Source organism: Pelagibius sp. Alg239-R121 (genome assembly GCF_947331435.1).
Classification (GTDB): Bacteria; Pseudomonadota; Alphaproteobacteria; order Kiloniellales; family Kiloniellaceae; genus Denitrobaculum.
Genome location: NZ_CAMZOF010000002.1, coordinates 1 through 57,671, shown reverse-complemented (window position 1 = coordinate 57,671; position 57,671 = coordinate 1). Strand labels below are relative to the sequence as shown.

47 protein-coding genes and 2 pseudogenes (1 of these 49 running past the window's edge) are annotated in these 57,671 nt (G+C 57.7%); 25 read left to right on the top strand and 24 right to left on the bottom strand.

The genetic code is table 11. The annotated features are described in order from the left end of the window. The 7 genes from QMZ18_RS07550 to QMZ18_RS07520 form a co-directional block, all read left to right on the top strand. Positions 1 to 463, top strand: the 3' end of a protein-coding gene (locus tag QMZ18_RS07550; RefSeq protein WP_282605666.1) for a von Willebrand factor type A domain-containing protein. 1,154 nt of this gene lie to the left of the window's left edge; 463 of the gene's 1,617 nt are visible here — the last part of the coding sequence; the start codon falls outside the window, past its left edge; it ends in the stop codon at positions 461 to 463. Between the two features lie 231 nt (positions 464 to 694). Further along, positions 695 to 1,177: a cytochrome c gene (locus QMZ18_RS07545; RefSeq protein WP_282605665.1), complete on the top strand. Its 483-nt coding sequence runs from the start codon at positions 695 to 697 to the stop codon at positions 1,175 to 1,177. 91 nt (positions 1,178 to 1,268) lie between these two features. After that, on the top strand, positions 1,269 to 1,730 hold the full coding sequence (locus tag QMZ18_RS07540; RefSeq protein WP_282605664.1) for a cytochrome c: 462 nt from the start codon (positions 1,269 to 1,271) through the stop codon (positions 1,728 to 1,730). 7 nt (positions 1,731 to 1,737) lie between these two features. After that, complete coding sequence (locus tag QMZ18_RS07535) at positions 1,738 to 2,649, top strand: cytochrome c (RefSeq protein WP_282605663.1); 912 nt, start codon at positions 1,738 to 1,740, stop codon at positions 2,647 to 2,649. A 26-nt stretch (positions 2,650 to 2,675) separates the two neighbouring features. Next, positions 2,676 to 4,091: a multicopper oxidase family protein gene (locus QMZ18_RS07530; RefSeq protein WP_282605662.1), complete on the top strand. Its 1,416-nt coding sequence runs from the start codon at positions 2,676 to 2,678 to the stop codon at positions 4,089 to 4,091. A gap of 287 nt (positions 4,092 to 4,378) precedes the next feature. After that, positions 4,379 to 4,762, top strand: coding sequence for a helix-turn-helix domain-containing protein (locus tag QMZ18_RS07525; RefSeq protein ID WP_282605661.1), 384 nt, complete (start codon positions 4,379 to 4,381; stop codon positions 4,760 to 4,762). Positions 4,763 to 5,023: 261 nt separating this feature from the next. Further along, positions 5,024 to 5,620 (top strand): DUF899 family protein, encoded by a 597-nt coding sequence (locus QMZ18_RS07520; RefSeq protein ID WP_282605660.1) that lies wholly within the window; start codon positions 5,024 to 5,026, stop codon positions 5,618 to 5,620. Between the two features lie 41 nt (positions 5,621 to 5,661). Here the strand turns inward: QMZ18_RS07520 and QMZ18_RS07515 are convergent, their stop codons facing one another. Both QMZ18_RS07515 and QMZ18_RS07510 read right to left on the bottom strand, forming a co-directional pair. Continuing rightward, the gene (locus tag QMZ18_RS07515; RefSeq protein ID WP_282605659.1) at positions 5,662 to 6,123 is read right to left on the bottom strand and encodes an ester cyclase; all 462 of its coding nucleotides are present in this window, start codon (positions 6,121 to 6,123) and stop codon (positions 5,662 to 5,664) included. An 81-nt stretch (positions 6,124 to 6,204) separates the two neighbouring features. Further along, positions 6,205 to 6,618 (bottom strand): cupin domain-containing protein, encoded by a 414-nt coding sequence (locus QMZ18_RS07510; protein WP_282605658.1) that lies wholly within the window; start codon positions 6,616 to 6,618, stop codon positions 6,205 to 6,207. A gap of 309 nt (positions 6,619 to 6,927) precedes the next feature. Between QMZ18_RS07510 and QMZ18_RS07505 the strand changes: the two genes are divergently transcribed. After that, positions 6,928 to 8,118, top strand: coding sequence for a M12 family metallopeptidase (locus QMZ18_RS07505; protein WP_282605657.1), 1,191 nt, complete (start codon positions 6,928 to 6,930; stop codon positions 8,116 to 8,118). A gap of 22 nt (positions 8,119 to 8,140) precedes the next feature. Here QMZ18_RS07505 and QMZ18_RS07500 read toward each other — a convergent pair whose 3' ends face one another. The 9 genes from QMZ18_RS07500 to QMZ18_RS07460 all read right to left on the bottom strand — a co-directional run bounded on the left by QMZ18_RS07500 (position 8,141) and on the right by QMZ18_RS07460 (position 17,236). Beyond that, positions 8,141 to 8,602: a pyridoxamine 5'-phosphate oxidase family protein gene (locus QMZ18_RS07500; RefSeq protein WP_282605656.1), complete on the bottom strand. Its 462-nt coding sequence runs from the start codon at positions 8,600 to 8,602 to the stop codon at positions 8,141 to 8,143. A 123-nt stretch (positions 8,603 to 8,725) separates the two neighbouring features. After that, positions 8,726 to 9,412: an RraA family protein gene (locus tag QMZ18_RS07495; protein ID WP_282605655.1), complete on the bottom strand. Its 687-nt coding sequence runs from the start codon at positions 9,410 to 9,412 to the stop codon at positions 8,726 to 8,728. Between the two features lie 54 nt (positions 9,413 to 9,466). Next, positions 9,467 to 10,336, bottom strand: a complete 870-nt coding sequence (locus QMZ18_RS07490; protein WP_282605654.1) for an MBL fold metallo-hydrolase — start codon at positions 10,334 to 10,336, stop codon at positions 9,467 to 9,469. A 48-nt stretch (positions 10,337 to 10,384) separates the two neighbouring features. Continuing rightward, complete coding sequence (locus tag QMZ18_RS07485; RefSeq protein WP_282605653.1) at positions 10,385 to 11,383, bottom strand: YCF48-related protein; 999 nt, start codon at positions 11,381 to 11,383, stop codon at positions 10,385 to 10,387. 235 nt (positions 11,384 to 11,618) lie between these two features. Continuing rightward, positions 11,619 to 12,674: a D-TA family PLP-dependent enzyme gene (locus tag QMZ18_RS07480; protein ID WP_282605652.1), complete on the bottom strand. Its 1,056-nt coding sequence runs from the start codon at positions 12,672 to 12,674 to the stop codon at positions 11,619 to 11,621. Beyond that, positions 12,674 to 14,143: a M81 family metallopeptidase gene (locus QMZ18_RS07475; RefSeq protein ID WP_282605651.1), complete on the bottom strand. Its 1,470-nt coding sequence runs from the start codon at positions 14,141 to 14,143 to the stop codon at positions 12,674 to 12,676. Before QMZ18_RS07475 ends, QMZ18_RS07480 begins: the two co-directional genes overlap by 1 nt. 140 nt (positions 14,144 to 14,283) lie before the next feature. Then, positions 14,284 to 15,339: a DctP family TRAP transporter solute-binding subunit gene (locus tag QMZ18_RS07470; RefSeq protein WP_282605650.1), complete on the bottom strand. Its 1,056-nt coding sequence runs from the start codon at positions 15,337 to 15,339 to the stop codon at positions 14,284 to 14,286. Between the two features lie 113 nt (positions 15,340 to 15,452). Then, positions 15,453 to 16,733, bottom strand: coding sequence for a TRAP transporter large permease (locus tag QMZ18_RS07465; protein WP_282605649.1), 1,281 nt, complete (start codon positions 16,731 to 16,733; stop codon positions 15,453 to 15,455). Positions 16,734 to 16,735: 2 nt separating this feature from the next. Then, positions 16,736 to 17,236 (bottom strand): TRAP transporter small permease, encoded by a 501-nt coding sequence (locus QMZ18_RS07460; RefSeq protein ID WP_282605648.1) that lies wholly within the window; start codon positions 17,234 to 17,236, stop codon positions 16,736 to 16,738. Between the two features lie 178 nt (positions 17,237 to 17,414). Here QMZ18_RS07460 and QMZ18_RS07455 point away from each other — a divergent pair, with 178 nt between their 5' ends. The 7 genes from QMZ18_RS07455 (at position 17,415) to QMZ18_RS07425 (ending at position 24,400) form a co-directional block, all read left to right on the top strand. After that, positions 17,415 to 17,804, top strand: a complete 390-nt coding sequence (locus QMZ18_RS07455) for a RidA family protein (protein WP_282605647.1) — start codon at positions 17,415 to 17,417, stop codon at positions 17,802 to 17,804. A 38-nt stretch (positions 17,805 to 17,842) separates the two neighbouring features. Then, on the top strand, positions 17,843 to 18,748 hold the full coding sequence (locus QMZ18_RS07450) for a MurR/RpiR family transcriptional regulator (protein ID WP_282605646.1): 906 nt from the start codon (positions 17,843 to 17,845) through the stop codon (positions 18,746 to 18,748). 133 nt (positions 18,749 to 18,881) lie between these two features. Continuing rightward, positions 18,882 to 20,465, top strand: a complete 1,584-nt coding sequence (locus QMZ18_RS07445; RefSeq protein ID WP_322097170.1) for a peptide ABC transporter substrate-binding protein — start codon at positions 18,882 to 18,884, stop codon at positions 20,463 to 20,465. 121 nt (positions 20,466 to 20,586) lie between these two features. Further along, positions 20,587 to 21,510, top strand: a complete 924-nt coding sequence (locus tag QMZ18_RS07440) for an ABC transporter permease subunit (protein WP_282605645.1) — start codon at positions 20,587 to 20,589, stop codon at positions 21,508 to 21,510. Further along, positions 21,510 to 22,430 (top strand): ABC transporter permease, encoded by a 921-nt coding sequence (locus QMZ18_RS07435; protein WP_282605644.1) that lies wholly within the window; start codon positions 21,510 to 21,512, stop codon positions 22,428 to 22,430. The genes QMZ18_RS07440 and QMZ18_RS07435 overlap by 1 nt, the downstream gene beginning before the upstream one ends. Before the next feature lie 3 nt (positions 22,431 to 22,433). Continuing rightward, positions 22,434 to 23,417: an ABC transporter ATP-binding protein gene (locus QMZ18_RS07430; RefSeq protein WP_282605643.1), complete on the top strand. Its 984-nt coding sequence runs from the start codon at positions 22,434 to 22,436 to the stop codon at positions 23,415 to 23,417. Then, positions 23,414 to 24,400: an ABC transporter ATP-binding protein gene (locus QMZ18_RS07425; protein WP_282605642.1), complete on the top strand. Its 987-nt coding sequence runs from the start codon at positions 23,414 to 23,416 to the stop codon at positions 24,398 to 24,400. Before QMZ18_RS07430 ends, QMZ18_RS07425 begins: the two co-directional genes overlap by 4 nt. A 22-nt stretch (positions 24,401 to 24,422) precedes the next feature. Here QMZ18_RS07425 and QMZ18_RS07420 read toward each other — a convergent pair whose 3' ends face one another. After that, positions 24,423 to 26,216, bottom strand: coding sequence for a radical SAM protein (locus QMZ18_RS07420; protein ID WP_282605641.1), 1,794 nt, complete (start codon positions 26,214 to 26,216; stop codon positions 24,423 to 24,425). A 510-nt stretch (positions 26,217 to 26,726) separates the two neighbouring features. Here QMZ18_RS07420 and QMZ18_RS07415 point away from each other — a divergent pair. From QMZ18_RS07415 to QMZ18_RS07400, 4 genes are all read left to right on the top strand, one after another. Beyond that, positions 26,727 to 28,826, top strand: coding sequence for an AAA family ATPase (locus tag QMZ18_RS07415; protein WP_282605640.1), 2,100 nt, complete (start codon positions 26,727 to 26,729; stop codon positions 28,824 to 28,826). A gap of 214 nt (positions 28,827 to 29,040) precedes the next feature. Next, positions 29,041 to 29,466 (top strand): phasin family protein, encoded by a 426-nt coding sequence (locus tag QMZ18_RS07410; RefSeq protein ID WP_282605639.1) that lies wholly within the window; start codon positions 29,041 to 29,043, stop codon positions 29,464 to 29,466. Between the two features lie 256 nt (positions 29,467 to 29,722). Continuing rightward, positions 29,723 to 30,679, top strand: a complete 957-nt coding sequence (gene denD / locus QMZ18_RS07405) for a D-erythronate dehydrogenase (protein ID WP_282605638.1) — start codon at positions 29,723 to 29,725, stop codon at positions 30,677 to 30,679. An 84-nt stretch (positions 30,680 to 30,763) separates the two neighbouring features. Continuing rightward, positions 30,764 to 31,795, top strand: coding sequence for an NADP-dependent oxidoreductase (locus QMZ18_RS07400; protein ID WP_282605637.1), 1,032 nt, complete (start codon positions 30,764 to 30,766; stop codon positions 31,793 to 31,795). Between the two features lie 212 nt (positions 31,796 to 32,007). On the opposite strand, the gene QMZ18_RS07395 is transcribed toward QMZ18_RS07400, so the two are convergent. The 7 genes from QMZ18_RS07395 to QMZ18_RS07365 form a co-directional block, all read right to left on the bottom strand. Then, on the bottom strand, positions 32,008 to 32,373 hold the full coding sequence (locus tag QMZ18_RS07395) for a helix-turn-helix domain-containing protein (protein WP_282605636.1): 366 nt from the start codon (positions 32,371 to 32,373) through the stop codon (positions 32,008 to 32,010). Between the two features lie 660 nt (positions 32,374 to 33,033). Beyond that, positions 33,034 to 33,690: a leucyl/phenylalanyl-tRNA--protein transferase gene (gene aat, locus QMZ18_RS07390; RefSeq protein WP_282605635.1), complete on the bottom strand. Its 657-nt coding sequence runs from the start codon at positions 33,688 to 33,690 to the stop codon at positions 33,034 to 33,036. A gap of 56 nt (positions 33,691 to 33,746) precedes the next feature. After that, complete coding sequence (accC, locus tag QMZ18_RS07385; RefSeq protein ID WP_282605634.1) at positions 33,747 to 35,090, bottom strand: acetyl-CoA carboxylase biotin carboxylase subunit; 1,344 nt, start codon at positions 35,088 to 35,090, stop codon at positions 33,747 to 33,749. Between the two features lie 18 nt (positions 35,091 to 35,108). Continuing rightward, entirely contained in the window at positions 35,109 to 35,564 is a 456-nt protein-coding gene (gene accB, locus QMZ18_RS07380; RefSeq protein ID WP_282605633.1) for an acetyl-CoA carboxylase biotin carboxyl carrier protein, read from the bottom strand. Then, positions 35,564 to 36,022, bottom strand: a complete 459-nt coding sequence (gene aroQ / locus QMZ18_RS07375; RefSeq protein WP_282605632.1) for a type II 3-dehydroquinate dehydratase — start codon at positions 36,020 to 36,022, stop codon at positions 35,564 to 35,566. The genes accB and aroQ overlap by 1 nt, the downstream gene beginning before the upstream one ends. 175 nt (positions 36,023 to 36,197) lie before the next feature. Then, entirely contained in the window at positions 36,198 to 36,995 is a 798-nt protein-coding gene (locus QMZ18_RS07370; RefSeq protein WP_282605631.1) for a DsbA family protein, read from the bottom strand. A gap of 81 nt (positions 36,996 to 37,076) precedes the next feature. Next, positions 37,077 to 38,435: a M48 family metalloprotease gene (locus QMZ18_RS07365; protein ID WP_282605630.1), complete on the bottom strand. Its 1,359-nt coding sequence runs from the start codon at positions 38,433 to 38,435 to the stop codon at positions 37,077 to 37,079. 238 nt (positions 38,436 to 38,673) lie between these two features. On the opposite strand from QMZ18_RS07365, the gene QMZ18_RS07360 reads away from it, so the two are divergent. Together QMZ18_RS07360 and QMZ18_RS07355 are read left to right on the top strand one after the other, a co-directional pair. Continuing rightward, a complete protein-coding gene (locus tag QMZ18_RS07360; RefSeq protein ID WP_282605629.1) occupies positions 38,674 to 40,221 on the top strand; it encodes a gamma-glutamyltransferase in 1,548 nt (515 codons plus the stop codon). 50 nt (positions 40,222 to 40,271) lie between these two features. Beyond that, on the top strand, positions 40,272 to 41,420 hold the full coding sequence (locus tag QMZ18_RS07355) for an aminotransferase class I/II-fold pyridoxal phosphate-dependent enzyme (RefSeq protein WP_322097169.1): 1,149 nt from the start codon (positions 40,272 to 40,274) through the stop codon (positions 41,418 to 41,420). 189 nt (positions 41,421 to 41,609) lie between these two features. Here the strand turns inward: QMZ18_RS07355 and QMZ18_RS07350 are convergent, their stop codons facing one another. Beyond that, positions 41,610 to 44,564 carry a ribonuclease E/G gene (locus QMZ18_RS07350; protein WP_282605628.1) on the bottom strand — a complete coding sequence of 985 codons (2,955 nt, stop codon included), beginning with the start codon at positions 44,562 to 44,564 and terminating at the stop codon, positions 41,610 to 41,612. A 772-nt stretch (positions 44,565 to 45,336) separates the two neighbouring features. Here QMZ18_RS07350 and QMZ18_RS07345 point away from each other — a divergent pair. From QMZ18_RS07345 to prfB, 3 genes are all read left to right on the top strand, one after another. Beyond that, on the top strand, positions 45,337 to 46,539 hold the full coding sequence (locus QMZ18_RS07345) for an N-acetylmuramoyl-L-alanine amidase (protein WP_282605627.1): 1,203 nt from the start codon (positions 45,337 to 45,339) through the stop codon (positions 46,537 to 46,539). Positions 46,540 to 46,706: 167 nt separating this feature from the next. Continuing rightward, positions 46,707 to 49,181, top strand: coding sequence for a penicillin-binding protein 1A (locus QMZ18_RS07340; protein WP_322097183.1), 2,475 nt, complete (start codon positions 46,707 to 46,709; stop codon positions 49,179 to 49,181). 114 nt (positions 49,182 to 49,295) lie between these two features. Next, a protein-coding gene (gene prfB / locus QMZ18_RS07335; RefSeq protein ID WP_282605625.1) for a peptide chain release factor 2 occupies positions 49,296 to 50,421 on the top strand; the annotation gives its coding sequence in 2 pieces (ribosomal slippage) (positions 49,296 to 49,364 and positions 49,366 to 50,421; 1,125 coding nt in all). 207 nt (positions 50,422 to 50,628) lie between these two features. Here prfB and QMZ18_RS07330 read toward each other — a convergent pair. Next, a pseudogene (locus QMZ18_RS07330) lies at positions 50,629 to 51,516 on the bottom strand (LysR family transcriptional regulator). Positions 51,517 to 51,884: 368 nt separating this feature from the next. Between QMZ18_RS07330 and QMZ18_RS07325 the strand changes: the two are divergent. Further along, complete coding sequence (locus QMZ18_RS07325) at positions 51,885 to 52,685, top strand: phytanoyl-CoA dioxygenase family protein (protein WP_282605624.1); 801 nt, start codon at positions 51,885 to 51,887, stop codon at positions 52,683 to 52,685. Positions 52,686 to 52,987: 302 nt separating this feature from the next. Here the strand turns inward: QMZ18_RS07325 and QMZ18_RS07320 are convergent. The 3 genes and pseudogenes from QMZ18_RS07320 to QMZ18_RS07310 all read right to left on the bottom strand — a co-directional run. Continuing rightward, a pseudogene (locus tag QMZ18_RS07320) lies at positions 52,988 to 53,302 on the bottom strand (IS30 family transposase); the annotation flags it as partial. 62 nt (positions 53,303 to 53,364) lie between these two features. Beyond that, complete coding sequence (locus QMZ18_RS07315) at positions 53,365 to 56,469, bottom strand: CARDB domain-containing protein (RefSeq protein WP_282605623.1); 3,105 nt, start codon at positions 56,467 to 56,469, stop codon at positions 53,365 to 53,367. Between the two features lie 398 nt (positions 56,470 to 56,867). After that, positions 56,868 to 57,326: an SRPBCC family protein gene (locus QMZ18_RS07310; RefSeq protein WP_282605622.1), complete on the bottom strand. Its 459-nt coding sequence runs from the start codon at positions 57,324 to 57,326 to the stop codon at positions 56,868 to 56,870. Positions 57,327 to 57,671: the final 345 nt, after the last annotated feature.

Below are 57,671 nucleotides of genomic sequence, written 5' to 3'. Positions count from 1 at the left end.
CGACCGGGTCGATGCGGGTGACGTCGGTAGCGGACACAGTGTCACCGCACTCTACGAAATCACGCTGGTTCCGCACCTGGCACGGGCTCGGCTGGGCTTTCGCTATCAGTTGGCCTCCAGCGATCCCGACCTGAAGCGGGCAGTCGAGGCACAAGACGAATACGCCTTCGTCAAGCTGCGTTATAAGGCGCCGGGCACCCGGAATAGCCTTCAGATGGGCCAGCCGGTCTCGAAGTTCGAGGAAGTCGAACTGTTGGAAGATGCGCCTGACGATGTCCGCTTCGCCGTCGCCGTCGCGGCCTTCGGCCAAATCCTCCGCGGCGAGGTCGACACGCGTGAATTCAATTACGATGATGTCCTGGATCTGGCTCAAAGCGGCCGCAGCAGCGACCCCTTCGGCCGCCGGGGTGAGTTTCTGCAGCTCGTCCGGCAGGCGGAGGGACTGAGCGAGGGCGCCTGGTGATTACCCGACCGCAATAATCCAGCGCCTTTTTGACCGCGTCTCAGGTATGGACCGGTTGAAGTCAAGGGGTCCCGTGTCTCGCACGGGGCCTCTTGGTGATTTTTCCAACGGTTTCATGCTTCGACGTTATCCACATAATGGCTGTTGACCTTCCCCTGACTGGAAGCCCTAGCTTGCACAAATCTGATCTTCGCGTCTCTGTGAGGACAGGACTTTGGATGCAGGTTTGCGATGATCCGACTTATCCCAACCGCCATTTTTTCGCTTGTGCTTATAGCTACGGGCGGTGCCGTGTGGGTGCTCACTGGCGACAATGAGCCGACTTCACGGTTGCAGCCCGACGATCCGGTCGTTGTTGCCCAGGGTGAGGAGGTCTACGCTGCGAACTGTGCGGCCTGTCATGGCGCCGACCTGAGCGGTGAGCCGGGCTGGCCCGATTGGAGACAGCGTAAGCCGGATGGGCGTCTGGCGGCGCCGCCCCATGATGAGAGCGGGCATACCTGGCATCATCCCGACAACGTGTTGTTTCAGATCACCAAACTCGGCACTGCGGTTTACAGTGGAAATCCAGATCATCCAAGCGATATGCCGGCCTTCGGAGAGGTTCTTTCCGATAACGAAATCGCTGCAGTACTCTCTTATATCAAGAGCAGCTGGAAGGGGCAGGCGAGAGAGGCAAACGCGCGAATCAATCGACAGGCGGCGCAGAAATAATCCACGCGCTCATCCGAGCTCTCCCGGAGTGCCGATATAGGAAAAGAGAAAACACCAGCCGATGAAACGTTTTAGGCAAAAGAGAATCCTGATGGCCGGCGCTGCAATAGCGCTCGGATCCTATGCGGCGGTTACGGCCGTGACAGCTTACGCACATGGCGGTGCTACCGGCATCGTTAAGGAACGCATGGATGCCATGGAGGTCATGGGGAAAGCCATGAAAACAGTCGGTGAAATGTTCAAGGGTCAGACCGATTATGACGCCAACGCGATTCAGGCAGCAGCCGGACTCGTCTCGCAGCATGCGCAGGAGATTCCTGTACTCTTCCCCGACAGTGAAGCGAGCCGCGGCAGCAAACACAGTGAAGCGCTGCCGGTGATCTGGGAGCAGAAAGACAAGTTCGACGGCTTCGCCGCGGATATGCTGCGAGAATCGAAGGCTCTGTCTGTGATCGCGCGAGACGGCGAGCAACGGGCCGTGCGTCTGCAGTTCGCTAAAACCGCGAAGGTCTGTTCTTCCTGTCATACGGCATTTCGTAAGCCGAAGGACTGAGTCGGTTTTGCACAGTCTTCGCCGGACTCCTGCCATTGGGACGGCCCTGCTGCTCGGCGTTGGGCTGGCCTATTTTTTCGTTCTGCCGTACTTGGGTCCAGCCAGTGAGCCGCATGACTTTACCGGCGTAAGCGGTGATGCCCAGCGTGGTGCTTATGTTGTCCGCGCAGCGGGCTGTGTCGGCTGCCATACTGACCCGGCCAGGGGCGGAGAGACTTTTTCCGGCGGCCCAGCCCTGAAAACCGCTTTCGGTACCTTTTACGGACCGAACATCACGCCGGATGAAACCTACGGCATTGGAGGCTGGAGCCTGGAGCAGTTCTCGAGCGCTCTTGCGGATGGGCTTTCCCCCGACGGTGAACATTACTTCCCGGCATTTCCCTATAGCTCCTATAGCAAAATGTCGGCTCAGGATGTTGCCGATTTAAAAGCCTATCTCGATAACGTGACGCCGGTGGCCAATGTGCGCCGCACCCACGAACTGAGTTGGCCTTTTTCAGATAGGAAACTGCTCGGGCTCTGGAAACTGCTAAACTTCGAGGCCGGTCGCTTTCAACCAAACCCGAATCGCGACGAGGCCTGGAACAGGGGCGCTTATCTGGTTCAGGGGCCGGGTCATTGTGCCGAATGTCACACACAGCGTAATCTGCTCGGCGGTTTTTATGGCGCCCCGCTGGCTGGTAACAGCCAGGGTCCCAATGGGAAACGGGTGCCGGCAATCGATGCACTCTTTAACCACCCGGGGCAGCCCTGGACAAAAGAAGACCTTGTCCTGTCGCTGCAAACGGGTCTTCTGCCCAATGGCGATACCTTCGATGGCCTCATGGGGGAATTCGTCGATCAGAGTTCGAGCTATCTGAGCGATGAAGATACCGCTGCGATTTCGGTCTATTTGTTTTCGTCTCAACGGCAGGAATGACAAGACGATCGTTCCAGGAGGGTGTCATGATAAATCGCCGGACTTTTCTTTCTGCTTCCGCCGCAGGCATTGGGCTTGCCGTAGCCGCTCCACGCCGGTTGCTAGCAGAAGACGGCGCTGCATCTTTCGATCTTATCGCAGGACCCGCGACTGCGCCTCTGCTGGGGAGCGAAGGACCGGCGAGCGCGCTTTGGGCCTATGGCGGCATTTCGCCAGGCCCGGTGATCCGGGGGCGCCAGGGTGACTTGATCAAGGTCCGCCTGCACAACAATCTGCCACAACCGACCAGCACCCATTGGCACGGCATCCGGATCGACAACGCTATGGACGGGGTATCGGGTCTGACACAGGACGCTGTGCCACCCGGCGGGTTCTTCGATTACGCGTTCGTCGCACCCGACGCGGGAACCTATTGGTATCACTCCCACAACAAGAGCTGGGAACAGATGGCGCGCGGACTCTATGGCCCACTGATCATAGAGGAGCGTAATCCGCCGCCGGTCGACCGGGAGATGGTTCTGGTGATCGACGATTGGCGCCTCGGCGAAGACGGCCAGATTCACACTGCCTCCTTTGGCCAGATGCGCGATTGGAGTCATGGCGGTCGGCTGGGTAACTGGTTGACCATAAACGGGGTCTCGACGCCAGATTTGAAGGTCAAACGCGGGGAGCGCCTCCGTCTGCGGTTGATTAACTGTGCCAATTCAAGGATCTTAAACCTGAAGCTGGGTCAACTTGCGCCCTTATTGATCGCGCTCGATGGGCAGCCTCTGGCGCAACCCGAAGAGATTGGCACATCGGCTGTTTTAACCTTGGCTCCTGCGCAGCGTGCGGATCTGCTTCTGGATGTGACCCTGGAGCCCGGGGAAGAGGCGCCCCTCACAGAGGTTTCGCGCAAAGATGGGATTGTTGTTGGTAACTTCGTTTCCGAGGGTATCTCCGCAAGCGGGCAGGCGGGAAGGGAGCTTCCGGTCTTACCCTCCAACAGGCTACCTGAACCCCACTTGTCCGATCCGTTAAAGCTGGATCTGGTGATGGAAGGCGGTGCCATGGGAGGCATGCGCTCGGCGGTCTTCGAAGGTAAGAGCCTCTCTATGCGCGACCTCGTGGCCAGAGGACAGGTCTGGGCCTTCAACGGTGTTGCGGGGATGACCGAAAACCCGCTTGCGCGTATTCAAGCCGGGCGCAGTGTCGTCCTGAATATTGTCAATGAGACCGCCTGGCCGCATGCGATGCACATCCATGGCCATCACTTTCGCGCGGTTGCGCGTAATGGCCAGCCGGTCGATGACGGCGCGTGGAGGGATACTGAACTCATTGGGCCGGACGAGGCGGTCACTGTCGCCTTTGTCGCGGATAATCCTGGCAAGTGGTTGATCCATTGCCACATGCTCGAGCATCAGGCGGCAGGCATGAAGACCTGGTTTCAAGTGGCTGGCTAATCGTCCTTCCGATCGGGCATTGTTTGTTCACCAAACCGGCATGGCGTTGGTAAATTCAGCGCAAAGTCGTTTTTTAACTATTTGTTCGCATTAGTGTGAATACAGTGGTAACCAGTCACACTTACTAAAATCCAGCTTCGTATTTCCCCGGAGCTATTAAAAAAAACGTTATCCATAGACCTGTGCCACCTGATCGTTATTGAAATCGATGCCGTTATCTAAGCCGTGAAACAAGAAGTGAAATTCGTCACTCGGCTGGTTTGGCATTCAAAAAAGGTGGAACCAACATGTCTTCCGATGTCCAAACATCGATAAATGCCTACGTTGCGGAGAATGTGCGTCGTCGGCGATTAGAAGTAAATCTGACGCAGCAGGAAGTTGCACGCCTGCTCGGTATTTCGTTTCAACAGCTTCAGAAGTACGAGCACGGTAAGAATCGCATCAGCGCAGGCCGGCTCTATCAGCTTGCTGTCATACTGGAAACAAGCATCGATACCTTCTTTGCAGGTTACGAGGGAGACGCTGCGCAACAGGCAGGTATGCCGGCTGATTCTGGCCGTTCGATCGAGGCGGCTCGCTTGACCCGCCAGTTTAATGCAATCTCCTCGGCCAGCGTCCGGCGGAGTATTCACGGCCTGATACGTGTTCTTGAGAAAACCAAACCGGCTTAACTTGGCCGGCACTTGCGAGAATCTGCTTGCGAAGATCTGATCGAATGGAAGCGGGTGGTATCATCCTGCCCCTCCATTTGTTCAGGACGCAGGCAGTTTGTGTTCGCGGCGCCTTGTCTTCCCTGAAAAGGCCACTGCGCTCATTCCTACAATGAGCCGTGTCGACCCCGGTTTTCATCGCTGGATACTTTAAAAGCGATTATTTTCCCGAAGCCTTCCCACTCGTTCTATCCTATTCGTCGAATGGGAAGGAGGCGCGAGATGACCGAGGCCGAAAAACTCGAATTCGAAATCCTGGAAAAAGTGCAGCAGCTTGCTGCCCTTCGCCGTGCGGAGAGCGATAGGGAAGTTCCAAACTACGCCTTTGAAACAACGAGTGGTGAAACGAGTCTTTTAGCTCTCTTTGCCGGGCGTGAAAGGCTGCTGGTAATCCACAATATGGGCCAGGGCTGCCGGTACTGTACGCTTTGGGCGGATGGGATCAACGGTGTTCTGGATCATCTGGAAGATGCGATGGCGGTTGTCTTGGTCTCGAAGGATCCGCCGGAAACGCAGCGCCGCATGGCGCTCGACCGGGGTTGGAAGTTTCGGATGGCATCCCATGGTGGCGGCACCTACATGGCCGAACAGTGCGCCTTGGGGGAATACAGCAATTATCCCGGTGCGTCCGTGTACGAGCGCAAGGGGAGCAAAATCGTGGGGCGTGGACGCACTGCTTTTGGCCCTGGTGACCTCTACTCTCCGGTCTGGCATTTTCTCGGCCTTGCCGGTTTAAGTGAGGCAGATTGGACGCCGCAGTTCCACTACTGGCAGCGGCCCAAGAAACTCGATGACGGTGGAGAGAACATTATCGAGTGATCTACGTTTTCCGCTGACTCAATCAAGAACGGTCGCTTGCTTTAAACGATGCTCTCGCCGGCCAGACAGCGTTCGAATGACTCTTCCGGTATCAGGCCGAGTTGTTCGAACAGGCTGAAAAAGTCCCAATGGTTATAGGCTTCCACAATCTTGTCATCGACAATCTTGAGAAAGACCGTGCCGGTCATCTTTACCTGCTCGTTGGTATCATTTTTCTTTGCGTGGAAGACACAGAGTGCCGAGATCCAGTCACCCGCTTCCATGCTGTGTGTCACCTGAATATCAATATCGTTCATCAACGCCAAAAAGCATTTGTGAAAGACCTTGAAGCCGGCCGGTCCGATCCGTTCGTGCTCTTGAAATCTGTCAGTGGCAAGCCTCAGGTGAGGGCCTAATCCACGTGCCATACCCTCAGTAATGAACATCTCGTCAATCGCGGATTCATCTTGTTCTTTCCATACGCGGCGACACCAGGTTTCCCAGATTTTAAGATGTGAAGACATTTATTTTCCTCCCCTTCGAAATGGTTCTCTAATTCTCGCAACTTCAACAGCGCACATCACACAAGACGCTGCGAATGTGCCTCAGTCCGCCGGCGCCGTACTGAAATCTGCCGGCAGCGTGATCTCGATCAGTTCCAAGTCATCGCTGTGGGCCAATTCGCGGTGACGGATGCCGGGGGGCTGGTGCACGCAGGAACCAACCTCCAGGCGGACCTCACCGACGCCTTCGTATTCAAACTCGACCCATCCGCGCGTGACGTAGACCATCTGGAATTCCAGTGTATGCCGGTGCCATTGCGGGGCGGCTTCGGTGCCGGGCCGGGCCCGGATCACATGGGCGCCGAAGCGGCCGTTAGTGGCTGTCTTGATGCCTAGATCCCGGTATTCGAAAAAGGCACGCAGACCCTGGGAAACGAAGGGCGTGTCTTTACTGTGGTTGATTGAAAAGCCCTCTGGCAGCTGTTCGGTTTTCGCCGCCGCTGTGTCGCCGTCCATTGCTGTTGTCCCTTCCTCTTTCTCCCGCTTAGCGGGGTGCACGATCTGATTTGAGTTTTATGATATCGCCAGCAGCCAGCTTTAGATAGCCAGGCGTTTGGAGTCCGGTCGTTTCCACTGAACCAGAGAAAAGCGTGAATCAGTCTCCAGTGATGACAGTTAGAGTCTGAATCATGTCCTTGATTGTTTCGATCGAGAACGAGGTACACTCGCTGCCTTTAAATGCGGCTCACAATTTTTGGGTGGAAAACAAACGTGGTTAATTATATCGTAAGCATACGAATAATATTCTGAACCCGGGGGAGAACCATGGCACGCAAAGCAAAATCCACAGCGAAACGTAAGCCGGCGGCCAAAAGCCGCGCGTCCACGAAGTCGAAAAGCTATAAGGCGAAATCCGGGGCAGGAGCCAAATCGAAGGTCACGCCAAAATACAAGAAGGCCGAGCCCAACTACGAGACGGAGGTTGCGGCCTGCGCCGTTCCCGAGGCACCGCTGCGGCCCATCGATGCGAATGTTGATCCTTTCCGTCTCTCGCTCATCCGTTCTATCGAGAAGAAGTGGGTGAACGGTACGGTGTTGAACTACTATTTCTTCGACAGCCCCAGCCGTTGGCGTGGGGCGGACTCTCAAAAGGATGCCGTGCGCGCTGCCTTCGCCGAATGGAAGGGCCTGGGTATCGGCCTTGAATTCCGCGAAGTTGATGATCCGCTGGAAGCGGAGATTCGGGTCGGCTTCGAACGCGGGGCGGGTGCCTGGTCCTATGTTGGCCGCGACGCCGTCGATCATGCTTCCGATCCGACCGAGCGTACGATGAATTTCGGCTGGGATGTCACCACGCCTTACGGGCGCGACACTGCGCTGCATGAAATCGGACATGCCTGTGGCTATCCGCATGAGCATCAAAATCCCAACGCAGGAATCGTCTGGAACGAACAGGCCGTCATAGACTACTTTTCAGGCCCGCCCAATAATTGGAGTGAAGGGCAAATCCGCCACAACATCATGCGCAAGATCGATCCCGCGCTGGTCGAAGGCTCGAGCTGGGACAAAGACTCGATCATGCACTACCAGTTCAGGGCCGGGCTGATCGCGCAACCCACCGAGTTTCAGACGAGGAACCTGATTCCGGCGCCGGGCCTCTCCAATGTCGATAAGGATAGGGTGCGAAAGTTTTATCCGCCGATCAATCGCGTCCCCGAGCTCAAACCCTATCAGTCACAGCGCATAAAAATCGGCGCCGGCGATCAGGTTAACTACCTCATAGAACCCTCGCGGAGCCGCAAGTATACGATCCAGACCTTCGGGCGCATGGACAGCGTGATGGTGTTGTTCGAGGAAGTCGATGGCACCCCGCGCTATCTGGAAGGCGACGACGATAGTGGCTCGTCACTCAACGCGAAGATCCGTCTCCGGCTTTTCAAGGGGCGTCGCTATATTGTGCGGGTTCGCCTGTATTATGCCGCACAGCAGGGCGAAGGTGTGCTGATGATGTGGTAGCTGCTGATGGGCGGTAAGTTGGTCAGGACTCCTGAAGCTTCGTAAAATAGGCCAACCATTGTTGACGAAGGGCTCCTTCCTCCGCGCCGATGTCATAGGCTGGGCTGGAGAGGGGGCCTGCAGCTTCCACCGAGATCACAACGATGCCGTTGATGAGGGTCGCGAATTCTTCACCCCAGCCGTCTATGAAGCTTGGCAGGAGCGCTGTAAACTCGTCTGTGCCCTCTTCGACGAAGCGCGCCGGACCCTTGCAACGGAATCCCTTACGCGAGAAGAGGTCGACGAAGTTGATTTCAACGAGAGGATTGTTCTGAATGTTTGCCCGCGTATTGGGCGAACGAATTTCAGCGAACATAAGATGATCGTTATCTCGCACCAGGAAGGTGCCCTTGGGCGAGAGGTTCGGTGACCCGTCCGCACAGACGCTGGCCACATAGCCGAGCTTCTGTTCGGCCACGATGCGTTTCATGTCGTCTGTCAGCATGAATCCTCGCTCCCCATTCATTGATTCCATCCACACTACCGGCATGCTCAAAGGCTTCAAAACAGCTTTAGGAAAGCCGTTGGCCACCATTAACTGTGCCGATGGCTTGGTCTGAACGCGGCGTCACATCACACCGAAGGTTTCGAAAGCTTCCGCAGCGCCCATACCGGAACGGATGGCATCGCCGACCTTGTTTTCAGCAGCGGCCTTTTCGAGCGAAAGCCGGATAACCTCTTCTTCGACGGCCTTGGGGATCGTGAGCACACCTTCGCGGTCGCCGAACAGCAATGCACCCGGTTCGATGGTGACGCCGCCGATTTCGACCGCGCAACGAAAATCGATGACTTTGCCGCGAGGGCCCTGGTCCTGGGCATAGACGCCGCGGCAGAACGCCGGGAAGCCAAGAGCCTCGATGGCATCGGCGTCACGCAGGTAGCCGTCCAATACGGCGCCGTTGGCCTGCAGATGCTGAGCCCGGGTCGACATCAATTCGCCCCAGAGTGCATAGCGCAGAGATGCGCCCGTGGCGACATAGATTTCGCCGGCTTTCATATCGTCCAGAGCTTCGAGCATCAGGCCGAAGGGCTCGCCGCTGAGGGGGCCCTTGCCGTGACCGTCGTCGTAGATATCGGCTTCCAGCACCGGCATTGCCCGGCCCGCCAGCCGCATGCCGTTTTTCAGCGGCGCGATTTCGGGAGGCAGAAACTGCCGCCGGAATCCCAGCTTGTCGAGGATGTCGCCGACCACGGCGGTAAAGAGATCGCGTTTCAGGAGCGCGAAGAGTTCGTCGTCGTTGCTGTAAGGGGCCATCGAAACTCTCCGCGCTCTGGTCAGGTTCTTCTGCGCGCCATCATGCTTGAGGAGTTAATTTCCCCGGCGATGCAGACTCACCTGACGATACACGCCTTCGATGTTGAGCGGAAGCCAGGCTTCGTGCTGGCTCCAGTCCTTGTAAGCCTCCATCTTGATCGAAGTCTTCATCTCATCCAGCGATTTGCCTTCACGCGCGGCGGCGAGGACAGCGTCGTAAAGATCCTGAATGTATTGCGCGTGATCGGCGGCGTCCTGCTTTTTGCCCATCGGACCGTGCCCTGGCGCGAGGATATCGAAGTCGATCGCATCAACCTTGCGGATCGCGCTGATCCACTCGGGGATGTAAGCATCCGACAGGCCCTTAAATGGCAGTCGCTTGACCGATATGAAGTCGACGGTAAAGAGTGTGCGTTCCTCGGGGAAGTTCATGACGATGAGATTGTCGGAATGGCTCTTGCCCAGATAGATCAGCTCGACGGTCTTACCGCCCAGCTCCAATGTCATGCGATCGGTAAAGGTGAGGTCGGGCACGGCGGTTGGACGGCCCTCGCCGATGATCGCTCGCTTGGCGTTTTCATGTGCCACGACTGTGGCGCCGGTCTCGGCGAAGACTTCGCCGCCCGCTATGTGGTCGCGGTGGTCGTGACTGTAAACGACATACCTGATCGGCTTGTTGAAGCGTTTCTTGATCTCATCCTTCAACCAGGTTGCGGCTTCGGCATTGATCGGGTCCGTGACGATCGCGCCCTCTGGCGTAATCAAAAACACCGAGTAATGAAAATTATTCTGGAAGCGGTAAAGATCCCCCGAGATCTGGGTTATCGCGCGTTTGGTGTCACCGCTCTGAGCCTGAGCTACCGAGACACCGAGGGCCAATGAGAGTATCAGGACGAGGGTAGAGAGCCTTTGAAAGAACTGCATGAGTCTTCTCCTGTGGTTTGACCGTTTATCGTCACGCCGATGTATTCGCTAACTGTCGCAAGCCTTGCCGAGATGAAGCTGTCCGAGGCTGCCGTCGCCTCCGGCGACCCAGAACGCATCACTATCGTTCGGGTCAATCGAGAGATCCTCGAGAAACGAGCCTTCCGTTACTTGAATAGCGTGATCCCAGCTCTTGCCGCCGTCGTTCGTGATATAGGCGGTGCCGCCGGCGCCGACGATAAGGCCGCAACTTTCGGAGACGAAAGCCAGCGCATTCACGATTGCCTTGAGCGGGGTCTGACCCGCTTCGGACCAGCTGCGTCCGCCGTCGGTGGTCTTTAGCAGCTGACCGCCCACCCCGGCGGCATAGCCGGTTTTACTTGAAAGAAAGGAAAAATCGCTGATGCGTTTCGACCCTTCGTAGACGCTTTGCCAGCTCTTCCCGCCATCCTCGGTGCGCAGAATACTGCCCGATGAGCGTTGATCGTTCTGCCAGGGCGTCTCCCCACCGCCGATAAGGCCTTCGTTGCCGGAAAAGAAGTGCAGGGCCCACAGCTTGGTCTTGCCACCGGTCTCAATGCGCTGCCAGGATTGACCGGCGTCGGTGCTTTTCACAAGCAGACCGTCGACGCCGACCGCAAATCCGGTTTCAGCGGACAGGAACTTCACTTCATAGAGCGGGGCCGCCTGGTTTGCTGTCGGCTGGAACGTCTTTCCGCCATCGACAGAGCGGAGGATGACGCCCTTACCGGAGGTAAAGCCTGTGCCGCCCACCGCGACGAAGGTGCGCGCGTTGAGCCTGGCGATGGCGAGCAGCAGGGGTTTGCCCGGCAGTTTTGTCGGCGTCCAGGCGTCCTGTCCGCTCTTTCGGGCATGGGCGCCGCCAGGTCCGACCGCGAGCGCGGAATTACCGTCGCTGGCGATTCCCCAGTAAGCTCCCTCAGTCCGAGCGCCATCGAAGGCGGGTGAAGGCCCTTCGTTGGACCATGCGGCCGAAATTCCGAGCGTAAGAAAGCCGGCGATGGCGAGGCTGTGTCTGAAAATCATTCCTTAGTTTATCGCAAAAGCACGGAAGCCCGCATCAGTTTGAAGCCGATTTCGTTCAAGTTCTTGCGAGCGGCGAATTCTGTTTTAGGGCCTGTTGACCATTCGGACGCCGTCGCGGCGGGTTCGAATTTTCCCAGCGATCAGGAGCGGATGGCACCGTCAGGCAAGCCTCCAACAAGGCATCCGTTACGCTGCTGATGGGAAAAGCGCCCCGTCCTAAGCGTCAACAGACCCCCTAGATCACGCAGCCCCGGGCAGCGACCTTGCGAGGGCCTTCAAGGTTATCCCCTCGGTGCAGATTCACGCGGTCCATCATATTACTGACCACGCAGCAATGGTTCGGGACGATCCGTACCCGATCTCCCACAGTCAATCGCGTCGCACCCTCGCTCGAAGTGACGCAGCCGTGTTCTTCAGACAGCGAGAGGATCGAGAGATCGTCTCTCCCCAGGACGTGACCATGTCCTTTAAGTCCCAGCAGATCAGAGGTCAGGATCTTTGATCCTGCGTCGATGACAGCTCGGTCTGGTGCCGGTGTGCTGACGACGGTTGCGAGGACCGTCAGTGCGCAGTCCTGCCAACGGCAGACGCCGCCCGCGACCAGGGAGCGATCGTTGTAGATGTAGGTCCCGACCCGATATTCCGTAACCACCGGTGCGAGATGGGCTGACCACATATCTGGTGAGCCGCCACTGGACACTGTCCCGCAGTCGATACCCGCGTCCGCGCAAAGGGCAAGAGCTTCACGCATCCAGGTCTCTACCTTTTCGGTTCCACCCACTGCTGGGTAGGTCATGAGGCCGCCAAAAGAGAGCCCCGCTGCTTCGACGATGATCTGGGCAAGTTCCATTGCTTCAGCGGGCGTTGTCACGCCGCAGCGGCGTGCGCCGCTATCGCATTCGACCAACACCGTAAGGGGTTTGGGGGCCGCCGCGAAGGTTCGGCTGAGACCCTCGACCACAAACCGATTGTCCGCGGTGACCGATAGCTTGGTTCGGTCTGCAAGGGCACGCAGCCGTTTAAGCTTGTCCGAACCGAGGATGTTGTAGGTGATCAGGATGTCGTCGAGACCTGCATCGGCCATGACCTGCGCTTCGCTGATCTTTTGGCAGGTGATGCCCATCGCTCCCGCCATGACTTGCTGCCGGGCGAACTCTCGCGTTTTGTGGGTTTTGATGTGGGGACGCAACGCAATACCGTGTTTATCGCAATAGGCCTGATAGCGTTGGATGTTGCGCTCGGCAATCTCCTGGTCGATCAGAACGGCGGGCGTATCAACCGTTTCAAACATCAGGCGGTCTCCCGTTCGGCGTGGGGGTTTTTGACGATCGGCCAGACTGGGCGGGTCAACTTCGTGTAACCGTTGGTGAGCGGATCGTTCGGATAGAGACCATCGATCGAGGCATAAAGAATGTCGGTGGCGATGGTTTCAAAGGCGCCGCGAAAATGGTTTGTCGACTTCACGATCAAGATCTTTCTCGCCGTCGGGTCGATCCCCAGGTTGGAAAAGAGGTCGGGCGAAAAGGCCTGACTACGCACCGTATTCAGGACGGCCTCGATACCGCCGATCCGGATTGCAGCGGCGTCGCCCAACGGCACGCGGCTGTCGCCGAATCTTTGTTCCGCGTCCCGGACGAGCTTCACCACCTCGACTTCAGCATCGATCGGTGCGCCTGCAGTGGCGGAGGTCTTGCCGCCAAAACGCAAGGGCATGCGGATGCCTTCACCGGCTGACATGCAGAGTCGCACAGCCATAGGATCCCAGATCGTGCCGACTGCAAGCGACTTCATTTTCCGCTCCAACGCAAGTCGGGTCAGGATCGTAGAATCGCCGGGGACACCGCCACCGGGATTGTCCCAGATGTCAGCGATAACCACTGGGCCTTTAGGATTGGCTTCGGCTTGATCGAGAGCCTCCCCGGCACTGAGCAGCTGTGGTTTGGTCCGGCCTCGAAAGCCGAAGAGCTGCATGCCGAGATCTTCCGCCAAACGGGATCCGACCGAGGCCTGGTTATCTGTGATTACAAGCAAATGGGCACCAACGTCCGGAACGTCTGCGGCCATAAAACCATGGATGACGGAGACAGAGAGAACTGAATCTTGTCCTTCCCTGGCCTTGATTCTATCCACGAAACCGCGCATGGGGTCGTGGTTGGTCGGCATGACTTCAATCATGCGGCAGTCAAAGGCGGAGAGATGTGGTCTGATCTCGCCACGCACGGCGCGCAGAGTCAAATTGACACAGGCTTCGGCGCAATCGACAAAATCCGTATGTGGAAATTCCTTGAAGGCGATGAGAATGTTGGCGGCATCGAGACGCCTTTTTGTTAGATGACTGTGGGGGTCGAGAGTTGCGCCGATCACGACGTCCGGGCCAACGATCTCACGGATTTGCGAAAGCAAATCGCCTTCGCAGTCATCGTAGTCCTGGGCGACCATTGCCCCGTGCAGACCAAGGATGACCGCATCGAGGGGCAGGGCGGCGCTCAACTGTTGCAGTATTTCGTCACGCAAATGTTCCCAGGTTGCCCGATTCACAAGGCCTCCGGGCTCTGCCCAGGTCGCGGTGCCTTCGATCAGAGTCCAGCCTTCCTCGCCTGAACGGCGGCGGCAGACAGGGAAGACGGCGCTGCAGAGAGTTGGCGTGTCAGGATGGTCGCCCGGCGCGGCATAGAAACTCTCCGTGAAATCGGTCATGTCCGTTTTCAACGGCGAAAAGGTATTGGTTTCGGTGGCGACGGAAGCGCAAAAAATGCGCATTACAGATCCTCATTGTGGTCGGGACATGGGCTGGAGTGCGACCACCCCTGACGGTAACGGTCGACCGGCCTCTAATTCACTGAAGAAGAGGTTGAGCACGGCGGAGGCTGCGATTTTGAAGCGCAGCCTCCATTGGATGCCTACTGCATGTAACGCTTGGCGTTGGCTTTTGTGACTTCGGCCTGGAACATCTCCAGGAGTGTCACGCCATCTTTGCCGAGCGTCTCCTCGACGTGCTTCAGAACTACGGGTTGAGCCGCTGCCTTGAACTTGTCGCGGTCAGTGGCGGAGAGAGCCGAGACCTCGATCTTATCCATCAGGCCCGCAAGTCCGCGGTCCGATCCCTCGATGATGCGGCTGAGGCCCCGGCTGGCGGTCACACAGGACTCCGCAGCATAGCGGATGGTGCGCTGCTCGTTGTCGCTCAAACCGTCCCAGAAGCTCTTCGACAGCATCAAGGTGTAGGGTGAGAAGAGATGATTGGTCAGGGTCATATACTTCTGCACCTCGGCGAACTTGGCGAAGGAGATGATCGGCACTGGGTTCATTTGCCCGTCGATCACACCCGTCTGCAGGCCGGAGTAAACTTCACCCCAGGCCAGCGGATAGGCTTCGCCGCCAAGCGACTGGATGATTTTCTGATGTGACGGCAAGGTCATGGTGCGGATGCGCACGCCCTCAAAGTCTTCCAGAGTTTTGATCGGCCGTTTGGAGTTGGTAACCGCGAAGAAGCCGCCGGTGTCAGGGAATCCTGCAACCACGACGTCGCCCAGTGAGGCTTCTATGTCGCGAGCCAGAGCATTGCCGAACGGGCCGTCAAAGACGTCGTAAGTGGCCGCGTTGTGATCGAAAGCGAAGGCCAGATTCAATACATCGATGCGCGGATAGTAGGACGCGATTGCCCCGGTTGAGGTGAGCGTGGCCTGGATCACGTCATCCCTCACCATCTGCACATGCTCCTTGGCAGAGCCAAGCTGGTTCGAAGGAAACACTTCAACCGTAATCGAGCCGTTAGTGTCGGCTTCGACGATATTCGCAAAAACAGCCGTACATGCGTGAGCGGGGTTCTCGAAGGGATCGGCTTTGTTGTCGTGACCGAATTTTAGAACTTTGCTTTGCGCGACAGCACTACCGCTCGCCGAGACGAGCAGGGTCGAAACTGCAATGGCAGTGCCGAGAAACTTTAAGGCTTTCATTTATACCTCCCGATTTGATTTCTTTCGTCTGCGACTGTTCGAAGGCTCGGTTCTCGCGGAACCGATGGGGACCTTCCCGGCAGGTCGTCACCGGATGTTGGTTGCGGACTTCATCATGCGAAACCCAGGAATCTTGGGATGAGCAGCGCCATGTCTTCCCAAAGGGCGAAGACGAAAAGGATGGCCACCTCTGCGATCAGGAAGGGCCAGAGCTTGGCGGCAATCCGTTCAAGCCGTTCGCCGGTCACCGAGGATAATACGAAGAGGCAGGCGCCCACCGGCGGTGTCATCAGTGAGATGTTGAGCGCCAACACGAAGACGATACCTGCATGTATCGGGCTCATGCCGATCTGCTCGGTCAGGGGTACCAGGACCGGCGCCAGGATGATCAGGATTGCGGTGATGTCCATCACCATGCCGATAATCAGCAACAGGCCGATGACCAGGGAAATAATGATGTAGGGATTGTCGGAGATCAGTAGAAATGCCTGCGCGATTTGTTGCGGAATCTGATTGAAGCTGAGCCACCATCCGAGGATTGAGGCGAAGGCGATGATCACGAAGATCACACCCGTAACCCGCGCCGTACGGATCAGCATATGGATAAAGTCCGCTACCGTGATCTTACGATAGACGAATACGCCGATGAAAAGAGCATAGGCGACGGCGATGGAAGCGGCTTCGGTCGGTGTCACGATGCCGCCCAGAATGCCGCCTAGGATGATGACCGGCATCATGAGCGCCAGGAGCGATTGACGGAAAATCTTCGCCAGCTCCCGCAGCTTCGCGCGCTTCTCGCTTTTGGGCAGATTGTTGGCGGTAGCCCCGATTGCGATCACGATCATGCAGGCAAGACAGATGAGAAGACCGGGTAGGACACCGGCGGCAAAGAGGCCGCCGATCGAAACGCCCATCAGCGACCCATAGACCACCATCAGACCCGAAGGCGGGATGGTTGGGCCGATGATCGAGCCGGCGGCGGTCACTGCGCAGGCATAGTCGCGCTTGTAACCGCGCTCGACCATGGCCGGAACGAGGGTGCGGCCGAAGGCGGCTGCATCAGCGGTGGCCGCGCCGGTCAGGCCGGCGAAGAAAACCGAGGCCAGCATATTTGTGTGTGCCAGACCGCCCCGGAAGTGGCCGACCAGGGCTTGGGCGAGGTGGACAAGCCGACTGGTGATTCCGGTATGGTTCATGATCTCACCCGCCAGGATGAAGAACGGCATGGCGAGGAAGGGAAAGATGTTGAGGCCGTTGAAGATCTTGCTGGGGCCGAGGGCGAGAAACTTGTCGCCGCCCATCTCGAACAGGCCCACGACACCAGCCGCGCCGATGGCAAAACCGATTGGCAGGCCGAGGAGAATAAGTCCGACGAATACCAGAGCGATTAACATCTTTAGGCCTCCGCCTGCCCGCTGAGACTTTGGGTGCCAAGATCGCGAATGGCGGTGAGAAAAATTTGGATCATTGCCAACGCTGCAGAGGTGGGAATTGCGGCAAAGGGCAGCGCGAGAGTCATGCCAAAAATCATCGCCTGGCGCGAACCGCCGCCGCTGGCGAAGCTGAGGCCGAACCAGGCAATATATAAAAACAGCAGGAAAGCTACGGCATCCATGGCAACCAGGACGCTTCGACGAAGCGGAACAGGTATGCGTTCGATCAAAATAGAAAGGCCGATGTGCTCGCGCCGGGCGATCCCGCAGGAGACCGCCAACAGTGCGGCCCAGATCATCAGATAGCGCGCCACGACCTCGGGCCAGGGGAGCTGCCAGTGCACGAGATAACGGTCGATGACACCCAGCCACACATCCAGAACCAGAAGGACCATGAGAAGAGCGACGATCCGCTCGATCAGCCAGTTCAGCTGTTCGCTTAAACGGCCAGCGGTTTCGCGCATGCTCCCCTCCCTCTGTCAATATCATGTAGTTTTTCTACATTAATCCGATATTGAGTTGGCTGTCTAGTGCCAAAATTTAGAAAATTACTCCCCATATGTCGTCATCGGTGGATTGATCGGCAATCAAAAATGTAGTTTAATTACATTATCAGCAGCACAGAAATTAAAGGAAACAAACATGAGTATCGACTTTATCGGCGCTGAGCGCAGTGGCGCTGGTGGCCAGTCTCTTCCTTTTTCACCAGCCGTACGCGCAGGGGATTTCGTTTTTATTTCCGGGCAGGTCGCCATGGGCGAAAACGGTGAGATCGTTCCGGGCGGGATTGAAGTGCAAACGCGCCAGACCATGGAGAATGTGCAGAAAGTTCTGGCCTCAGCCGACTGTGATCTCAACGACGTGGTCAAGGTGAATGTCTGGCTGGACGACACGCGTGACTTCTGGACTTTCAATCGAGTCTATGCATCGTATTTTCCGAAGAATAAACCGGCGCGCTCGACAGTGCGCTCTCAGTTGATGGTTGACGGAAAAATCGAAATCGATGTCGTGGCTTACAAACCCCAGAAGTGAGTCGGGCGCAAAAGTGAACGAAATGAATGACAGCGCCCATGACTGAGGAACAGGCAGCGGCTAAAGCTGGCCGGCCAATAGATATCATCCTCAAGCTTCGAAACGTCGTGGACAGTCTGTCTGCGAGCGAAAAACAGGTTGCCGCCTTCATTCTCGACGATCTCGAGCGGGCGACCCTTACCACGGTTTCGGGTATATCCGAGGCGGTCGGGGTCAGCGAACCAACGGTCATTCGCTTCTGCCGTAGCCTTGGCTGCGAAGGTTTCAAGGATTTCAAGATCAGGCTGGCGCGCAATCTGGCTGTCAGTCTGCAGTACATCAACCCGAAGGCGCGTGCGGCTAACGACCGCCCGGCCTTTTCTGATCTTGTGTTCAGCTCTCTGGTCGATACGCTCAAAGTTGCTCGGGACCAACTGGATGCGGAGATTGTCGATAAGGCCGCGAAGGCGATCGATAGCGCTCGGCAGGTCGCTTTTTATGGTGTTGGCGGTGGTTCCTCGATCGTTGCCCAGGACGCAGCGAATCGTTTTTTCCGGTTTGGCGTCATGGCGACTGCCCATTCCGACGGATACCTGCAGCGTATGCAGGCCTCCACTTTCGGCGAGGAAGATGTGGTGGTTGCGATTTCTGCGACCGGGCGGCCGCAGGAGCTGATCGACAGCCTCACTATCGCCAAACAATATGGTGCCACGACCTTGGCTCTGACCAAACCAGGATCGCCTCTGACTAAGGTCTCCGACGTTGTTATTGAGCTGAACCTGCCGGAGCACCCGGAAATCTTTAAACCCACAGCGACTCGTTTGGTCTTTCTTTGCGTGATCGACGTGCTGGCCACACAGGTCGGTTATATGCGGGGCGAAGAAGTTCGGGAAACTCTTCGGCGAATCCGCTCATCGCTCTCTTCCTTGCACGAAACGATTGATCCCCAGCCCATCGGGGACTGATCGAGTCTTTCTCCTTTCCGGTTTACTGAGACGTATCTGTGTTTTTTTCGCTATTGAGCGAAAAAGGCCTGAAACGGCAGCTGGCCTTGTCGTATGGTGGCTGCAACTCACAACCAGAAAGGGAGTGCATGAGATGCCTAAAAACCGTCTGGGAACGTTTTTCCTTAGTGCTTTCGCCGCGATGTTTTTTGTCGCGCCTGCTTACGCAGCCATGCTGAACCTCCATAACGGCGGTGATCCTTCGTCACTGGATCCGCATAAGGTCTCGGGCGACTGGGAGAACCGGATCGTTGGAGATATCTTTGAGGGCCTGATGACCGAAGACGTTGGCGCGACCCCGATGGCTGGTCAGGCTGAGAGCTGGACCATTTCCGATGATGGTCTGGTGTACACTTTCAAACTGCGGGAAAGCGCGAATTGGTCGGACGGCCAGCCGGTCACGGCTCATGATTTCGTCTTTGCGTTCCAGCGGATCATGAATCCGGAGACGGCGGCGGAGTATGCCTATCTGCAGTTCCCCATCAAGAATGCGGAAGAGATCAATTCCGGTGACATCGCCGACCTGGGACAGCTCGGCGTCAAGGCAATCGATGACAAGACCCTGGAAATCACACTCGAGCAACCGACGCCGTTCTTCCTGGGCGCACTGACCCACTATACGGCCTATCCGGTCCCTAAACATGTGGTCGAGGCCAAAGGTGCCGACTGGGTGAAGATCGACAACATCGTGGTCAACGGACCCTACAAGCCGGTTGAGTGGATTCCCGGCGCGCACGTCACCACCACCAAGAACGATAAATACTACGATGTCGCAAACCTGAAGATCGACGGTGTAAAGTTCTTCGTGCTGGAAGATCAGTCCGCAGCATTGAAGCGCTATCGCGCAGGCGAGTTCGACATCCTGACGGACTTCCCCAAGGACCAGTATCAGTGGTTGCAGGAAAATCATCCGGGCGAAGCCCGGGTCGCGCCTTTTGCCGGTCTCTACTACTATGTCTTTAATCACCGCAAACCACCGTTCGACGATGCTCGTGTGCGCAAGGCGCTTTCCATGGCGATCAATCGCGAAGTGATTGGCCCGCAGATATTGGGCACGGGTGAACTGCCGGCCTACTCCTGGGTGCCGCCCGGCATGGCCAACTCCGGCGAGTCCTCCGAGGTCGATTGGGCGGAGATGAGTTATCCTGAAAAGCTCGAAGCGGCAAAAGCCCTGATTGCCGAGGCTGGCTACAGCGAGGATAATCCGCTGCAGGTTACGCTGCGTTACAACACCAACGACAATCACAAGCGTATCGCCGTTGCCGTCGTATCCATGTGGAAAGCCTTGGGAGTCGAGGCGAAGCTCTTTAACTCCGAAGTGAAGGTCCACTATGCGGAGATCCGCAAGGGCGAGTTCGATGTCGCGCGTGCAGGCTGGCTCGCAGACTACAACGATCCTGTCAACTTCCTGGATCTTCTAAAGGGCAGCACCAGCAACAACTACGGTGCTTACAGCAGCCCCGAATTCGATAAGCTGCTGGATCAGGCGTCGCTGGAGACAGATCTGGTAAAACGTGCCAGTCTGCTGTCCCAAGCTGAAAAGATTGCCATGGGCGATAATGCAGCCGCGCCGATCTATTTTTATCTTTCGGAGAATATCGTTTCTCCCAAAATCAAAGGCTTCGAAGACAACGCCTTCGACATTCACCGCACCCGCTGGCTCACCAAGGAAGAGTAGTGAAGCCAGAAAAGAGAGATCTGACTCGACGCAATGTCGTGCATGATCTCCAATAGGAACAGGGGCTGCCCTGAGGTTTCGGCCGAGGGGCAGTTCCACCTAGCGGTTAGGTGACTGAAATATGCTGGGCTTTGCACTACGCAGGCTGCTGTCGACGATTCCGGTGCTTTGGATTGCGCTGACCCTGTGCTTTTTCATTCTGCGGCTGGCGCCGGGAGGACCTTTCGATGCCGAACGGCAGTTGCCCGAGCGGATCCTTGCCAATCTTCGGGCGCATTACAATCTCGATAAATCCCTGATCGTCCAATACTGGGACTACGTCTCGGGCGTGTTGATGGGCGATCTGGGGCCGTCTTATATCACCGACGACTTCACCGTTGTCGACCTGATCGCAATCGGGCTGCCCTACACCTTCATCCTGGGCGGAGCCGCCTTTATGCTGGCGATCCTGGTCGGTGTCCTGGCCGGTGTGATCGGCGCGCTCTACCAGAATAAGTCCACCGACTACGGCATTGCCCTGGTGATCATGATCGGCCTGATCGTGCCGAACTTCCTCATGGCGCCGATCCTGCAGCTGGTATTCGGTGTCACCCTCGGCTGGTTGCCGGTCGGCGGTTGGGGCGGTGGTAAGCTGAGCCATCTGGTGTTGCCTGTGATCATACTGGCTCTTCCGCACACGGCGAGAATATCGCGTCTGATGCGCGGCTCCATGATCGAAGTGCTGGGGGCGAACTACATCCGCACGGCGCGTGCCAAAGGGATCGGCGCACGCCTGATGATCACCCGCCACGCCATCAAACCGGCCTTGCTTCCAGTAGTTTCCTATCTGGGGCCAGCCGCGGGTTATCTGCTGACCGGTTCTCTGGTCGTGGAATCGATCTTCGGGTTGCCGGGCATCGGGCAGTACTTCATTAACGCCGCTCTTAACCGGGATTACGGCATGGTGCTGGGCACGGTGATTTTCTACATGGTTCTGATCATCCTGCTGAACCTGGTTGTCGATCTGGTCTATGCGCTGCTTGATCCAAAAGTGAGGGCGCACTGATGCTGGGTTCTGAAAAGCGTGATGCGCTCGTCGACGCTCTGGAGCCTCAGCACGAGGATGGCTTTGCGCCTAAGGGGCGAAGCTTGACCCAGGATGCCATGCGTCGCTTTCGCCGCAACAAGGCGGCATTGGTTTCGGTCTTCGTGATGCTGGGCTTGGTTGTGGTGGCGTTGATAGGACCGTTTTTCCTGCCCTATGGTTACGAGGATCCGGACTGGGCGGCTTTCAGGTTGCCACCCGATTTCGCCAGCGGGCATTACTTCGGCACCGACCAGAACGGCCGGGATATGCTTGCGCGTACGCTCTACGGCACGCGTGTCTCCTTGATGGTTGCCCTGGTGGCGACTCTGGTTTCGATCGTGATCGGCGTGACCTACGGGTCGATTGCCGGCTATCTCGGTGGGCGAACCGACGCGATCATGATGCGGTTTGTCGATATCATGTACGCACTGCCCTACATCCTTTTTGTCATTTTGCTGATGGTGATTTTCGGACGCAACGTGATCCTGCTGTTCGTCGGGATCGGGGCGGTCGAATGGCTGACCATGGCACGGATCGTACGTGGCCAGACGCTCTCCTTGCGCGAGCGGGAGTTTATCGAGGCGGCGCGGGCGGCCGGGCTGAAACCCTTCCAAATCATCCGGCGTCACATCGCGCCTAACCTTGTCGGGCCGGTGGTGATCTTTGCCACGCTGACCGTGCCGGAGATCATCGTGACCGAGAGTTTCCTCTCCTATCTAGGTTTTGGGGTGCAGGAGCCCCTGACTTCGCTCGGCACCCTGATCGCCGAAGGTGCCGACGTGATGGAGGTCATGCCTTGGCTGTTAGGGTTTCCGGCGAGCTTTCTTGTCGCCATGCTGTTGAGTCTGAGCTTTATCGGCGACGGCCTGCGCGATGCTTTCGATCCGAAGGATGTTTGAGCAATGACGGAAAACATCTTCAAAACCGAAGGTCTCACTGTGCGTTTCGATACGCCGGATGGAGAAGTTCAGGCCGTTTCCGGATTGAACCTGGAAATTGCGGCCGGAGAGACGGTCGCCATTGTCGGTGAGTCCGGCTCGGGCAAGAGTCAGACCTTTCTCTCCGTAATGGGATTGTTGTCGAAAAACGGAAGGGCATCGGGTAAAGCTACTCTCGAAGGCCGGGACCTCCTGACCATGAGCGCGCGTGAGTTGGACATCTACCGCGGTCGGGATATCTCCATGGTGTTCCAGGACCCCATGACCGGTTTGAACCCCTCGCTGAAGATCTCGCGACAGCTGACCGAAACCCTGGAAGTGCATCAGGGCTGCACGCGGGCGGAAGCCGACAAGCGGGCGATTGCCATGCTGGAATCTGTCGGCATTCCGGACCCGAAGCGGCGCTTCCGTATGTATCCGCACGAGCTTTCAGGCGGCATGCGTCAGCGTGTGATGATCGCCATGGCCCTGCTTTGCGAACCGAAACTACTGGTCGCGGACGAGCCGACTACCGCGCTTGACGTGACCATCCAAGCGCAGATACTGGAGCTCTTTGCCGATTTAAAAAAACGCTTCAACACAGCCCTTGTGTTGATCTCCCACGATCTTGGGGTCGTTGCCGGGCTCGCCGACCGGGTCTTCGTTATGTACGCCGGTTGTGTGGTTGAAGAGGCGCCGGTCGACGACCTTTTTGAGAATCCGAAGCACCCCTATACAAAAGCCCTGCTGGCGTCCACACCCCGGATCGACACCGATCTGGAGAACCTGGAGCCAATTCCTGGCCGTCCACCAAATTTGCAGCGCCTGCCCAAAGGCTGCGCCTTCGCGGCGCGTTGCTCTGTCGCGGAACAGCAATGCCGTGAAATACGGCCACCGCTCAAAGGCATCGCGGAAAAGCGCACCTGTGCCTGCCTGCTGGTGCGGGCCGAGGAAAGGGAGCCGGCATGAGTCCGCCACTTCTCGAGGTTCAGGATATCAGGACCGAATTTTCGGTTTCCGGGACGGGACTGTTTCAGCCGAAACGGGCCCTGCGGGCCGTTGCCGATATCAGTTTCTCGATCCAGGAAGGCGAAACCCTGGGTGTGGTCGGCGAGTCCGGTTGCGGCAAGTCCACGCTTGGACGCAGTCTCCTGCGGTTGATCGAACCAACTGCGGGACGGGTCGTCTGGCAGGGCAAGGATATCGTCGGCCTTTCATCGGAAGAGATGCGCCAGAAACGCCGCGACATGCAGATGATCTTCCAGGATCCCATCGCGTCGCTGGATCCACGCATGACGATTGGTGATATCATCGCCGAACCCCTGACGGTTTTCGAAGCTGCGCTATCCAAAGCAGATCGCCGGGCCAGGGTGCTCGAGGTGATGGATACGGTCGGCCTCGCCGGCGACATGCTCAACCGTTACCCCCATGAGTTCTCGGGAGGACAGGCGCAGCGCATCGGTATCGCGCGGGCCATTATCACGCGCCCGAAGTTGGTGGTTTGCGACGAGCCTGTTTCGGCCCTGGATGTTTCGATCCAGGCCCAGATCATTAATCTGCTGCAGGATCTCAAGCATAAGTTCGGGCTGACCATGATTTTCATCAGCCATGACCTCTCTATCATGCGACTGATATCAGACCGAATCATGGTGCTCTATCTGGGGCGGGTCGTGGAATTGGCCGACAAGGCTGCGCTCTTCTCCGATCCCAAACATCCCTACACCAGGGCTCTGCTGTCCGCGGCACCTGTGCCCGACCCCAAGACGGCGCGGGCACGCCAAAGGATCGTGCTGCATGGCGATCCGCCCTCGCCGCTGGATCCGCCGTCCGGCTGTGCCTTCCGGACGCGTTGTCCGCTTGCCGAGGCGCGTTGTGCGACGCGGGTGCAGGAACTGGAATCCGTTGCTCCCGGACACGAAATCGCCTGCGAGGTCGTCGCAGGCGGTTCGTAAATTTTGGGAGGCTTCTGAGCCGCTACTCGGCGGCAGTCACCTGCTGCGCCCGGCTTTCGCGGGCTTCGGTTTCCCGATGGGCCTTCGCCACGGCAGCTTTGGCTGATTCGCTCAACTCGAACATCTCCAGATGTTCGTCTTCGCCGTGCTCATCCACCGGGGTCAGCGCAAGATCCATATAAGACTGGGTTGCAGGATCGCGTTTGATCTTCTTGGCCAGCAGAAACAGCTTCAGCGTATAGGCGGCGAAGGGACCGTAGGTGGTGATCACATCCCAAATTCGTTTGGGATAGAACACAAACGGGCTTTCGATCGGCAGACCAGAGCGGCGCTGAGTCCGGACCTTGCGCCGGAAGTAACCACCCTGGAGCGGGTGAACTTTTTCAAAACGGATACAGCCGGCGAACTGCAGTGTATGCATCCAGATGCGCTCCGGCTTGTTGCCGCTGACCACCATGCGCTTCATCATGGTCGCGACATGGTCGTCGGAGTAATAGAGCTCCCAGGCTTTGTTGTAGATCCCCTGCCATTCATCCTTGGACATCATCGCGTGCCCGGTGCAGACGTGCTCCAGGTCGTAGATGTTCATGTCAGGGTCCATGGGGATGCCCTGCTTGTAGAGGTTCTGATGATCCTCGGAACCGGGCAGGGGTGTCAGGCAGAAGAATTCCAGAATATCGACCGGCAGCTCTCGCTTGATGATCTCGATGTCGTTCGCGATCTTTTCCGGTGTGTCGGCGGGGAAACCCAGGATGTAGCCCGCGAAGGTGATGATCTGTTGGTTACGCCACATCTGCAGCATGGTGCGGTATTCGGTAATCCGGTTCTGCCGCTTCTTGGCGTGCATCAGGTTGTCCGGATTGATGTTCTCCATGCCGATGAAGACTCGCGAAACACCCGCACGCTTGGCCTTGGGGATGAAGTTCTTGATCTTGTGGCAGAGGGTGTCGACCTGGATGGTGATCGAAAAGGGTAGTCCCAACTCTTCCTTCAGATCGCCGAGCCGATCGAATATCGCTTCCCAGTTTTTGTTGCGCGCGAAGTTATCGTCCGTGATGAAGTAGCGGTAAATGCCTTGCTTCATGTTGGCGCGTACCAGCCGTTCGACGTCGTCGGCCTCGCGGAACCGCGACTTGCGGCCCTGTACGTTGATGATGGTGCAGAAGCTGCACTGGAAGGGGCAGCCACGGCCGGCATCGAAACAGGCGATGGAGGCGCCGTACTTGCGTACCATCTTTTCCGGCAGGAAAGGCGTCGGTTCGTCGTCTATGCCCGGCAGATCACTCATGTAATTGTAGATCGACTTCATGTCGCCGTTCAGGGCGTCGAGATAGAAGTCCTGCAGTCGGCCTTCGGACTCGCCGGCATAAAGCGTAATGCCGATGTCCACGGCTTCCTGCAGATCCGGCGGTAACTCGGGTAGCATGGAGAGGCAGCCGCTGGGATGAAAACCGCCAATCGCGACCTGGAGACCCTTCGCCCGAAACTGCCGGGCCATGTCCATTGCGCGGGGGAACTGGTTGGACTGCACACCGACCAGACAGACAACCCCCTTGGCGCCTTCGCTGGTTTGACGCCGGATGATGTCCTTGATCGGGATGATCGTGTTGGTCTCGTCATAGGCATTGAGGACAACATCGACGTCGTCACCCAAGGCGCGCCGCTCGATGAGATCCATGGAGATTCCGTAGATACTCGAGAGCGTGTTGGAGGGGATCCAGGCTTTCAGCCATTGGATAACATAACCGTCGTCGTCGTAGTGCGACGGTTTGATCAACTCTACAAAGAACTTTTGCTTTTTGTCCGACCTGTTCACTGGGTTGAGCCCCTTCTGAAACCCCAAGAGCCGCAGTTTATGGTATTTCCCGGCCTAAAGGAAGTTTCATGCGGATACAAATGAAATCAAGTGAGGGGACAATATTTCTGCGTTGTTTCAACTTTCGGAAGCATTGAAGCTTGATATTTTTGATGCGTTTTGTTACATACCGCCTCCGTCGCGTCGGTATTGACGCCTTTGAACAGACGCTTTTGAGCTAGAGAGAGACAACATGAAAATGTTCCGCGATCTTGATATCGCGCCAGATCTCGACTGGTTCGCCTGCCTAGCGCGTTAGCAGCGCTCCCGGCCGGTGAACAGAGACTGGCCTATCGACATAACAAACACCTGAACCAGACGGATAAGCTGCGTCTCGAGGCATAGTTGCCTCCGCTTGTGCAGCCTTCGTAAAAACAAAAAGCTGCTGCTTTTGCAACACCGGATCCTGCGCGTTTCTGTGCGCGATTCCGGTTGCCCGGCGCTGGCGGCACCAGACCAGATTGAACAAAAATGGAAAGCTATAAATCATCCGGCCAGATCGCCGGTTACGTTGCAAGACTCATGGCTGCCTTCGAGCCGGATTCACAGGCCGGTCTTGTCCTTGCGCGTTGGCTGCGTCATCGGTCAGGACTTACGGGTGTCGAATTCCTGAAGGTCACCACGGTGAAAACGGCATCGGGAAAACGGCGTAAAGCCAAATCTGAAGACAAACCATTGTCTCCCAGGGCTTGGGCGCAGCTGTGCGATGCGCTTGCAAAGGCAGAACGGGGTACGGTGGATTCAATCAGGATTCCTGCTTCAAATCTGCAGGCTTTTTCCGATGCGATGACTTTGGAGCCGCTAGAGCGCGAAATCCTTGCCTTTGTCTTTCAGTGCGGATGCGAAGGAGCATTTGACATGCTGTGCGATCACCTGGTTGCAACCCGCATGATTGACAGCGCCGGCGTCATTGCGGTCGCCATCGGGAAAAGTCAAACAGAGGTGTGGCGCTGCCTGCGTAGCGGTGCCTTGCGTAAGCTTGGACTGATCGAAGGTTCCGGCACCGGCACATCGCAGTTTTGCTTTTATGTTCCCTATTCTTTGCGCCGTGCGCTGTTGCCACCCAATGACGGTATTGAAGAGATCGAGCGAGCCTTACTAGGCAATGCTCTTTGGTCGGATTTGCTCTGGTCTGATTTTGAGCACCTGGCATTACAACGCGATTTCATGGCCGATCTTTTGGCTGGTGCTGCCTCCACGAACCGCCGGGGCATCAACATCCTTCTTTACGGTCCGCCCGGCACCGGCAAAACCGAACTCTGCAAGATCCTGGCGGCCAGCGCCGGTCTTTCGCTTTTTGCTATCGGCGAGTGCGATGAAGACGGCGACGAGCCCGACCGCTACGGCCGCCTCGCCGATTTGCGGCTTGCCCAACGTCTCGCGATGCGCCGGGGTGAGGCCGCTCTGTTATTCGACGAGATGGAGGATATTCTTCAAAACGACATCCGTGCCGGTTATGACGGAAGCCGAATGCGCCGGGCCGGCTCCAAGGTCTTCTTGAACCGGACGCTGGAGGAAAACCCTGTGCCGATTCTCTGGACGGCAAATAGCGTGCAGGAGTTCGATCCGGCATTTTTGCGCCGGATGTCCTGCATCGTCGAAGTCAAGGTGCCGCCGCTGGCGACGCGCAAACGCTTGTGGGAAAAAGCTCTGCAATTGCATGGTGTTTCCGTAGAGCGCGATGCGCCGTCGGTTTTGTCTCGGCGCCATCGGGTCGGGCCGGGTGTTATCAATACGGCAACCCGTTCCGTCGCCGTAGCGCGAGGGGGCGAGGCGGATCTCGATTTTGTTGTCGGGTCATTGAGCAAACTCGTTGATGGGAGCAGCGGGTATCGCCCGATCTTGCAAAAACCGTCTGTTTTCCAGCCAGAGCTGGTTAATGCAGACCTGGAACTTGCAAGCTTGGAGCAGGCGCTGTCGCATCACTCGACACCTCGCGATTTTTCACTTTGCTGCCACGGGGCACCGGGCACTGGTAAAAGTGCCTTTGTCCGTCATCTCGCGCAGACGATGGGACTCGACGTGCTCGAAAAACGCGGATCGGACCTGCTTTCCAAATGGGTGGGCGAGACCGAGCAATTGATTGCCGAAGCCTTCGCAGAAGCAAGGGAGGACGAGCGTTTTTTGATCATCGACGAAGCCGACTCGCTGCTGTGGGGTAGAAGCGGTGCTAATCGCTCTTGGGAAGTCTCGATGGTCAACGAACTGTTGCAGGCTATGGAAGGCCATCAGCAGCCTTTCGCCTGCACGACCAATCAAATTGCACAGATCGATGCTGCCGCCCTGCGCCGCTTCACCTTTAAGATCAAGTTCGATTTCATGACTGCACCGCAGGTGAGGGCGGCGTTCCGCAGCTTTTTTGGCGAAGAAGCGCCAGCAACGATCGAACGGATTGCCTGCCTGACACCCGGCGATTTTGCAGTGGTGGCCAAAAAACTGAAGTTCCTCAGAGCCGCAGCGCCTGATGGTGTTTCAAAGGTGTTCGAAATTCAGCGTCTGCTCGAGCAGGAGGTCGCCGTCAAGCCAGCCACAAACCGCAAGATCGGGTTCACGACGACGCCGAGAACCTGATCGTTTTACGCACGCTGTTCGAGGGGCAATTCACACCCTGGTTTAGTTTCGGTCACTTGTTAATTATCTTTTTGTGTCAAGAGCTTGAGAGATATTGATTTATATCATGGGCGATGATTTCGTTTGCTCTAATGTCGGTGGAAAGCCGCAGCAGTGGCTCCTTGAAGCCTTACTGAGCGGTGACCTCGTTTGCTAAGATATAAGGAGACTCTCTATGTGCGCAGCGCAGACCAAAGCGTCGGCGGTCGAACCTCAAGAACCGAACTTTATCCCCCTTAACTCCGAAGCTTTCATGGAGATGAATACAGCCAACATTAAGACCCTCACGAAGATGAGCGATGTCATGATGAAGGGGGCTGCGACGATTAACGAAGAATTGAGCCGTTTTGCGAGTATGCGGATTGGCGAGGATGTTGAAGCGCAGAAATCTTTCATGGCTTGCCGTTCGCCGGTGGAGGCTTTCGAAATCTGCTCGACCTTCATGCAGTCGACTATGCGTGAGTATTTTGAGGAAGTCAGAACCTTGAGCGGAATCGCCGCGGAAATCACGCAGGAAAGCTGGACACCGATCGAAGAACAGACTGAGCAGGTGATGAAGGCAGGGAACGGCGCAGGGAACGGTGCGGCAAAAAAAGGCTGAACTGCTCCTGATTGCCACACCGTTGTAGATAAGTTTTTGGCGCGGCCGAAGTTTTTGGCCGCGTTTTTTTACCCATCCGGCTCTTTCTCTCCCGTTTCTCGGATCTCTGCGGTCCTACTGCGTGACAAGGCAGGACGGCTTTTGTAGCGTTGCCGAAAGCGCGGTGATCGCCGCGTATCCAGAGTGCCATCGTTCTTGATTGAAGAAGGCAAGAACGAGCAAGGCAGTTGCTGCAGGTCGGGAGAGAAATTTGACAATGAAAGTCTTGATCACCGGGGGCGCAGGCTTCCTTGGAAATAAGCTCGCCATAGCGTTGAGCAAGAAGGGAAGCTGTGCAGATGCGACGGGGCATCAGGTAGCCATCGACGAGATCGTCATGCTCGATCACGTCGAAGCCAGAATTGTACCGGAAGGCTGCAGATCGGTGATTGGAGATGTGGCCGATCCGGACGTGCTGGAATCGGTAATAGATGAGGACACGGCGGTCGTATTTCACCTGGCGGCTGTGGTCAGTGGCGAGGCTGAGGAAAACTTCGACCTCGGCATGCGGGTCAATCTCGACGCGACACGTTTGATCCTGGAGCGTTGCCGCAGCCTGAGAACGCGACCGAAGGTCTTGTTTGCGAGCTCGGTCGCGGCCTTCGGCCCGGAAGACGGGGCCATCACCGGCAAGACGCCAAACCGGCCTCTGACATCATATGGGACGCAGAAGGCGATCGCTGAACTGCTGTTGAATGACTATGCGCGCAAGGGCTTTATTCAGGGTATCGCCTTCCGTCTCCCCACGGTCGTTGTGCGTCCAGGCCGTCCGAACCGCGCCGCGTCTTCCTTTGCCAGTTCGATTCTGCGCGAGCCGCTGTCCGGACAAAAGATGACCTGTCCGGTGCGTCGTGATGTGGGTGTTTGGCTGACGTCTCCGCGCTCGATTGTCTCCGCATTCATCCACGGCGCAGACCTTGATCTGGAAAAGCTCGGAAATTGGCGGACGCTCAATCTGCCCGGCCTTACCGTCAGCCTGGAGGAAATGGTTGAGGCTCTGATTCGAAAGGGCGGCGACGCGAACCTCATCAGCTGGGAACTGGATCCCGCAGTTCAGAAGATTGTCGATACCTGGCCTGTGGCCTTCGAGACGCCGGAAGCAACCGCCCTTGGGTTTGTGACCGACAACTCGATCGACGATGTGATCGATATTTTCCTGACCGAAGACTTGTAGGTATGGGGCCGTCGCTTTTCCTCCCGAACCTTACAGCAGTCTGAGACCTTAGCCTGCCTCCGCATGTAGAAAGATAACAGTTCCATGACCCAAGCAAAAAACCGGCAAATCACTTTGGCTTCCCGCCCCAACGGAGTGCCGACCGCAGAGAATTTCAGCCTGCTGGAAGGAGATATTCCCACAGCAGGGCCGGGACAAATGCTGTTGAAGACACTCTACCTGTCTTTGGATCCCTACATGCGTGGTCGCATGAATGATGCGGCTTCTTATGCCGAACCGGTTGCTATTGGAGGCGTCATGACCGCTGGCACCGTTTGCGAGGTCATCGATTCCAATCTCGAAGGCTATTCCGTCGGCGATGTCGTCTTGGCTGGCAGCGGCTGGCAGGACTACGCCTTGTCCGATGGTGAGGCGGTTCGAAAACTCGATCCCTCGGCTGGCCCATTATCCTATGCTCTTGGCGTGCTGGGTATGCCCGGTTTTACCGCCTATACCGGCTTGCTTCAGATTGGTCAGCCGAAAGCGGGGGAGACGGTCGTGGTTGCCGCTGCGTCGGGCGCGGTCGGCTCCGTCGTTGGACAGATTGCAAAGCTCAAAGGGTGCCGTGTCGTCGGTGTTGCCGGTTCTTCGGAAAAATGTGCGTATGTCACGGATGATTTGGGATTTGATACCTGCCTGAATTACAAAGACGCCGATTTCGCGGCGCGGCTAGCTTCAGCCTGCCCCGATGGGATCGATGTCTATTTCGAAAATGTCGGCGGGGCGGTTTTCCAGGCAGTGCTGCCTCTGTTGAACGTCTGGGCAAGGGTCCCGCTTTGCGGACTGATCGCACACTACAACGCGACGTCACTCCCTGACGGGCCGGACAAGGCGCCGCTTTTGATGCGCAACCTTCTGACGAAGCGTATTACCATCCGCGGATTTATAATCTTTGACCACTACGCGGACTTCCCTGTTTTTTTCGAGGAGATGTCCGGATGGCTCAGGGATGGCTCGGTGCGCTACCGCGAAGATATGGTCGAAAGCCTGGTGGCAGCGCCCGAGGCCTTTATGGGAATGCTGGAAGGTAGGAATTTCGGCAAACTAGTGGTGAAAGTCGCTGAGCGGTCCGACTGACGGCACTTGCCGCGCATTGTGAGAAGAGGTTTCGCCGCTTTCAACAAAGATAATCGGCCGGACAATGGAGCCGACCGATTTCCTGAGTGTTGAATTTTTCTGTACTAGACAGCCACCGAATTTCACCGCATTGGCGCAGCGTTTTAGAAGCCGAACTAGGTCGCCACGACTCTTCGTCTCAAAAGGATACCGGTTCCGTCAAGACTGAGTCGTTAAGCTTCGTCGGCCAATGTCCGGCAGAGCTGACTGACTGCATTCTGGTGGCGTTCGTTTGTAATCCGCGTAAAGTTACGTGCCAGATCAAGGCAAACACGCTGGCGGGCAGGTATCGTCGACTCGGTTTCGTCCATTCCGTCGTAAAAATAGCTGACATCTACGCCCAGGACTTCGGCAATTTCATACAGACGGCCGGCTGAAACCCGGTTTGTCCCACGCTCATACTTGTGGGCTTGCTGATAGGTAACGCCAATCAGATTAGCCAGATGCTGCTGGGTTAATCCCAGCATTGTACGCCGTGCGCGAATTCTCTGTCCGACATGCACTTCGATTTTTCTCGTCTGAGGGGAAAATTTGCTCACTCTAGTTCACCTCTACGGGTAATGCGGTTGAGTGTTCTTATTATTATGTTACTTATGATTGTGACATAGTGCCATTATATGAACGCAATAACAACAAAAATTTCCAAAAACTCGAAGCGTTTCGCCTGTGCATTTACCGAATGATTTGGCCATCGTCGAAATGAGGGGTTGGAAAATTACCATACTAATCAATTATATATATCATATATAAAATTTGCTATAGGTTTAATATGAATAAATTCCAGGTCAAATTGAGCCTCTCTCTGGACCATAGCTTCACTCGGCGATTGTCAACAGTCTGCTGAACGAAATTCCTTCTGGTTGTATCTCGATGTTGCGCTAATCTGCGTTTTGCTGCCTTTACGCCGCAAAGCGCTTGTATCACCCGTCGCGAGATGGAATTCAGTACCGAACCACCTATATCGAACGCCGGGGAAAACAAGGGTCAGTCCTCCGAAATCCTAGGAGAATGGCCCTAGGTTGGGAACTCCTCTTCCTCGACGATCTTGACGGTAAAATTATGAATTCTGGACAGCGTCGCATTGTCGGTCCAACTCTGGCAGAGGCACGATGCTTCAGCATCGTTCCGTTCCTAACTCCTTGCCAGAAAACACAATTTTATCGTCGAAGCCATCGCACCTTTTGAGTTCTCAACCTAGCTCAAATATGCTCGGGAGGCGGTGCAGAGGATTGCAGGAAGGCGTCGACCTCCGCCGTGGTCACCTCGATGGGAAAGCGGGCTTGGGTATTGACCGCCCGCACGAGCTGTTTCTGGTACTCGTCCCTTGGAATCTCAAGGACACCGAAGCGACTGAGATGCGGTGTGTTGAACTGGGTGTCAAGCAGCTCGTAGCCGCCCTTGCGCAGACGCAGTGCCAAGTGCATCAACGCGACCTTACTGGCGTCGGAAACGCGGCTGAACATCGATTCGCCGAAAAAGACCGCACCGAGCGAAACGCCGTAAAGACCGCCCACCAGATTGCCGTCCTGCCAACATTCGACGGAATGGGCAAAGCCTCTTGCAAAGACCTGATTGTAAAGCCGCTCGATTGTGGGGTTGATCCAGGTATCCGGACGGCCTTCGGTCGGGGCGGCGCAAAGGCGAATGACTTCGTCAAACGCTGTGTCACAGCGGACCTCGAAGTCGCCTTGCCGGATTCTGCGCCGCAGTTTGCGGGGAATATGCACCGCATCAAGTGGGAGTACACCACGGAGGTCCGGGTCGATCCAATGAAGCACCGGATCATCCCGGCTTTCCGCCATCGGGAAAACCCCGACGGTGTAGGCTTTAAGCAAAAGGTCGGGCGTAAGCTCCATGTCCGTCCGTAGTTGCCTTAAAGATACCGGGCCTTATAACAGCGACGCCCGGATAGCTAGCTCTGTCCCCCGACAAACTTTTCAAGCCAGTGAATATCATAATCGCCGTTGATGAATTCGTTGTCGACGATCAATTTTTGGTGCAGCGGTACCGTTGTTTCGATGCCGTCGATCACAAACTCTTCGAGCGCACGCCGCAGACGCATCAGGCATTCGTTTCGGGTCTGGCCATGGACCACCAGCTTGGCGATCAGACTGTCATAGTGCGGCGGCACACGGTAACCGGCATAGATACCTGAATCGACGCGTACGCCGAGACCGCCTGGAGCGTGATAGTCGGTCAAGGTTCCGGGCGACGGCATAAAGGTTTGCGGGTTTTCCGCATTGATCCGGCATTCGATCGCATGACCGAAGAAGGTGACATCCTCTTGAGCGAGGCTCATCGGCAGTCCGGCGGCAATTCTGATCTGTTCGCGGACGATGTCGATGCCGGTAATCGCTTCCGAAATGGGATGCTCGACCTGCAGGCGTGTGTTCATCTCGATGAAGTAGAATTCGCCATCTTCATAGAGAAATTCGATTGTGCCTGCGGACTTGTAACCGAGCTTTTTCATCGCATCGGTGGACCGCTTGCCGATCCAGGCCCGTGCCTCTTCGTTTAGGGCCGGCGAGGGGGCTTCTTCAAGCAGTTTTTGATGCCGGCGCTGCAGCGAGCAATCACGTTCGCCAAGGTGAATGACGTTGCCATGACCATCGGCCATTAACTGGATTTCGATGTGCCGCGGGCGTCCGAGATACTTTTCCATATAGACCGCGGCATTGCCGAAGGCTGCCTGGGCTTCGGTCCTTGCCAGTTGAACCGCCTGGCGCAATTCGTCCGCGTTGTAGGCGACTTTCATACCCCTGCCGCCACCGCCTGCTGCGGCCTTGATCAACACGGGATAGCCGATCTTCTCGGCGATCGGCAGAGCCTCTTCAGCCGTTAGAATCTCACCGTCGGATCCCGGCACGACGGGTATGCCAAGATTGTCGGCAGCCTGTTTGGCGGCGACTTTATCGCCCATCAGCTGGATATGGTCCGGCGTGGGGCCGATAAAAACGAAGCCATGCTCTTCGACCATGGCAGCGAAATCGGCGTTCTCGGATAAGAAGCCAACCCCGGGGTGGATTGCATCCGCCCCGGTGATGGTCGCGGCCGAGAGGATAGCCGGGACATTCAGGTAACTGTCTTTGCTGGCTGGCGGCCCGATGCAGACACTCTCATCAGCCAGTCTGACATGCATTGCATCGGAGTCTGCCGTCGAGTGGACAGCAACGGTCTGTATGCCCATCTCACGACAGGCACGATGAATTCGAAGCGCGATTTCGCCGCGGTTGGCGATCAGAACTTTCTCGAACATGGGGGCTGCTGCCCGTATCTATTCGATGGCCAGCAAAGGCTCGCCGAATTCTACCGGCTGACCGTCGCTGACCATGATGTGTGACACCTTGCCGGAACGCGGCGATTTGAGCTCGTTCATCACCTTCATGGCCTCTATGATCAGCAGAGTCTGACCCTCAGTTACCATATCTCCAACCTTGATGAAGGCCGGAGCGGACGGCTCGGCCGCAAGATAGGCGGTACCGACCATAGGCGAGTTTATCGTACCCGCCGGCGGCTGATCGGCTGCAACCGCAGTTGCCGGTGCGGACGATGCGTCCGCAACTGCCGCTGCGGCAGGCGCAGGGGCCGCCACGACCGTTTGCGCGACTCCGCCGCGGCTGACACGAAGACGATGGCCTTGCGACTCGTACTCGATTTCGCTGAGGCCGGTTTCATCGAGCAATCCCGCGAGTGAGCGGATTATCTCTTCATTGATTTCGAATTTCGACATTATGCTTCTTGTTCGTTGATGAGCTTCTTAGCCATTGCATCCAGCGCCATTATGTATCCTTGGGCTCCAAAGCCGCAGATCACACCAAAGGCAACCTGTGAAACATAGGAGACTTTGCGAAAGTCCTCCCGCTGATGTGTATTCGAGAGGTGGATTTCGACGGTCGGAAGCGCGACGCCTTTCAGCGCGTCCATGATTGCAACTGAAGTGTGCGTATAGGCGGCCGGATTGATGATAATGCCATCCTGGCTGGTCCTGGCTTCGTGGATCCAGCCGATGAGCGTGCTTTCACTGTTCGATTGCTGAAAATCGACAACAAGTCCCAACGCTTCCGCATGCTGACGGCAACTGGCCTCGATATCGCTCAAGGTCGTATGACCATATATGTGCGGTTCGCGGAGGCCCAACAGATTTAAATTGGGGCCGTTGAGAATCAGGATTTTCGGCGCACTGGCCACGTATTACTCCTGCATGGCTTGGATTCTCAAGCGTTAGCACACGGCGCCGTGAGCGCGCAATGCGGGTTCGCCCTAATCCGCGCTTTTGGATCAAATTCTTCGCGCGAAGCACGGGACCGGCCTCAGGCGCCATCGTTTCCGTATGAACCGCGATGGCGGCGAGGCCAAGAATCCGTCAGCTGGCTTTTGCCCTGGCTTCGGCGATCAAGCGGTCGATCTCGGCGCGATTGACGGCGCCTGGCACCAACGTGCCGCCGATAACGAAAGCAGGGGTGCCGCGGATCGACAGCTCTTCTGCCAGTGCGTAGTTCCGGCGCAGCGCGGCATTGATGTCATCGGATTTCATGTCGCGTTCCATCTGATCGGGATCGATGCCAACCTGCTCCGCTGTCCGCCGCAGGTGTGCCAGGCTCATATCACCGGGTTCGCGCATCAAAGAGAAATGAAAAGCCTCGTATTTACCCTGCTTTGCAGCGGCAAGCGCCGCCTTGGCACCCTCTACTGATTCCGGACCCAGGATCGGGAATTCCTTGAACACCACACGGACATTGCCATCCTCCTTCATGGCTGCTTCCAGCGTGTCCGCTGAACGGCGGCAATAGGGGCAGCGATAATCGAAAAATTCGACGACCACCACATCGCCTTCCAGATTTCCGGCGACCGGTGAGTCAGGATCGTTTTCCAATTCGTCCTTCCGGTCCGTGACCGCCGTCAGACGCTGTTGCTCTTCTGCTTCCGCCCGGCGCTGCTCGTAGAGGGTCAAGGCTTCCACAAGCACTTCCGGATTGCGCAGAAGATAGTCGCGAACGATCTGTTCGATGTTTTCGACTTCGGCGGGGGTGTTGGTCTCCGTCGATTGGTCCTGTGCCTGGGATGGAAACGCCTGGAACATCAGCCCAACGAGGAACAGCGACAGACATAAAGCGGCATTGCCGGGATGGCGGACCGCTTGGAAGGAGGATTGCAGAAACACGTCAGGGGGTCTCCCGGGGTTTTCGGTGTCGCACTCGTGAACTTTCACTCGTGCCTTTATGTAAGGCGGTGATCGTTGTGATCAACGCTTTTGCTTCTCGACCAGCCGTTCGGCCAGTCCTTCCAGATCCTGTGCCCGTAGCGAACTCGGTGTCCCTTCTGGCAGGATTTTTACCGCGCGCCGGGCATGCTGAAGAGATTCCCGGGATCGACCACGCGCCAGGGCGGCTTCCGCAAGGGCAAGCGCGGTCATGCCGGTGTCGCCACTGCGGCCGTAGGCGATGGCTGACAGGCGCCAGGCCGCTGAATTGCTCGGTTCGTGCTGCAGTGTAAAGTCCAGGTTGTCCAGCGCTTTTTGGTCCAACTCGGCCGTGTTGGCTTCGATTTGCGCCTGGGCCAGAGCGAAGTGAAGCTGCGGTGAATTCGGACGCAATTGAGCTGCTTTTTCGAACGCAGGCAAGGCTTCGAGACCGCGCGCATTCTCGTAAAGCATCTGGCCCTTGAGCTCGTAGAAGTAAGGATCATTGGGATACTCTTCGATCAATCCGTTGATCAAGGGAAGCGCGGCATCCAGTTCGGCTTCACGATAATGTGCAATGGACCTTGCATAACGGCTTTCCAGTGAATTGTCGTCTTCAGGGTAGGCCTGAAAAACCCGGGAAATCGGCCAGAGAAATCCGATCAGCTTGGCCCGAACCCTGTTGTGCAGACGGGTGAGCTCCTCTGATGGCGGTGTGCCCTTGAAGGGCGACTGGCTGACGGCGTTTTCGAGAAAGCTGATCCGTTCCTGTGTCAGGGGGTGAGTCCGCAGATAGGGGTCCTGACTCGTTGCGAGCAACACTTCCTGTCCGCGCAGCACGCCCATAAATTCGAGGAGACCTTCCGGTGAGAGTTTTGTGGCTTCGAGCAGGCGGACACCTGCCTGGTCGGCCGCTGATTCCTGGCTTCTGCTGTATCCCAAAAATCCCTTAAGGGCGATATCCTGTCCGCCGCTGATAATCGCCGTTGCCGCTTCGCCGCGCCCGGTGGCCAGAGCGGCTCCTATCCCCAGCAGGTAGCTGGCAATGATTGTGGACTGGGCGTTTTCAATGCTTTTCCCGCGTATTGCCACATGCCCACCGGCCATGTGGCCGGTCTCATGGGCGATCACGCCAATGACCGCCAGCGGGCTTTCGGCCTTTACCAGCAGCCCAGTATTGATGAACATGCGGTTCCCAGTGGTTACGAAGGCATTGAGAGAGTCATCATTGACAAGAAAGATGCGCACCGATTGCGGACTGATGCCTGCCGCTTGGAATAGTGGCGTAGCGTAGATTCGAATGGTAGTTTCGATTTCCGCGTCACGGACCAGCCTCAGACCCTGGGCGGCGAGCGGCGTGGGCACCAGAAGGGCAAAGATAACCGCAAGAGCCGTGAACGGAAAGAAGGTGCGTTTGGTCACAAGTCAGATCTCGACATCAAAACATAAACCTAGGGTCGGTCCTCAGGCGATTCAACGAGGCGCTCCACAAGGCCTCAACTTAGATCCACAGATTAATCGGGTTAACGTGAATATAGTTTCAGCAAACGCCTGCATCGGCAAGGCGCAAGGGATCCTTGCAAGAGTCAAAGCTTCCCGGATATCGCATAAAACGGCGTTTATGGGCCTCCGCCGGAGGCTGTTGCTGGCGGGCAGTGCTATGCTTTTATTGGCCGCCTGCGAGACCCATCCTCAGCCTGACGGTGTGTTTGCGCCAGTGGATGGCTTCGCGGGCCTGATTTCAGGCGATGAGCCGCGCGCCGTCATTGTCGGCCGCGACGTCATCGGGAACGGCGGAACTGTGGCCGATGCCGCGGTCGCGATGTATTTCACGATGGCTGTGACCATGCCGTCCCGGGCCGGAATCGGCGGCGGCGGCGTTTGCGTCTATTTTGACGCGGCGACCATGTCCGGCGAGGTGTTTGAATTCCTTCCGCGTCCCGGAACGGCAGGTGGTGCCGTTCCGGGGAATGTGCGCGGTATGGCGGCATTACATGCCCGTTACGGCACGTTGCGCTGGGCTCAGATGCTTTCTCCGGCAGAGGGCTACGCCCGATTTGGCCATGCGGTCAGTCGTGCTTTCGCACGTGATCTGGCCGTGGCTTCCAACGCGTTGCAACGCGTTCCCGATCTGCGCCGGCGCTTCGAAGTGTCGGGGGGCGCTTTGGCACGCGAGGGCAATACTGTCGTTCAGGCCGAACTTTCCGCGGTGTTGGCAGGGGTCCGGCAGCAAGGCGCGGCCTATTTCTACGGCGGAGCATTTGCCCGCAGGCTCGCAGAATCTTCGACCCAGGCGGGCCTTCCACTGAATGTTGAGGATATCCGGAACAGCCTGCCGAACATCCGTTCTGCGGTAACGCTGCCGATTGGATCGGACGTTGGATACTTTTCAACGCCCCCGGCTGCGGGGGGCGTGGTTTCGGCGCAGATATGGCAGATGCTGACGGAATCGCAAGACTATGGCGAGGCCAGTCCGGAACAGCGCGAACATCTCTTCATTGAAGCTTCCATGCGCGCATTTTCTCAGCGTACGGGGTGGATTGCACCAGATGGAGCCAGCACGGAGGATCCGGAGGCTTTGGTCAGTGAGGCGCGGGCCGAGACCGCGATGGCAAACTTTAATTCCTCGCGCCATACGCCAGCGGAGCAGCTTACCCCGAAGCCGGGCCCGGCACCTGGCGATCCCGGCGCGGCGGGTTTCGTAATAGGCGATGCCTACGGCAACGGGATTTCCTGTAACTTTACGATGAACGGTCTGTTCGGATCCGGCAGGATTGCACCTGGTACGGGCGTGTTGTTGCCGGCCCCGCGCCGGTCACCCGCTGATGGCGGAGATTCGCTCAGCACCGTTATCGTTGCCAACACCAACACCGGTGTTCTGAGGTTTCTGGGGTCTGCGAGCGGCGGTGCAGTTGCATCGACATCTCTGGCACGTCTGATGCTCGATAGCCTGACGACCGATAAAGGCTTGACGGTGGCCATGGCCGCGCCGCGGATTCACCACGGCGGTGCGCCGGACGTCACATTCTACGAAGAGAACAGCCGGGCGATAGAGGGTCTTAAGGCCAAAGGACACGCAACTCAGCCGGTTCCGCAGATCGGCCAGGCAAATGCCATCTATTGCCCCAAGGGCATTGTCGAAGCGCCGGGAGCATGTGAAGTGGTCACCGATACGCGCGGGCATGGACTGTCCAACCTTGTTCAATAGGGGGCAGGGATGAATGCCTTAACTTCAGGATTGCGCTGCGGGAGGTCATTGTGGCTTTAAAAGTGGCCTCCCGGGGGCGCGCGGTTTCGCCGTTTATCGTGATGGATGTGATGCGCGCAGCCGGTCAGCGTGAAGCCGCTGGCGAGCAGGTGCTTCATCTTGAAGTCGGCCAACCAGGAACCCCGGCACCGCGCAAGGTACTTGAAGCCGCCAAGGCAGCTCTCGAATCAGATCTTATCGGCTACACGGATGCGCGGGGTATTGCGAGCCTGCGCGCGCGGATCGCACGGCACTACCAGGAACAATATGGGCTCTCCATCGACCCCGACCGTGTCATGGTCACGACCGGCTCTTCCGGTGGATTTTTGCTCAGTTTCCTCTCGGCCTTTGATTCGGGTGATCGCGTTGCCCTGGCGGCGCCCGGCTATCCGGCCTATCGGAACATTCTGCAGGCACTGGGCGTCGAGGCGGTGTTGCTGCCGAGCGAGCTCGAACACGGATTCCAGCCGACGGTCGATTTGCTCGAGCGCACGCCCGGTCGCCTGGATGGCCTCATCCTTGCCAGTCCGTCCAATCCCACCGGAACCATGCTCGACGGCGGCGAAATCAAGGCATTGGCCGACTATTGCGCCGAACAGGGTATCCGTCTGATTTCAGACGAGATTTATCACGGCATCAGCTATGGCCAGACGGCCGTTTCGGCGCTCACCTATTGCCCCGACGCGGTCATCATCAACAGTTTTTCCAAGTATTTTTCCATGACCGGTTGGCGGCTTGGGTGGATGATCCTGCCGGAAGACCTGTTACGCCCCGCGGAATGTCTGGCGCAGAACCTCTTTATCTCGGCACCTGCATTGTCGCAGATTGCCGGCGAGGCCGCGTTCGACTGCCGTGATGTACTGGATGGTTACGTTGCCACCTATGCGCAGAACCGCAAACTTCTGCTTGAGGAACTGCCGAAGGCCGGCTTTTCGAGATTAGCGCCCGCCGACGGGGCCTTTTACATTTATGCCGACGTAGCGGACCTGACAGATGACAGCGAAGCCTATTGTCGGCGAATGCTGGCGGAAACCGGTATTGCGGCGACGCCGGGCGTCGACTTTGATCCGGCGCGCGGGCATCATTTTGTACGCTTTTCCTTTGCTGGCCCAGGCGCCGACATTGCGGAAGCGGCGCGAAGGTTACAGGCCTGGGTCTAGACCGGATCATGTTCAGCGAAAAATGCGAATAGCCTTTTCGGCTGATTCAGAAATAAAAAACTCCGCTTCCGGCGTAAGCCTTAAAGCGGAGTTTTTCTGTTTATCGCGAAGTTATACCAAGGGGCATTATCAACGTTCCTTGGTATCAACTCCTTGAAGGATTAAGGCCTTCAAAGGGGCATGACCCGGTTACACCCAGCGTGACCACCAACCGCGGCGCTTGGGTCCGTCGTCTTCCGTCTCGCTGTCCCCTGCGTTCGCAGTTGCGGTCTCCGAGACGGGTTCGGTGGCCGCGCCCGGCGCCACCTGGGCCGGTCCGGCTTCGTTACCCGCATTTTCCTGAGCGACCATTGCTGCTGGTTCGGCTGACGCAGCGATCTCCGTGGCGTTCGGCACCGGCTCCGGCTGCCTCGTCTCCACGACGGGGGAGTCCGTTGGGGCCGATTCTTCGCTTACAGTCTCTGCAGCCGCTTTTTTTGCAGCTGCCGGCTTGCGGCTTCTGCTCCGCGGCGTCTTCGCCGTTGTCGAGCGGCTTCTGCTGGCCCGCTTCTTTGGCGTCGCTTCCGGTTTTTGCTCTTCAGCAGCCGTTTCGTTAACTTCAGAGGAGGCCGCCACCGTTTCAGCTGCGACCGGTTCAGCCGAGACCGGCTCATCCCCCGCAGACTGTTCTGCCGCGGCCGCCTGCTCTGCCTCAACCACTTCGGGTTCAGCCTTTGCGGTGCGCCGCGGGGAGCGGCTGCGACGGCGTTTTGGTTTAGGAGCATCTTCGGTTTCAGACTCTGCCGCAGGTGCTTCAACGGGAGCGGCAGTTTCGAGAGGCGCAGCGTCGGTTACCGCTGCATCCTGAGACGTGGAGTCAGATGCCGCGATCGCATCATCCTGACCATCCTGATCTCGGACGCTGCCTTCAGAATCCTGGGCCTCGGTGCTCTCGTCTTCGGAGGAAACCGTACCTGAAGCTTCGCCATCCAGCGTCTCCTCATCGCCGCTCTCCTTGCGGCGGGACCGTCTGCGTCCACCCCGCTTGCCGCGACGGCGGCGTTTCCGTGACTTTCCGTCTTCGTCGTCACTTTCGCCGTTCTCTTCGACCGACGCGTCCTCGGTGGTTTCGGCGGCGTCCTCATCATCGACAACGCTGAGGTTGTCTTCGGTGGGCGAAGCAGTGGCCTCATCATCGCGTTTGCGCCGCCGGCGGCGGCGTGAGCGCTTACGGTCGCCGGACTCGTCCGACTCGTCTACAGTCTCCGTCCGGGCATCTTCGTCATCGCGCTGTTTCGACGCCTGACGGTCTCTTCCGCGCTCGCGCGATCGCTCGGCTGGACGTTCAGCCCTTTGATCAGTAACGCGCTCACCTTGCTCGTCAAGTCGATCAAGGCTGTAGTCGGGTGCCGTCAAATTGTCGTCTGCGGAAACTTCGATTTCAAAATTGTAACGTTCTTCAATATCGAAGAGACGCGCGCGTTTCTGATTGAGCATGTAAAGCGCAACGGCCGTCGGAACTGATATCAGAACACGGCCACCTGAGCGGCGGATGCCTTCTTCTTCCACGGCGCGCAGAACGTGAAGGGCGGTCGATTCCGTGGTTCGGACGGTGCCGACACCCTGGCAGCTTGGGCAAATCAAAGTCGAGTTTTCGACCAGGCTTGGCCGCAGGCGCTGGCGCGACATTTCGAGCAGGCCGAAAGGACTGATCCGGCCGAGCTGGATTCTGGCCCGGTCATTCTTCATGGCTTCTTTCAGCCGCCGCTCGACCTCGCGGTTATGACGTGACTCCTCCATGTCGATGAAGTCGACAACCACCAGACCGGCGAGGTCACGAAGGCGAACCTGCCGGGCAACTTCATCGGCTGCCTCGAGATTTGTCTTGAGCGCGGTTTCTTCAATGTGCCGCTCGCGGGTCGCTTTACCCGAGTTCACGTCGACCGCGACCAGGGCCTCGGTGGGGTTGATCACGATGTAGCCGCCCGAACGAAGCTGAACGGTCGGATTGTGCATCGCGTCGAGCTGTCCTTCCACCTTGTAACGGTGAAACAGCGGGATAGAGGGGTCCTTGTACAACTGAACCTTTTTCGCATGGCTCGGCATCAAGGTCCGCATGAAGCTTTTTGCGGCTTTATAGCTGGATTCGCCCTCGACCAGCACATCTTCCATGTCGCGCGAATAGAGGTCGCGGATCGCCCGCTTGATCAGATTGGCTTCTTCGTGGATCAGAGCAGGGGCTGTCGAGCGCAGTGTGAGCTCGCGGATTTCATTCCACAGCCGCATCAGGTACTCGTAATCGCGCCGGATTTCCGTCTTGTTGCGCTGGCTGCCGGCCGTTCGCACGATTACGGCAATGCCATCGGGAATCTTGAGTTCGCTCAAGATTTCCTTCAAGCGGCGGCGGTCACTCGCGTTGCTGATCTTCCGGCTGATCCCGCCACCCTTGTTGGTGTTGGGCATCAGGACGCAATAGCGCCCTGCCAGCGACAGATAGGTGGTCAACGCCGCGCCCTTGTTGCCGCGCTCTTCCTTGGCGACCTGCACCAAGATGACCTGGCGGCGCTTAATGACTTCCTGGATCTTGTATTTGCGGAGCAGCCTGGCACGGCTGCGTTCCGCGGCTTCCTCGTCGTCATCGCCGCTCAGGGTGTCGACGGAGGTTTCTCCTTCGATTTCCTCGACTGTGTCATCCTGATCGACCGCGCTGTCTTCGCCATTGGCTGCAGCGTCCTGTGTTTCGGTATCGGCGGACGCGGCCTCGGATGGCTGCTCGGCGGTGTCGTTGCCGGCTGTTGCGCCATCAGCGTCTGTGTCGGCGACATCGCCATTTCCATTTTCTACCGGTTCCTCGTCGTCGGAACGGCTGGAAGATTTGAGTGCCTTTTCCTCTGCCAACAGCGCTTCGCGGTCGGCGATAGGGATCCGATAGTAGTCGGGATGTATTTCACTGAACGGCAGGAAGCCGTGGCGATTGCCGCCGTATTCTACGAAAGCCGCTTGAAGCGAAGGTTCTACCCGCGTGATCTTAGCGAGGTAGATATTTCCTTTGAGTTGCTTTTTAGAGACTGTTTCGTAATCGAATTCTTCGAGACGAGAACCACTGTGAACCACCACCCGCGTCTCTTCCGGGTGGGTGGCATCGATTAACATACGTTTTGCCATTAATTGGAAACTCCAACGCGCATCCTACGCCAACCGCGACTGAGGCGGGGCGGGGCGCGTAAATCTGTACTGGTTGGTTAAAAACCATCCGAGTGGGCTCACGATATTTGCGTTCAACGCGGCCGTCTGCGGCGGAGAACACTTGCCTTTGTTTGCGCGTATTGGCGCGCAAACGATGAATTAATTGCGGAGCTAGCAAGTCGTGCTTAGTTTCCGCCGGTTATTGTCGCCGTTCTTGCTCCCGGCACTTCCGTTTTCGGTACTGATGACCATTCCTTCCCCAGTATTGGGACCCATCGTGGGATTTAAGGTGCCGTGCCATCAGGCCGTTTGAAGGTAACCGTTCCAATGCTGTGTCTTTGAACTCCAGCATCTTGATGGTTAAGAACGTTCCGGCTGCAGAGTAACAGCACTGCCCTATATGTGTCACACCCTAATTTTTCGTTATTTTATCGGCAGATAAGGCAAATCGTTCCGCCAAAGTCACGGCCGTTCGCCACGCTCTGCACACGAGTTCGAAGGGCTGGTTCGTTGCTGCTAGGTGGATACGATCGGCCAAAGCCCCTTGCTTTTACGCGCGCCTGGTAGGCAAGGGCATGACCTCGTTCGACAATTTTGCTGGTTGCAATCACATGAATCGGATACATCTCGTGGAAATGTTGCTGTGCGAAACGATGTGCACTGCCCGATTCGCGATATTGGATTTAGCGACATTTGACTTTGGGATATTAGACTTCGGCCCATGAAACTTTGGTCCATGAAACTTCGGCCCATGAAAATTGTCGTTCTGATTTTGGCCGTGATGGCCCTGTGGCTGAACGAGGCGTATGCCAAACCCAATGTGTCGGTCATTCGTATCGGGGAACACCCCGATAAAACCCGTCTGGTTCTTGAGCTCTCGGAAGCACCAAACTACCGGGTTTTCCTGCTGCCGAATCCTTACCGGGTGGTTATAGACCTGCCCGAACTCGACTGGACGGTGCCTGAAAACAGGATTCCCGATGGCCGTGGGGTGATCGAAGCTCTGAGATTTGGACTGTTCGCAGCCGGCACCAGCAGGGTTGTCCTGGATCTCAAGCAGCCCGCTCTTGTAAAAAGCGTCTTTGTCCTGCCGCCCAAGGACGGGCGCCCGCACCGCCTCGTCGTCGATGTCGAACCGGTGAGCGTCGCAGCGTTTAACGCGGCGCCACAGGATCGCCTGGCCGTTTCGTCCAAGCAGCCATTGCGTGTCGCGCAACCCGCAATTCCAGCCGATGTCGCACCAAAAGCGGCTGGAGATGCGCGCCCGACAATCGTAATTGACCCCGGACACGGTGGTGTCGACCCCGGCTCGACCAGCGTAACAGGGTTGGTGGAAAAAAAGCTCGCGTTGGATTATGCCAAGGAACTCAAACGGCAATTAGAAGCATCCGGCCGATTTCGCGTTGTTCTGACTCGGGATAGAGACGTCTTTCTGGCTCTTCGGGATCGGATAGAAATTGCCCATCAGGCCAAGGGAAATCTTTTCGTTTCGCTCCATGCAAACAATCATAAGTCACGAAAAATAAAAGGATTTTCTGTTTATACCCTGTCGGAAAAATCCTCCGATGCGGAGGCCAGAAACTTGGCAACCAAGGAAAATAAGGCTGATATCATCGCGGGTTTTGACCTCTCGGAACAGACCGAGGTCGTGCGCGACATTCTGATCGACCTTGCGCAACGTGAATCGAAAAATCAGGGAAACCAATTTGCGACGACCGTCATCGATGAAGTCGGTCAGGTCGCTGGATTGCTTGGAAATCCGCACCGTTATGCTGGATTTGCGGTCTTGAAGTCACCGACCATACCGTCGGTTCTGATTGAAATTGGCTACCTCTCCAACAAAACTGAGGAAAAACGTTTGCGGGATCCTGGCTACCGGAAAAAGCTGATGTCTGCACTGGCGCGCTCGATCGGTAGTTATTTTGAGGAAAATCAGACTTTTAATCGTTACTAGACGTGCCAATATCAAGGGGTGGAGCACTGATCATTTGTTAGGTATTTTTGCGTATACTCGGCAATGGTCCGCTGGCGTATGATATCGCAGCATTGATTGGGGTGTTTCGGCGTCTAACTTGAAAGTACAGGAACATCGCTCGCCGGTGCTCGGCGGTATTGTCACCGATTGAGCCAAAAGAACGAACGGAGAGTAAGCTGAGAGTTTTCATCTTCATTCTGGGATTCCTGGTATTTCTGGGGTTGGCCGGCGTTGTCGGCGGCTTCTACGCTCTGCATCATTACGGTCGCGGGTTGCCTGACTACAAGCAACTGGCGGACTACGAGCCCCCGATGGTGACCCGTATCCACGCTGGCGATGGGCGCTTGATGACCGAATATGCGACCGAAAAACGCATCTACGTACCGGTTCAGGCGATTCCCCGGCGTGTCGTGAACAGCTTTCTCTCGGCCGAAGACAAAAATTTCTTCAATCACCCCGGTGTTGATTTTGTGTCCCTGCTGCGGGCGGTGGTGACCAATCTTGCCAATATCGGCCAAGGCCGGCGGCTGGTTGGTGCGTCTACGATTACCCAGCAGGTGGCGAAGAATTTCCTGCTGACCAACGAAGTTTCCTACGAACGTAAGATCAAGGAGGCGTTGCTCGCCTTCCGCATTGAGCGGACCTTCTCCAAGGAGCGTATTCTGGATCTCTATCTCAATGAGATCTATCTCGGCGGCGGTTCCTACGGTGTCGCTGCTGCAGCCTTGAACTACTTCAATAAACCGCTCGATCAGCTCACCATTGCCGAGGCGGCGTATCTGGCTGCTTTGCCAAAGGCCCCCAACAACTATCATCCGATCCGTAAGCATGAGGCCGCGATTGCACGGCGCAATTGGGTTGTCCGGCGGCTTGAGGAAGACGGCCATATTTCAGCCGAGGAGGCCGAAACCGCCAGAAATTCGCCGCTGGAGGTTCAACGCCGGGACGAAACTGAAGTCGTCGATGCGGATTTCTTCAGCGAGGAAGTGCGGCGCGAACTGGTCGAGCTCTATGGCAGCGATCAGCTCTATCAGGGCGGCATGTCGGTTCGCACGACACTTGATCCACGGCTTCAGGCGATCGCGGATCGTGTCCTGCGCAAAGGGTTGCTTGCCTATGACCGGCGCCATGGCTGGCGTGGACCGGTGACCCAGATCGAACTGGAAGGCGACGACTGGCAGGAAAAACTGGCTGCGGTCGAACTCCCCGCGGGATCAAAACCCTGGCGCCTCGCGGTGGTGCTGGAACTAAGCGGTAAATCAGCCGGGATTGCCTTGGCCGACGGAACGCAGGGTACTCTACCCATGAGCGAGCTTTCCTGGGCGCGAAAATGGCTTAAGAATCAGCGGTTTGGCAACAAGCCCAAGCGGCCCTCGGAGGTGCTCGCCGTTGGTGACGTGGTATTGGTCGAGGCGGTCGAAGCCAATGCAAAGGGTGAGGCCTACGAGGCGGGAACTTTTGGTTTACGCCAACTGCCCCAGATCGATGGCGGCTTGGTCGCGCTCGATCCGCATACCGGCCGGGTCTTGGCCATGTCGGGCGGTTTCTCATTCGAACAAAGCCAGTTCAATCGGGCGACCCAGGCGAAGCGCCAGCCGGGTTCGGCCTTCAAGCCCTTCGTCTATCTTGCCGGCCTGGACAGCGGATATACGCCGGCGACACTGATTCTCGATGCACCCTTCGTCATCGATCAGGGACCTGGACTGGGCAAATGGAAGCCTGCCAACTATTCCCACAAATTCTACGGTCCGACACCGATGCGGGTCGGGATCGAGAAATCCCGCAATCTCATGACCGTGCGTCTGGCGCAAACCATCGGGATGGAGAAGGTTGCAGACTACGCAAAGCGTTTTGGCGTCGACGACAACCTGCAAAAAGTGCTTTCAATGTCCCTTGGTGCCGGCGAGACCACGCTGATGCGCATGACCACGGCCTATGCGATGCTGGTCAACGGCGGCAAACGGATTACGCCCAGCCTGATCGACCGGATCCAGGATCGTAACGGTGCGACCATTTACCGGCATGACCTGAGGCTCTGCGAGACCTGCACGCAGGACTATCAATCCGAAGGCCAGGTTCCCGAACTTGAAGACGAACGTGAACAGATCGCCGATCCACGCAGCGCCTACCAGGTGGTTTCCATGCTGCAGGGCGCCGTTCAGCGCGGCACCGGTCAAAAGATTAAAGCGGTTGGCAAACCCCTCGCAGGTAAGACAGGCACGACCAACGACAGCTTCGATTCCTGGTTTATGGGTTTCTCTCCTGATCTGGCTGTCGGCGTCTTCACCGGTTTCGACAATCCGCGTACGCTCGGCCGGCGGGAAACCGGTGCATCGATCGCTGCGCCAATCTTCCGTGACTTCATGATGGGGGCGCTGGAGAATCAGCCGGCAATCCCTTTCCGTATTCCGCCTGGTATCCGTCTTGTGCGTCTGAATGCCGAGACCGGGCAGTTGGCTCGTCCAGGGGATCAGAAGGTCAGGCTTGAGGCCTTTAAGCCGGATAACGTCCCAACCGGTCAGCAGGTGTTGATCGACGGTGGCTATACGCCGTCCTCGGGACAGGGGGCGGTCAGAGTGCGCGGTTCAAGCGGTGGCGGCCTGTCCGGCGGGCTCTACTGAGCAAGATCGTCAACGCCGGCGACAATTCGTCCGGCGACTTATAGGTCGGTCTGTACAGAAGCCGTTGAATTCCGTAAAAGACCCCGGATAAATTTTTCCCGTAGAGGAGGCCGCATGCGCGCCGAAATCCAAGCGGTGGTAGACGACATTACCCAGTCGTTGGCCCTGCTGAGGAGGCATCTTTGACTTGGATGCCGCAACGAGACGACTAGACGAACTGAACTCTCTCGCCGAGGATCCCTCGCTTTGGGACGACCCCGATGCCGCGCAGAAAATCATGCGCGAACGCACGCATCTGGAGCAATCCATTGCGCGCTATAAGGAGTTCGAGCAGGGCGTCGAAGACGGCGTGATGTTGATCGAACTCGGCGAAGCGGAAGAGGATGCCGACACCGTTACGGAAGCCGAGGCGTCCTTGATGGAGCTGCGGGACCGCGCGGCCAAGGAGCAACTTGCCTCGCTTTTGTCCGGCGAAGCCGACGCCAACGACTGCTATTTGCAGGTGAATGCCGGTGCCGGTGGCACGGAGGCCCAGGATTGGGCCGAAATGCTGTTGCGCATGTACGTTCGTTGGGCCGAGGCCCATGGCTGCAAGGTTGAGTGGCTGGACGAGAGCGCGGGCGAAGAAGCCGGCATCAAATCCGCAACGCTTCAGATCAAAGGGCATAACGCCTACGGCTGGCTGAAGACCGAGTCCGGCGTCCATCGTTTGGTCCGGATCTCGCCTTACGACTCCCAGGCCCGCCGCCATACCTCCTTTTCCAGTGTCTGGGTCTATCCGGTGGTGGATGACACGATAGAGGTTGAGGTTCTGGATAAGGACCTGCGGGTCGATACCTACCGGGCATCGGGCGCAGGCGGCCAGCACGTCAACAAGACCGATAGCGCCATCCGGATCGTGCACGAACCGACCGGCATCGTAGTGCAGTGTCAGAACGACCGCTCCCAGCACAAGAACCGCGCGCAGGCCATGGCGATGCTGAAGGCCCGGCTCTATGAGCACGAACTTCAGAAACGCGAGGAAGCGGCGCAAGCTGAGGCCGACAACAAGACCGACATCGGCTGGGGACATCAGATCCGATCTTACGTTCTGCAACCCTATCAGATGATCAAGGACCTGCGGACCGGGCATGAGACCACCAACTCAGGCGCGGTTCTGGACGGCGATATCGATGGTTTTCTGGAGGCCTCCCTGGCAAGCCGTCTCGGCGGTGGCAGTTCTGAAGCAGAAGCGTCCTAAGGTAGATCCAGGTTGGGCGGATTCACCAGGGATGATCCGCCGTCCGGGTCATTCACCCGGTCAATCTACCGCCCCTGCCAATCTATCGCCCCTGCAATCTATCACTGCGATTTGTGGCCATGCGGATTGACGCGATGCGACGAAACCGCACGGTGACTCCGGCAAAACATGGTGTGCTCCTTGGGATTACGACCCTGATCGCTTCTGTTATTCCGCTGCGAACTCGGCAAGCATCTCGGCCTGCACGGCCTTCAGGATCGGACGGGTCTCGCTGTGCCGGTGGCAGGCCGTTAAGACGCGTTGAGCGATCAGTTCATCCGATAGCGGCAGGCCGATAATGGGCATCCCGTCATAGGTCGTTTCTGCCGGCGGCAGGGTATGCGCCAGGGCAACGCCAAATCCGTTCGCGACAAGAGATCTCTGGAGTTCAAGCCCACGGAGGCGTGCCACGACCAACGGAACCGCCGAGCGGGCTCGCAACAGTCTCATGAAGTATTGGGCGCTGAACGGCTGATTCAACAAGATCAGGTTTTCGCCGTGTAGATCGGCCAAAGAAACCTACTCCATGTCAGCAAAGCGGTGCCTGGCGGCGCAGACGACACGCGGCTGCAAGCTATAGAGTGTCTGCGTTCCGAGATCGCTGCTGAGGCCGAGGTCGTAGGTGGTGGCCAGATCTGCTCGGCCCTGGGTCAGCGCTTTCGCTGCGCCTTCGAGGTCGGACTCGAAGAACCGGATCGATTCCTCCGGCAGCCTCTCGCTCAACAGCCGGAGCAGGCGCGGCAGGATGTAGCGTGCGATCGCCTCGTAGCAGCAAAGCGACGTGCTGCCTGCAATCTTCGCCTCCGGTGTTGCCAGGGCGGCAACGGTCTGGGCCTGATCACACAACAGCCGCGCCTCCGACGTCACCTTGATCCCGAAGGGTGTCAGGGTCACACCCTGTGCTGGCTGCCGGATGAAAAGCTTCATGTCATAGTGCTGCTCGAGCGCAGCAATGGCCGACGATACTGCGGGTTGGGAGACGCTAATACCAAGGAGCGTTGATAACGACCTATAGAGATTGTCTACAGGGATCTTCGGGCAGGAGGATGGGCGCAAGCGATACGGCGTATCGGTAAGGTCTTTCGACGCCCTCCGAAGGTCACTGTAGACAAACGATACGGTGGCTTTACGCGACTTTCAGGCTGCGTCCCGCGCGGCTTGCGAACCCCGCATCGCTGCACCGCTCGCTCCTATCTGAAAAACGCGTAAAGTCGACTCTATGAGTCAATATCAACGCTCCTTTGTATAAGCCAGCGCGCGGCCGCGGTCACGTTGCTGTGGTCCGCCGCGGCAAGTGCGTAGACAAGCTGGCGAAGGGTAAGCGATTTGATTTTCTTATCATGATCATCCATTAAAATTATTTTCTTTGATGCATGCTCTTGAGTAATGTCGGAATAACGCTGCGCGATGATCAGGAGGAAACCGTGAGCCGCCACCTCGACGATCAGACCATTCAGGCCTTCCGCGACAAGGGCGCCGCCGTACTGCGGGGTATCTTTTCCGATTGGGTCGATACGCTCCGGGACGGCGTCGACGCCAACATGGCCGACCCGGATCCCACGGCGCGGATCTACAAGGGGGAGAACGGCGGCGGCCGGTTCTTTGTCGACTACTGCAACTGGGCACGCATTCCGGAATATAAGGACTTCATCTTCAACTCTCCCGCCGCCGAGATCGGCGCCGAGTTGATGGACAGCCGGCAGGTCCAGTTGTTTCATGAGCACGTACTGGTCAAGGAAGCGCAGACCGGGGTGCCGACCCCCTGGCATCAGGATGCGCCCTATTACTGCGTCGAAGGCCCCAAGACGCTCAGCCTCTGGATCCCGCTGGACGAGATCCCGCGCGAGACGACGCTGGAGTTCGTCTCCGGCTCACACAAATGGGACAAGTTCTTCCGTCCCCAGCGCTTCGACGGTTCGGCGTTGAACGAGAACGATGGGCTGGAAGATATTCCCGACATCAATGGTAACCGCAGCGATTACGAGATCATCGGCTGGCCGGTCAGCCCCGGCGATGCGGTCGCGTTCGACTACCGCACGATCCACGGCGCACCCGCGAACACCAGTGCCAGCAGCCAGCGCCGCGCGTTTTCGCTGCGTCTTGTTGGCGATGACGTGCGCTTCGTACGACGGGAGGGGATCGTGACGTCACCCCCGTTCAAGGAGGTCACGCTTCAGCACGGTGACAGCTTGGCGGCAGAAGAGTTCCCGGTCTTGCTAAGCTGACCGCGGCCGGGTGACTTAGGGGGGCGACTTTGGGGCCGACTGATTGCGGGGGTCGCCCAGGTCAGCCGTTGCAGGGCATATTCAGACCAGCCGCGAAGCATCTGCTGGCGCAAAGGATAGGCAAAAGCAATGGGCTCAAAGCGGCCAAGACATTCCGCGGTTTTGATCGTTGCAGAAACGACCGGTTTTGGCCTGCTGTTCTGAAAGCCGCCATCGTCAAACGCCATCGTCAAACGGCAGCTTCACCCGCAAAACCGGCCACCAGTGACCATCGCAGCGAAGGCCTGCTTTCGGCGGCAGATTCAACTGATCGGTACAACACAGTCAGCGAACTTCTTTGCTGGTGATTGATATTGCAAGGTCTTGCGTGGCCGTTCGTTTAGTTGTCTGGTGATTGCCCCGAGTTTGGCCTGGGAATGTACGGACAAGCCGGTTCCGCGAGGCAAGTATTGTCGGAGCAGGCGGGTGGTGTTTTCGTTCGATCCCCGCTGCCATGGCGAATGCGGGTCGCAGAAGTAGACTTCGATGTCGGTTGCCATTGTCAGGCGCGGACGATCTGCCAGCTCTTTGCCGATCATCGCCTTCCTCGCCAGCTTCACCGCGTTCCTTTGCAATGCCAAGGCATGTCCAGCTCTAATAGTTTTTCAACAGCCTGCTAGGGGCTCCTTCAAAGCAGGCTTCAGAATGAGAAGCAGTGCTCGTTGTTGGCCTCGTTGCTCTCGGCGACCAGGTTGTCCGGCGCATCGGCACGGATACAGATCTCTCGGGTCTCGGGGTCCTCGCCGATGACCAGGTTGACCGAAGTCGTCTCGCTCTGGGTCTCACCAGGCGCCAGGCCGGCCGGGAAGGGCACCGTCTCCAGGCTCAGATCGCCGGCCGTCTGGGCCAGCTCGACCTGGAAGGGACCGGCGGCGGCAGCGCCGATGTTGCGGACCGTGAAGAGGATGCCGATCCGGCATCTTTCGTTGCGACACACGGCGTCGCTCGAGATTTCCGGATCGATCACCAGATCGGCCCGCTCGGGACCGCCGTCCGGCCCTTTGACGATGCGCTCAGCGACCGGCTCGACATGGATCGAGGCGTTGTCCTCGGCCGTGCCCTCGGCGTTCAGCGTTGCCGTCGTGTAGACGCCAACGACATCCAGACTGCGGTCGCTGACCAGGGTCACGAAGCCGTCGATGAAGCTGGCCGGTAGGACGCCGTCGAAGACCCGCCGGCGGATATCCTCGCAGTCGACCGCGAGCGCCAGGCGTGGCTTGAGAACGTCGCTGGCAATGGCCCTCAGATCGCCCGGTTCTTGCCCGCCAGGCGGAATGGCGAGTGCCAGCGACTTGTCGATGCGCGCCACCCTCGGGCCTGGATTGCGAACGTTGATGATCGTCGCGTAGTGGCCGCGCGCCAGGCGTAGGTCGCGGGTGCTCGGCTGGACGCCGCAGAGGATCTTGGCAGCGTAGTGGTACTGGCGCCCAGGGCGGGTCCGGTCCTCGCGGGCATCCTTGGCGGCCTTCTGGACATAGAGCACCGAGCGGTTCCTGGGATCTCCGGTGCTGAATCCGAGCGTCGCTTGGACCAGGAGCGCCTGGTAGATCTTGGCCGGTTCCAGGACCGGGAAGGGATTGCAGGTTCCGGGCGGGATCGGCGCGGCCGGCGGCACGACGGGCGAGAGACTGGCGCCCTGGGCGGCAATCGCCGGCGGCGCATCCGTGCCGTTCATCTCCTCGAGCTCGAGCGGCAGGTCGAGCACGGCGACCTGGAGGTCGATCACGCGAATCGAATAGCCGTCGGTACGGTCGTTGCAGAGCGAGGGTGCGAGCGTCCCGATGATCGGATTGTAGGCAAGATCGAGCGATATCATCGGAAAGTCGCCGATGTTGCCGGAGCCGGTCCAAAAAGTCCGCACGATTTCCGGATCGCCGTTGAAAACGAAGCCGACATGAGCCACATCACCGACCGAGAGCGGCCCCGGCTCGGGGCCGTAGAAGCTAAGTGTGGTCTCGTTGGCGGCCGGATCGAAGATGGTGATATGGTTCTGAAAGGGGTTGGCCGGCCCGTGGTAGAAGTCGCTGAAGTCGCCACCGACATTGCCCGGAAAGACGAACTCCAGATTGTCTGCCTGCTGTTCCGGGTCGGCCAGGACCAAGTCGACATCGACGTTGATCCAGGTTCCAGACTTGGTCTGCAATACAGTTGCCCCGAAGACGTCTTGGGCGCCCTGGGTCGTGCCCATCCAGATTGGTAAGGCTCGGTCGATGTCGTGGTGATAGGTCGCCGAGCTCGCGACGGTCGCCGCGACCTGCTGGTAGTCGCCGATGAAGCCGCCGTGGAACTGGGCGTTGGTCGAGGGCGCCACCGTGACGCGCGCGTTCTGCGAGAATGTCTGCCCGCCGTCGGTCGAATGGCTGAAGTAGGTATGGAAGCGCAGGTTGTCCGGGTCGTCACGCCGGTCGTAGAAGACGACGTTGATCTTGCAATTCTCGTCGATCGCGACCCAGGGAAAGAACTGGTCCTTGCCGTTGCCCATCGGATCGTCGTTGACCTTGCGGGTGAAGCCGCCCGGCCACGTCTCGCCGCCGTCGGTCGAGCGCTTGAAGAAGATGTCGCCGTCGCCGAAGCGGTTGTCGGCGAATACCAGGAAGAGGTCGCCGTAGAACTCGCTGGTGAGGTTACGGCACACGCCCAGACTCGGGAAGCTGTTGACCCGAAAACCATTGCTCGGGTTGTGCTCGGGATGGCCGAACTCGCCAACTAGGGCGCGCCTGTTGGAGGTGCCGGTGCCGACGCCTGTCTCCATGACCGGAAACTGTACGACCGAGTTCTCGACCACAACGTCCTCGCCCCAGGTGAAGCCGCCGTCCGTCGACTTGTCGAAGAGGATCTGGGCTGTACCCTCATCGACGTTACCCACCCAGGCGACGTAGACGTCGGGAGACGGCGCACCACCGCCTTCGGGGTTCGCACTGCCGAGCGTGGCGACCACGGCGCCTTGCGCACTGCCGGTGCCTGGATCATCGATGATCACATTGTCGGCGGCCGCCGGAGCGTCGAAGCTGGCACCCTGGTTGGTGGAGCCGGCGATGCGAATGTTCGCACCCTGCATCCAAGCCATGAAAACATCGTTGGAGAGCGGATCGGCGTTGATGTGTTGCTTGTCGGGCGTGCCGGGGCCGGCGACCAGCACCGGCGGATCGAAGGTCAAGCCACCATCGCTCGACTTGTAGACATGCATGGCCGTGTCGTCGACGCTCAGCGTCTCGGGCGTCTCGCCGCTGCGCAGGATACTCATGCAGGCGTAATAGAGATTGCCGGCGCCATCGAAGGTTACAGAGGGATCGCCGCCACCGTTGAAGCCCTCGGGCGGCTCGAATAGCCCACCGCTCCAGGTCTGCCCCGCGTCCTGCGACGCGTAAAACCCGCAAGAGGCCTGGGCCCGCCCGGCGACCACGTTATCGCCACTGTAGTCGTTGGCACCGGCGACCCAGTTGTCGTGATTGGTCGGGTTGACCGCCACCGTGGTCTCGTTCTGGGCACAGAGATTGGGCTCGGAGTCGTCGAAGCAACCGCCATCCGTCGGGTTGGCCTTGATGTTCGGCAGGACCAGCACACCGTTGGGATCGCGATCGAGCTCGTCCTCGGGATCGGTCGGCGGCACCAGCGGCTCGACGTTCAGAGTCGGCGGGAAGAAGTAGAGCGACGGATCGGCCTTTGGACCGTCATCGGGCTCGGCTCGTACGGTGAGCGCGCCGGCGGCCCAGAGCCCCAGCGTCAGAAACAGTAGGAATCTCATCGCCAATCTCTCCCGGTCTAGAAACCTCTTGCGATCACATTGACCATAGGCTCTGCCGGGACAAGTTACGGCATGAGCCGAACTGGATTTGGGTCGCGGGTGGTCGCCCCGACTTTCGATCAACGTGCCAGAAGTCAATTACGAACAACAGCCGCTACATACATATGCCACAGAACGGACACACTGATTTGCGGCGCCTGCGGAAATAGGCGCTTTTGATCGCAGTAGGTTTGGGCACCTTCCGGCCATTTCCTGCACTGTGACATCTCGCAAGAAGATTGTAAGTCCACAGTGCCGAAAACGGCCCATGGCTGTCGTTCGCTCGTGCAGTCAGAATTGCGCCGCACAAGCCGCAAAGCAGGTATTCATGTTTGTTATTGGATGCCGGTCCTGGGTTCCTATGCTGAGAGATGTTCGGTAAGGTTGTCTGCCTGTATGTTCCAACCCTCTTCGTTGCTGCGCATAGCCTCGATCCGTCGAGGATCGGGCAGTGCGGAAAACCCGGACTCGGTTATCGTCAGACGCATTCCGTCTGGGAACTCTTCCAGCCGGAACTCGACAAGAAGGCCGGGCTGACCCTCTGATTGCTCCGTCGATCCATCATCGGAATCGTACCATCGAAATGAGAAGAGGCGCTCGGGCTCCATACGTTCGATGTACGCGACCCAAGCAACATCTTCGTGGCCCGGGTATGTCATTTGACCCGTAGATTTGACGCCAACCTCAAAAGGTTGATCAAGGCTGACACGAAACCATTGCCCAAATTCTTCATGATCCGTGAGGGCATTCCAAACCCGTGAGATCGGCGCGTTTAGCTCGACCACTTTCACGATCTTGTCGTTGTCCGCGTCAGTCATAATGCAACTCCTTTGTTGCGTTTTCTCACTGTTGTGATCCCTGTTAGTGACGTTGGATTCTGTATTGTGAGGACGCGCCGATGGTTGCGTCAACAGACTGACCGCCGTGTACCCTTGGCAACCGCCGTCGTATCTGCTGGGCCGTCTCCGCCTCAACGCCGGCCATTGGCTGAAACCTGTCGAATGTCTCGGAAGGTTTCAAATCTGCCTGATGAGGTGCAGCAGGCGGCCATCGGACTGGCGCGCTGTGGCTGCCGCTTTCGGCCCTAAGCATGCGTAATTGGGCTGACCATGATTTGAGGTCGAGCTCCCGTTAGGATCACAGGTATTCTGTGAACATGGGAG

Coding starts and splice junctions, on each gene's coding strand:
- QMZ18_RS07545 (WP_282605665.1), top strand. CDS start 695: ATGATCCGACTTATCCCAACCGCCATTTTTTCGCTTGTGCTTATAGCT.
- QMZ18_RS07540 (WP_282605664.1), top strand. CDS start 1,269: ATGGCCGGCGCTGCAATAGCGCTCGGATCCTATGCGGCGGTTACGGCC.
- QMZ18_RS07530 (WP_282605662.1), top strand. CDS start 2,676: ATGATAAATCGCCGGACTTTTCTTTCTGCTTCCGCCGCAGGCATTGGG.
- QMZ18_RS07525 (WP_282605661.1), top strand. CDS start 4,379: ATGTCTTCCGATGTCCAAACATCGATAAATGCCTACGTTGCGGAGAAT.
- QMZ18_RS07520 (WP_282605660.1), top strand. CDS start 5,024: ATGACCGAGGCCGAAAAACTCGAATTCGAAATCCTGGAAAAAGTGCAG.
- QMZ18_RS07515 (WP_282605659.1), bottom strand. CDS start 6,123: ATGTCTTCACATCTTAAAATCTGGGAAACCTGGTGTCGCCGCGTATGG.
- QMZ18_RS07510 (WP_282605658.1), bottom strand. CDS start 6,618: ATGGACGGCGACACAGCGGCGGCGAAAACCGAACAGCTGCCAGAGGGC.
- QMZ18_RS07505 (WP_282605657.1), top strand. CDS start 6,928: ATGGCACGCAAAGCAAAATCCACAGCGAAACGTAAGCCGGCGGCCAAA.
- QMZ18_RS07500 (WP_282605656.1), bottom strand. CDS start 8,602: ATGCTGACAGACGACATGAAACGCATCGTGGCCGAACAGAAGCTCGGC.
- QMZ18_RS07495 (WP_282605655.1), bottom strand. CDS start 9,412: ATGGCCCCTTACAGCAACGACGACGAACTCTTCGCGCTCCTGAAACGC.
- QMZ18_RS07490 (WP_282605654.1), bottom strand. CDS start 10,336: ATGCAGTTCTTTCAAAGGCTCTCTACCCTCGTCCTGATACTCTCATTG.
- QMZ18_RS07485 (WP_282605653.1), bottom strand. CDS start 11,383: ATGATTTTCAGACACAGCCTCGCCATCGCCGGCTTTCTTACGCTCGGA.
- QMZ18_RS07480 (WP_282605652.1), bottom strand. CDS start 12,674: ATGTTTGAAACGGTTGATACGCCCGCCGTTCTGATCGACCAGGAGATT.
- QMZ18_RS07475 (WP_282605651.1), bottom strand. CDS start 14,143: ATGCGCATTTTTTGCGCTTCCGTCGCCACCGAAACCAATACCTTTTCG.
- QMZ18_RS07470 (WP_282605650.1), bottom strand. CDS start 15,339: ATGAAAGCCTTAAAGTTTCTCGGCACTGCCATTGCAGTTTCGACCCTG.
- QMZ18_RS07465 (WP_282605649.1), bottom strand. CDS start 16,733: ATGTTAATCGCTCTGGTATTCGTCGGACTTATTCTCCTCGGCCTGCCA.
- QMZ18_RS07460 (WP_282605648.1), bottom strand. CDS start 17,236: ATGCGCGAAACCGCTGGCCGTTTAAGCGAACAGCTGAACTGGCTGATC.
- QMZ18_RS07455 (WP_282605647.1), top strand. CDS start 17,415: ATGAGTATCGACTTTATCGGCGCTGAGCGCAGTGGCGCTGGTGGCCAG.
- QMZ18_RS07450 (WP_282605646.1), top strand. CDS start 17,843: ATGACTGAGGAACAGGCAGCGGCTAAAGCTGGCCGGCCAATAGATATC.
- QMZ18_RS07445 (WP_322097170.1), top strand. CDS start 18,882: ATGCCTAAAAACCGTCTGGGAACGTTTTTCCTTAGTGCTTTCGCCGCG.
- QMZ18_RS07440 (WP_282605645.1), top strand. CDS start 20,587: ATGCTGGGCTTTGCACTACGCAGGCTGCTGTCGACGATTCCGGTGCTT.
- QMZ18_RS07435 (WP_282605644.1), top strand. CDS start 21,510: ATGCTGGGTTCTGAAAAGCGTGATGCGCTCGTCGACGCTCTGGAGCCT.
- QMZ18_RS07430 (WP_282605643.1), top strand. CDS start 22,434: ATGACGGAAAACATCTTCAAAACCGAAGGTCTCACTGTGCGTTTCGAT.
- QMZ18_RS07425 (WP_282605642.1), top strand. CDS start 23,414: ATGAGTCCGCCACTTCTCGAGGTTCAGGATATCAGGACCGAATTTTCG.
- QMZ18_RS07415 (WP_282605640.1), top strand. CDS start 26,727: ATGGAAAGCTATAAATCATCCGGCCAGATCGCCGGTTACGTTGCAAGA.
- QMZ18_RS07410 (WP_282605639.1), top strand. CDS start 29,041: ATGTGCGCAGCGCAGACCAAAGCGTCGGCGGTCGAACCTCAAGAACCG.
- denD (WP_282605638.1), top strand. CDS start 29,723: ATGAAAGTCTTGATCACCGGGGGCGCAGGCTTCCTTGGAAATAAGCTC.
- QMZ18_RS07400 (WP_282605637.1), top strand. CDS start 30,764: ATGACCCAAGCAAAAAACCGGCAAATCACTTTGGCTTCCCGCCCCAAC.
- aat (WP_282605635.1), bottom strand. CDS start 33,690: ATGGAGCTTACGCCCGACCTTTTGCTTAAAGCCTACACCGTCGGGGTT.
- accC (WP_282605634.1), bottom strand. CDS start 35,090: ATGTTCGAGAAAGTTCTGATCGCCAACCGCGGCGAAATCGCGCTTCGA.
- accB (WP_282605633.1), bottom strand. CDS start 35,564: ATGTCGAAATTCGAAATCAATGAAGAGATAATCCGCTCACTCGCGGGA.
- QMZ18_RS07360 (WP_282605629.1), top strand. CDS start 38,674: ATGCTTTTATTGGCCGCCTGCGAGACCCATCCTCAGCCTGACGGTGTG.
- QMZ18_RS07350 (WP_282605628.1), bottom strand. CDS start 44,564: ATGGCAAAACGTATGTTAATCGATGCCACCCACCCGGAAGAGACGCGG.
- QMZ18_RS07345 (WP_282605627.1), top strand. CDS start 45,337: ATGAAAATTGTCGTTCTGATTTTGGCCGTGATGGCCCTGTGGCTGAAC.
- QMZ18_RS07315 (WP_282605623.1), bottom strand. CDS start 56,469: ATGAGATTCCTACTGTTTCTGACGCTGGGGCTCTGGGCCGCCGGCGCG.
- QMZ18_RS07310 (WP_282605622.1), bottom strand. CDS start 57,326: ATGACTGACGCGGACAACGACAAGATCGTGAAAGTGGTCGAGCTAAAC.